General features: G+C 69.6%; 25 protein-coding genes (1 of these 25 running past the window's edge). 14 read left to right on the forward strand and 11 right to left on the reverse strand.

Going from position 1 to position 42978, the window contains the following annotated elements; genetic code table 11:
* On the forward strand, positions 1–1039 hold the 3' portion of the coding sequence (locus DLJ58_RS12320; RefSeq protein WP_124855920.1) for a RyR domain-containing protein. 761 nt of this gene lie to the left of the window's left edge; the window shows 1039 of its 1800 coding nt (coding positions 762–1800); the start codon falls outside the window, past its left edge; it ends in the stop codon at positions 1037–1039.
* Positions 1029–1541, forward strand: coding sequence for a hypothetical protein (locus DLJ58_RS12325; RefSeq protein ID WP_124855922.1), 513 nt, complete (start codon positions 1029–1031; stop codon positions 1539–1541). Before DLJ58_RS12320 ends, DLJ58_RS12325 begins: the two co-directional genes overlap by 11 nt.
* Before the next feature lie 74 nt (positions 1542–1615).
* Here DLJ58_RS12325 and DLJ58_RS12330 read toward each other — a convergent pair whose 3' ends face one another.
* Complete coding sequence (locus DLJ58_RS12330) at positions 1616–2335, reverse strand: VOC family protein (RefSeq protein ID WP_124855924.1); 720 nt, start codon at positions 2333–2335, stop codon at positions 1616–1618.
* A 503-nt stretch (positions 2336–2838) separates the two neighbouring features.
* On the opposite strand from DLJ58_RS12330, the gene DLJ58_RS12335 reads away from it, so the two are divergent.
* Positions 2839–3903 (forward strand): trypsin-like serine peptidase, encoded by a 1065-nt coding sequence (locus tag DLJ58_RS12335; RefSeq protein WP_244218906.1) that lies wholly within the window; start codon positions 2839–2841, stop codon positions 3901–3903.
* A 206-nt stretch (positions 3904–4109) separates the two neighbouring features.
* Here DLJ58_RS12335 and DLJ58_RS12340 read toward each other — a convergent pair whose 3' ends face one another.
* Positions 4110–5153: an NAD(P)-dependent alcohol dehydrogenase gene (locus DLJ58_RS12340; RefSeq protein ID WP_124855927.1), complete on the reverse strand. Its 1044-nt coding sequence runs from the start codon at positions 5151–5153 to the stop codon at positions 4110–4112.
* 509 nt (positions 5154–5662) lie between these two features.
* On the opposite strand from DLJ58_RS12340, the gene DLJ58_RS12345 reads away from it, so the two are divergent.
* Both DLJ58_RS12345 and DLJ58_RS12350 read left to right on the forward strand, forming a co-directional pair.
* A complete protein-coding gene (locus tag DLJ58_RS12345; protein ID WP_124855929.1) occupies positions 5663–6139 on the forward strand; it encodes a hypothetical protein in 477 nt (158 codons plus the stop codon).
* 34 nt (positions 6140–6173) lie between these two features.
* Positions 6174–7988, forward strand: coding sequence for a glycoside hydrolase family 15 protein (locus DLJ58_RS12350; RefSeq protein WP_124855931.1), 1815 nt, complete (start codon positions 6174–6176; stop codon positions 7986–7988).
* Between the two features lie 58 nt (positions 7989–8046).
* Here DLJ58_RS12350 and DLJ58_RS12355 read toward each other — a convergent pair whose 3' ends face one another.
* Positions 8047–9534: a serine/threonine-protein kinase gene (locus tag DLJ58_RS12355; protein ID WP_244218910.1), complete on the reverse strand. Its 1488-nt coding sequence runs from the start codon at positions 9532–9534 to the stop codon at positions 8047–8049.
* Between the two features lie 187 nt (positions 9535–9721).
* Between DLJ58_RS12355 and DLJ58_RS12360 the strand changes: the two genes are divergently transcribed.
* Positions 9722–10219 (forward strand): LURP-one-related/scramblase family protein, encoded by a 498-nt coding sequence (locus DLJ58_RS12360; protein WP_124855935.1) that lies wholly within the window; start codon positions 9722–9724, stop codon positions 10217–10219.
* A 108-nt stretch (positions 10220–10327) separates the two neighbouring features.
* Here DLJ58_RS12360 and DLJ58_RS12365 read toward each other — a convergent pair whose 3' ends face one another.
* Complete coding sequence (locus tag DLJ58_RS12365; protein ID WP_124855937.1) at positions 10328–11677, reverse strand: FAD-binding oxidoreductase; 1350 nt, start codon at positions 11675–11677, stop codon at positions 10328–10330.
* Positions 11678–11724: 47 nt separating this feature from the next.
* Between DLJ58_RS12365 and pdxR the strand changes: the two genes are divergently transcribed.
* Positions 11725–13149 (forward strand): MocR-like pyridoxine biosynthesis transcription factor PdxR, encoded by a 1425-nt coding sequence (gene pdxR, locus DLJ58_RS12370; protein WP_124855939.1) that lies wholly within the window; start codon positions 11725–11727, stop codon positions 13147–13149.
* Positions 13150–13272: 123 nt separating this feature from the next.
* Here the strand turns inward: pdxR and DLJ58_RS12375 are convergent, their stop codons facing one another.
* Positions 13273–15543 (reverse strand): glycoside hydrolase family 44 protein, encoded by a 2271-nt coding sequence (locus DLJ58_RS12375; protein WP_124855941.1) that lies wholly within the window; start codon positions 15541–15543, stop codon positions 13273–13275.
* 398 nt (positions 15544–15941) lie between these two features.
* Here DLJ58_RS12375 and DLJ58_RS12380 point away from each other — a divergent pair, with 398 nt between their 5' ends.
* From DLJ58_RS12380 to DLJ58_RS12390, 3 genes are all read left to right on the forward strand, one after another.
* Positions 15942–16715, forward strand: coding sequence for a hypothetical protein (locus DLJ58_RS12380; protein WP_208741051.1), 774 nt, complete (start codon positions 15942–15944; stop codon positions 16713–16715).
* A 427-nt stretch (positions 16716–17142) separates the two neighbouring features.
* Entirely contained in the window at positions 17143–18372 is a 1230-nt protein-coding gene (locus tag DLJ58_RS12385) for a cytochrome P450 (RefSeq protein ID WP_124855945.1), read from the forward strand.
* The gene (locus DLJ58_RS12390) at positions 18369–18596 is read left to right on the forward strand and encodes a ferredoxin (RefSeq protein ID WP_124855947.1); all 228 of its coding nucleotides are present in this window, start codon (positions 18369–18371) and stop codon (positions 18594–18596) included. Before DLJ58_RS12385 ends, DLJ58_RS12390 begins: the two co-directional genes overlap by 4 nt.
* Before the next feature lie 127 nt (positions 18597–18723).
* Here the strand turns inward: DLJ58_RS12390 and DLJ58_RS12395 are convergent, their stop codons facing one another.
* From DLJ58_RS12395 to DLJ58_RS12410, 4 genes are read right to left on the reverse strand one after another with little or no spacing between them, the layout of a single operon-like run.
* Positions 18724–19572 (reverse strand): ABC transporter permease, encoded by an 849-nt coding sequence (locus tag DLJ58_RS12395; RefSeq protein ID WP_124855949.1) that lies wholly within the window; start codon positions 19570–19572, stop codon positions 18724–18726.
* The gene (locus DLJ58_RS12400) at positions 19569–20474 is read right to left on the reverse strand and encodes an ABC transporter ATP-binding protein (RefSeq protein ID WP_124855973.1); all 906 of its coding nucleotides are present in this window, start codon (positions 20472–20474) and stop codon (positions 19569–19571) included. The genes DLJ58_RS12395 and DLJ58_RS12400 overlap by 4 nt, the downstream gene beginning before the upstream one ends.
* Entirely contained in the window at positions 20464–20937 is a 474-nt protein-coding gene (locus DLJ58_RS12405) for a Clp protease N-terminal domain-containing protein (RefSeq protein WP_124855951.1), read from the reverse strand. The genes DLJ58_RS12400 and DLJ58_RS12405 overlap by 11 nt, the downstream gene beginning before the upstream one ends.
* The gene (locus DLJ58_RS12410) at positions 20934–21167 is read right to left on the reverse strand and encodes a hypothetical protein (RefSeq protein WP_124855953.1); all 234 of its coding nucleotides are present in this window, start codon (positions 21165–21167) and stop codon (positions 20934–20936) included. Before DLJ58_RS12410 ends, DLJ58_RS12405 begins: the two co-directional genes overlap by 4 nt.
* Positions 21168–22133: 966 nt before the next feature.
* Here DLJ58_RS12410 and DLJ58_RS33820 point away from each other — a divergent pair.
* Positions 22134–22565 carry an effector-associated constant component EACC1 gene (locus DLJ58_RS33820; RefSeq protein ID WP_158629576.1) on the forward strand — a complete coding sequence of 144 codons (432 nt, stop codon included), beginning with the start codon at positions 22134–22136 and terminating at the stop codon, positions 22563–22565.
* Positions 22566–22567: 2 nt separating this feature from the next.
* Positions 22568–23602, forward strand: coding sequence for a caspase family protein (locus DLJ58_RS12415; protein ID WP_158629577.1), 1035 nt, complete (start codon positions 22568–22570; stop codon positions 23600–23602).
* On the opposite strand, the gene DLJ58_RS12420 is transcribed toward DLJ58_RS12415, so the two are convergent.
* Together DLJ58_RS12420 and DLJ58_RS12425 are read right to left on the reverse strand one after the other, a co-directional pair.
* Positions 23603–25456: a vWA domain-containing protein gene (locus DLJ58_RS12420; protein WP_124855957.1), complete on the reverse strand. Its 1854-nt coding sequence runs from the start codon at positions 25454–25456 to the stop codon at positions 23603–23605. It lies immediately after the preceding gene.
* Between the two features lie 423 nt (positions 25457–25879).
* Complete coding sequence (locus DLJ58_RS12425) at positions 25880–26470, reverse strand: GNAT family N-acetyltransferase (RefSeq protein WP_124855959.1); 591 nt, start codon at positions 26468–26470, stop codon at positions 25880–25882.
* Between the two features lie 396 nt (positions 26471–26866).
* Between DLJ58_RS12425 and DLJ58_RS12430 the strand changes: the two genes are divergently transcribed.
* Both DLJ58_RS12430 and DLJ58_RS12435 read left to right on the forward strand, forming a co-directional pair.
* Complete coding sequence (locus DLJ58_RS12430; protein WP_158629578.1) at positions 26867–36265, forward strand: Tc toxin subunit A-related protein; 9399 nt, start codon at positions 26867–26869, stop codon at positions 36263–36265.
* A gap of 9 nt (positions 36266–36274) precedes the next feature.
* Positions 36275–42978: SpvB/TcaC N-terminal domain-containing protein (locus DLJ58_RS12435; protein ID WP_124855963.1), on the forward strand; the 6704-nt coding region annotated here is incomplete at its 3' end.

The raw sequence follows: 42978 nt of genomic DNA on the forward strand, positions 1-42978 counted from the left end.
GCACCACCCGCTGCCCAGCGGGGGAGACCAACCAACCAGGATCCTCATCGCGGGCACCGGCACTTTCCGCCGGGCTCTTTTGGTGGAGACCGCCCGGCACTGGCGCGCATCGCGAGCCGACACCCCGGGGGGTCACGCCGTGCCACCCCTGCGGGTGGACGTCGTGGCACCGGATGCCGGCACCGAGATCGCTCTGGCGTCGTCGCGTTACCCGTTCCTGGCCACCGTCTGCCAGTTGACCGCGTACGACCTGGATCTCGAGGGTGTCGTCGGTCTCGGCCGTGACCGCTACGACCGCATCTACGTCTGCGCACCGGACGAGACCAGCGGCCTGCAGTTCGTGCTGGACACGCCCGCCCTGTGGCAGGGCGCCGAGAGTGCCGTGTTCGTGCCGGTCTACCGGCAGGCGGCGCTCGCCGCGGCCTTCCACGGCGACTCCCGTCACGACCTGCTCGACGAGGTGCACGGCAAGCTCCGCCTCTATCCGGTGCTCACCCACGCCTGCGACGCCCGGCTGATCGCCGAGGACCTCACCGAGCGGCTGGCCCGGCTGATCCACGAGCGGTACGTCCAGGCCCAGCAGCGCGCCGGGGTACGGCTCGGCGATGCCCCGGCAATGGTGGACTGGTCACGACTACCCGAGTCGCTGCGGCGGGCCAACCGGGCCCACGTGCAGGACATCGCCGCCAAGCTGTTGGATCTCGGTTGCGTCGTGGCGCCCCGGCACGGTGGCACGGGTGACGCCTCGGCCGCCGGGCAGGCCATCGACGACCGGATCGAGGAACTCGCCCGCCTGGAGCACGACCGGTGGTGCCGGGAACGGCGCGGGGACGGCTGGACGTACGGCGACCCGCGTGATGACGTCCAGCGGCGGCATCCCGCCCTGCGGCCGTGGGAGGAGCTGCCGTCCGACGTGCAGGAGCAGAATCGCGAGGGGATCCGGGCACTGCCCGACGTGCTGTCCGACAGCGGGTTCGAGCTGATCCGGCTGGCACCCCCGGTGCCCGCGCAGCGGAGAGGCCCGAGGGATGCCGCCTGACCTGGGCCCGGTCCGCGTCGGCGTGACCGGGCACATCAACCTGACCCGCGAGACCGAGCTGCTCGTCGCCGACGCACTCCGCGTCGAGTTGGGCCGGATCAGCGACCGGCCCGTGCACGGCGTGACCTGCCTGGCGGCCGGCGCGGACCAGGTCTTCGCGCGCACGATCCTCGATCTGGGCGGCACCTACGAGGTGATCCTGCCGGCCCGCGACTACCGGGTCGCGGTGATCAGGCCGGAGAATCGGCCGGCCTTCGACGAGCTGCTCGACCGGGCGGCAGCGGTCGTCCACACCGGCTACGATCGCTCGGACACCACCGCCTACGTGTTTGCCAACCGGGAGCTGGTCCGACGGGTGCAGCGACTCGTGGCGGTGTGGGACGGCAAACCTGGCCGTCACCCCGCGTCGACGGACCGGACCATCGACTGGGCGCGGCACCACGGCGTTCCGACCACGATCCTCTGGCCTGTCGGTGCCCTCCGGACACCCATCGAGGGCTGACGGGCCGGTCCTGCTGTCCGTGGCGAAGCACCGGCCAGGGCGTCTGACCCCGACACATACGTTCGTACGGTGAGTCACCGTAGTGCTGCTGCGAGTTCGGCGGCGTTGTCGAACGCGGGTGCCGCCCTTTCGGATTCGTCTTCCGTGAGCGTGACGGACTGGGCGCGGGCCAGCATCTCGGCCGCAGTGTTTGGATCGTGCAACACCATCGCGAGTTCGGCGCGGTAGACCAGTACCTCTACCTGCTCGACCGGGTCGTCGTCGGCTTGCGGGCGGGCCAACGCGCTGTCGAGGATCCGAACCGCCTGTCCGACGCTTCCCCTGGAATCGGCCTGCACGACAGCATTCGCCAGGGCTTTGGCCAGCCGCCCGACAGGCGTGGCGGCCGGCATGGGCGCGGTGGCGGCGTCCCGAAAGACGCGGATCCAGTTGCCGCCCGGGTCGATGACGGTGAATCCGCCCAACCTGTCGGCGTTCTTTCGCGCCCTGGGCCGGGTCATCCGCGGCGTTCCGGACACCAGCACCTTGCCGTACGCGGCGCGCATGCCGGTCGCGAATGCCCGATGTAGTCCCTCGATGTCCGCGGTGAGTACGAGACAGGAGCCATAGGACTGCTCGGGGTCAAATCCGGCGATTTCGAAGAACTGCAGGTGCAGGTCTTCGCGCTGCACCCCCACACACGCGTTGGGCTTGCGTTGCTTGTAGGTGGTGCGGAAACCGAGAACTCCGTAGAAGGTTTCGATGTCGTCGATGGATGCGCACGGCAGCAGGGGAACGGTCCGCTCGTTGGTCATGCCTCCTTCCTAGGCATCACAGGGTGCCTGTCGCACATGGAAATAGCCGATCATCGCCTTCGGCCGGCCGATCGGCTGATGACCCAGAGGCCTGACGCTACCCAGCCGAGCCGTCGGCGGTGCCTTCCTGCCTGCCAGATGTCTCGCCAAGATCAGGCGCCCGGATCTGCCGCTGACACGGCGCGGCGATCGTGGGCGTGCTCCCCGGTCGACCGATGCGGCTGCGGGCGTCGACGTTGTCGGCAGCTATGACATAGATGGGATTACATGTCTTGCGTGATCTCAGGTATGAAGACCGAAGGCACGTCTCGGTGCTGATTCCTGAGAAGGAGCGACAGATGAAACATGCCCTGCGCCGCCTACGAACGGGGGCGGTTGCGCTCGCTGCCTGCACACTCGGGCTGAGCCTACTGTCGGTACCCGCCGCCGAGGCGTACTCGGTTGCCCCTCTCGCGCCACAGTCCGAACGGGCACCGGAAGCGAACCAGTTCTCGGCAGAGGGTGTGACCACGATCGGTGAACTCCGCACCCTCGACAGCTCCCTGTCCTACGCCCCCAACGGCGGAACACAGATCATTCAGCATCCCGGCGCCACCTACGTCAAGGTGCACTTCAGCTCACTGCGACTGGCCGAAGGCGACTACGTCACCGTGTCGAGCCGCGACGGCAAGGAGAGCTACCGGTACGACCGCCACCTGAACCGGGCGACCGGTTCGGACTACACCACCGACGGACAGCCGGGTTTCTGGGCGATGTCGGTGGAGGGCGACACCGCCGTGGTGACACTGCACAGCAGCCGCCCCGCACGTGGTAGCGCCGCCACCATCGACCGGTTCTGGCGCGGATACGACCGCACGGAAATCGCCGCGCACAACTTCTCCACCCAGTCCGTGTGCAGCACCGACGCCCGCCGGGACGTGGTCTGCTACCAGAACAGCCACCCCACCGAGTACGCCCGCGGCAGGGCGGTGGCGCGGCTGCTGATCAGCGGCGGTGGACTGTGCACCACCTGGCGGGTCGGCAACACCAACCGGATGCTGACGAACAAGCACTGCTTCTCGACGCAGTCCGCCGTGAGCGGCAGCGAGATGCAGTTCAACTACCAGTGCGCCACGTGCGGCGGCGCGAATCCCGGCGCCGGCACCAAGGTCAGCGGTGCCACCCTCTACCGGGTGAGCAGCGGCGGCTCCAGCCAGCTGGACTACGCCCTGTTCTCGGTCAACAACTTCGCCGCCATCCAGGGTTTCGGCACGCTGTACCTGGCAACTACCGCCACCAGCAACGGCACCCGGATCTATGTCCCCGGCCACGGCGACGGCACTGCGAAGCGGCTGTCGATCTTCGAGGACACCCAGAACGGCGCGACCTGCGCCGTCCGGAACGCGAACTACAACACCTGGAACATCAGTTACAGCTGTGACACCTCCGGCGGCAACTCGGGTTCACCCGTGCTGAACGCCAGTCACCGTGTGATCGCCCTGCACCACCTCGGCGGTTGTCCGTCGAACCAGGGCGCGAAGGCGCACCTGATCTACAACGAGATCGCCAGCCTGATCGACAACGGCTGATAGCCCGCATCGCCCGCACCGGCCACGTCCACGACACTCGCGATGACCGTCGCCGACCTGCTGTGAACTCTGGGTCGTAGTCGAGGAGTGGGATGAACCCGGTTCAGGCGTTGTTCTGCAGGTGAATCACCGCCGGTCACCGGTCGCCCCGGCCCGACTGGTTGCCAGGGCCCGCCGTTCGGCGGGCCCTGGCAACCGGGAGAAGATCAGCGCAGGGTGTCGATGTCGATGACGAACCGGTACCGCACGTCCGAGGCGAGCACCCGCTCGTACGCGTCGTTGACTGCCTCGGCGCCGATGACCTCGACTTCGGGAGCGATGCCGCGCTCGGCGCAGAAGTCCAGCATCTCCTGCGTCTCGGCGATGCTGCCGATGCTGGAGCCGGCGAACGAGCGTCGATTGCCGAACAACGCGAAGACGGGCACCGGTAGCGGCTCCGCCGGGGCACCCACGCTGACAAGCGTGCCGTCCAGACGCAGTAGACCGAGGTAGCTGGCCATGTCGATGGGCGCGCTGACCGTGTTGATGATCAGGTCGAAGCTGTTCTTGAGCGACTCGAACGTCGCCGGGTCCTTGGTGGCGTAGTAGTGCTCGGCTCCGAAGCGCAGGCCGTCGTCCTTCTTGCCCAGCGTCTGTGACAGCACGGTCACCTCGGCGCCCATCGCTGCGGCGATCTTGACGGCCATGTGGCCCAGACCACCCAGGCCCACCACGGCGACCTTCTTGCCGGGACCGGCGTTCCAGTGCGCCAACGGAGAGTACGTGGTGATGCCCGCGCACAGCATCGGCGCAGCCGCCTCGTACGGGATGCTTTCCGGCACCCGCAGCACGAAGTCCTCGTTCACGACGACATGGGTTGAGTACCCGCCCTGGGTCACGGTGCCGTCCCGGTCGACGCTCGCGTACGTCTGGGTGTTGCCCTTGAGGCAATACTGCTCGTTTCCGGTGCGGCAGTTCTCGCACTCGCGACACGAGTTGACCATGCAGCCCACACCAGCACGGTCGCCGACCGCGTGCCGGGTGACGTCGGCGCCGACCTCGGTGATGCGGCCGACGATTTCGTGGCCGACGGTGAGCGGGTAGGGAACGCTGCCCCAGTCGCCGCGCACGGTGTGGATGTCGGAGTGGCAGATGCCGGCGTAGCGGATTTCGATGAGAACATCGTGCGGGCCCAGGTCCCGCCGTTCGATCGTGGTACGCACGAGCGGTTCGGTGGCAGAAGGCGCGGCGATGGCGTTGACGGTGAAGATGATGTCCTCCGGTGACGTGATGCTGACCTACCCGCAGCTCACCACAGCCGTGGCGGCGCTGCGAGTCTCTGTCGGGCGCGTACTGCTGGTACCCCTCAGGCGCGCCGGGTGGTCGCTCCGGCTGACCAGGCTACTTCTTTTGCTGCGCCCACTTCCCTGGCAGCACCAGCTGGCAGGCAGTGAGCGGTGATGCCGGCTACAGCGCCGCCATCGCCGACAACGATGTGAGTGTTCGTGCGGCTGGCGATCTCGACGTCCCTTGCTGGCCGGCGACGAGGCGCAGGCGACCTCACCGACGACCCGGTGAGGTGTCATCCGGGCATTCCCCCCGACCGGACAGTTCGGTGGCTTATGGTGAAAAGCTGGCGCGTCCAGGGCCGTGCGACGTCCGGATCCGGACCACAGACCTTCACGTTGTCCACCGAAGGGCGGACCGATGACCGAGAAAACGTCGCGGTGCCGCGTGCCGACCGGCACCGCCGCCGCGCGCGACGTCCAGCACGGCTGAGATGGACTGGGCCGGATGGGCGTTGTTCGGGTTGGTCGCCACCGCGGTGCTGACCGCAGCGCTGATCACCGCTCAACTGGCCGGCCTCACCCGCCTCGACTTTCCCCTGGTACTCGGGACATTCGTCACCGAGGACCCCGACCGGGCCCGAGTCGTCGGGTTTTTCATCCACCTCTGCGCCGGTCAGGGCTTCGCTCTCGGCTACGCGGCCACGTTCGCCCTGCTGCACCGCGCCACCTGGTGGATCGGTGCCCTGCTCGGGACCGTCCACGTCGGAATCGCGCTGACGGTCCTCCTGCCGCTGCTTCCGGGGGTCCACCCGCGCATGGCCTCCCAACGGGCAGGTCCGGCCAGCACGGCCGTGCTGGAGCCGCCCGGCCTGTTCGGCGTCAACTACGGCATCCAGACTCCAGCGGTCGTGGCTGTCGTGCACGTCTTCTACGGGGTGGTCCTCGGGCTGCTCCTTCGGGCCCACTGACCCGCGTCCCGCCACTCGTCAGGAAGCGATCACCATGACCGGTGGATACGACAGGACGCGTCCCCGGCCCCCGGCGCCGATCAGCGACTACGGGCTGCTGAGTGACACCCGCACCGCGGCTCTCGTCGACGGTGACGGCGGGATCGACTGGCTCTGCGTACCCCGCTTCGACGGCGAGCCCCTGTTCGGCCGGCTGGTCGGTGGCCCCGATGCGGGGACGTTCCGGCTCGGCCCGGCCCGACCGGCCACGGTCGTCGAACGGCGCTACCGGCGGCACACCGCCACCCTGGAGACGACGTGGGAGGTACGCGGCGGACGGCTCACCCTCACCGAGGGGATGGTGGCCGAGGTCAGCGGTCGCCTGCTGCCCACGACACTGATCGTGCGGCGCCTGTCGACCGATGATTCGGCGGTCGACGCCGTCGTCGAGTTCGACCCCCGCTTCGGTGTGCGGCACCGCCGGCCACGGGTCCAGCACCGCCGCCAGGCGCTGGTGTGTCAGTGGGGGTCGCTGGCGGTCTCCCTGGGCAGCGCGCCGCGGCTCTCCATCGAGCCAGGCCGCCCCACCTCGATCACGGTCAGCCCGGGCCGTCCGGTCACCCTCGTGCTTGCCGTGGCGCACCGGGAACCGCTGATCCACGTCGACCCGGCAGCGGCCTGGGACCTCCTGACCGAGGACGAGGACCGCTGGCGGGACTGGACTGCGGAGATCGACCTGTCACTGCCTTTCCGGGAACACGTCGTTCGAAGCCTGCTGACCCTGCGGCTACTGACCTACTCGCCCTCACGAGCCCCGGTGGCCGCACCCACCACGTCTCTGCCGGAGGATCCCGGTGGGGTACGGAACTGGGACTACCGCTATGTCTGGCCCCGCGACGCCAGCATCGGCGTCAGCGCCTTCCTCAGCGTCGGCAAGCCCGAGGAGGCACAGGGTTTCCTCGCCTGGCTGCTGCACGCCAGCCGGCTACAGCGGCCACGCCTACCGGCGCTGCTCACCCTTCACGGCCGCCGGGTGCCCGCCGAACGTGACCTGCCCGGCTGGCCGGGCTATCTCGGCAGCGTCCCGGTACGGGTCGGCAACGGCGCCGCCGGGCAACACCAACTCGACGGCTACGGCTGGGTGATCGACGCCGCCTGGGCGTTCGTGCGGGCCGGGCACCGTCTCTACACCGAGACATGGCGGGCGATGCGCGGCTTCGCCGACATCGTCGCCCGTTACTGGCAGGAGCCCGACGCCGGCATCTGGGAGGTACGCGAACCCGCCCAACACGTGCATTCCAAGCTCATGGGGTGGCTCGCCCTGGATCGAGCCCTGCGCATCGCCGACACCCACCCCCTGTCCGGCCGCCGACGTCGACGTTGGCAGGAAGCACGAGATGCCATCGCCGACGAGGTACGGACATCCGGCTTCAACCCGACGGCGGGCAGTTACGTCCGCAGCTACGGCTCCGATGCCTTCGACGCGGCTCTGCTCGTCCTGCCGCTGCTGGACATGGACAGCGTCGAGTCGCCCCGGGTACAGGGCACCATCAACGCCATTCGGGACCGGCTCTCCGCCGGCGGTCCGCTGCTCTACCGCTATCCGCCGGGAAGTGACGGCTTCCACGGCACTGAGGGCGCATTCCTGCCGTGCTCGTTCTGGCTGGTGCAGGCCCTCGCCCGCACCGGGCGCCGCACCGAGGCGGTCGAACTGTTCCAGTCCATGCTCGACCACGCCAGCCCACTCGGGCTCTACGCCGAAGAGTTGGACCCGGCGACCGGCGCTCACCTCGGCAACTACCCCCAGACACTGACCCACGCGGCACTCGTTCAGGCCGCGCTCGCCATTCGCGACGCCTCCGCTGGCTAGGTTGGCAGACCCCGCCACCGCTGGACCTTTGTGACCACTCAGGGCGCGCGTCATCCGCTCACTGACGGCTCTCCCTTATCTTCGGCAACAGCGTGCCGTCGTCACACCGCGCCTTGATCTCGCTCTTGTTGTCTGCGGACAGCAGCACCACCTGGATCTCCTTGATGGGCCCGGCGTTGTAATCCTTGAGGCGGTAGCCGGGGGCAGGAGCGACGTCTACGACGCGAGCCTGATCGCCGGTGCAGAGCACAGTCACCACGCCACCGAGTGCCCGAAGGGGTGTACCTGGCTTCGAGGAGGTCGGCGCCGACGCGGCACTGGACGGCCGCGTCGGCTGTTCGGCACTGGGTGGGGTTGCAGGGCCAGGGCCGGCCGTCGGACCGGCTCTGGCGGTCGGTTCAGCCGGCCCAACCGGAACGGTCACCGTGCGGCTTGGTCGCGAGACTGGTGCGGGCTCCGCGGACGTCTGCCAGGGAGCGGGTGCCTCAGTGGCAGACACATCGAAGGCGGCGCCGGGCGGGGTGGCACCGTCACGTGTGGCGACCCCGCCCGATCTGCCATCGACAGGTACGAACTGGGGGAGCAAGAGCGAAATGGTCCCTGCCGTCACCACGAGAACGGGTATCAACACGGCGTTTGGGATGCGGCGACGCCGACCGGCGGCGGTCGGGGCCGACACGGGCGAGACGGGTGGTCGCTGCGTCGCCTGTTTCACCCGCCGTTCGGCGTCATCGGTCAGACCGTGCAGGGCCGTGGCCACCTCCGCGGCGTCCGGCCGATCCGCGGGATCCCTGGCGAGGCAACGGTCGAGGAGGCGATGAACCTCGGGTGACACTCCCTCGATGTCAGGCAGCGGTGCCGGATCGACGTACACGTGAGCGGTCAACATCTGCGTGGGGGTCTCCGCCGACCAAGGCAGCTCATTGGTCAGCGTTCGGTACAGCAACAGTCCGAGCGCGTAGACGTCGGAGGCAGGCAGGACATTGCCACCGGCGAGCCGTTCGGGCGCGAGGTATGCCGCGGTGCCCAACAGCTGTCCGTCCGCCTCCAGCTCCGGCCGACCGACAGTGGTGGCGATACCGAAATCGACCACCTTCACCCCGGCCGGTGTCAGCATCACGTTGGACGGCTTGATGTCCCGGTGCACCAGCTGACGTTCGTGCGCGGCGGCGAGCGCCTCGGCGACCTGCGCGCACGTCCGCATCGCGGCGGCCGGCGGCAGTGGACCGGCGGCAAGTCGCTGGGACAGGGTCTGGCCGGGCAGCAGTTCCATCACCACATACGAGACCTGGCGGCCTGCGGCATCGGTGTGCTCGCCATAGTCGTACACACTCGTCACGTGCGGGTGCCAGAGGCCGGCTGCGGCCCGGGCCTCTGCATGGATGCGTTGTTGTGCGCCCCGGGCGGTAGCTTGCGCGCCGGCCAGGACCTTGACGGCCACCGCGCGTTCGAGGACCCGGTCCCACGCCCGCCAAACGGCCGACATGCCACCAGTTCCGAGAGGGCTCTCGACCTGATACCTGTCGTCCAATAGATCACCGACCATCACTGGGACAGCTTGCCAGATTGGACCCGCAGCGGCATGGCGGTCTAATCCGATGCTGGTCACCGGCCCATCCCCTCGGCTCTACCCGCCTCATCGCCCGGCGCACCTGACCGGACCGATGAGAGCGGCGGTAAGGGCCGGCCGTGCTCGGCCGGCACTTCGGTGTGCGGTGGGGGAGAATCGGTTCATGTTTGTCATCAAGGAGCGGTTCTTCTCGATCGGCGACGACTTCGACGTGCTCGACGAGCACGGGGCCAAGGTCTTCCATGTCGACGGCAAGGTGTTCAGCGTCCGCAACAAGGTCGTCATCGAGGACGCGTCCGGCCACGAGGTCGCCACGCTGCACCGGCACCTGGTGGCGCTGCGTCCCACGTACGAGATCCGGATCGGCGGCGAGAAGGCCGCAGAGGTCCGCAAGAAGATGCTCACGCCGTTCCGCGACAAGTTCACCATCGACGTGCCAGGGCCCGACGACCTGGAGATGAAGGGTGACCTGCTCGACCACGAGTACGTGATCGAACGCGGCGGCACCGAGGTGGCCTCGGTCTCCAAGCGGTGGCTGACGATCCGGGACACCTACGCCGTGCAGGTCACCGCCGGCGTCGACCCGCTGCTCATCATCGGCAGCGTCCTCGCCCTCGACCTGGCCATGAACCGCGACAAGAAGAAGGGCGACGACAACTGATCCCCTGAGCGGCAGCCGCATTGCTCGGGCTCGTGGCCAGGATGGTCTGACCCGTTCCTACGCCGCGAACAGTCCGTAACCAGGCTGGGGCAGGAGTAGCCGGCTGCGTTACTGGCTGTGGGGCCGGATGTTGTGGTTGAGGTGGAACACGTTGCGTGGGTCCCAGATCGTCTTGAGCGCGGTGAGCCTGGCGAGCTTGGCGGTCGGGTATGCGCGGCGTACCCCGCGTTGCCCCTCGTCGGCGGCGAGCGAGTTGACGTAGACGCCGTCGGCGTACGGGTCGAGCGCGGCTGCGGCACTGCGAGCCGCCGCCATCCGGATGTCGTCTTCGGATGGCGCGGTCCAGCGAGAGCCGGCGCCGAACTCGAACATGGTGCCGCGGTGGCTGAACGCGGCGTCGGCGTCCGCGACGTCGGCGATGGCGCCGCCGTGCGCCTGTAGGCCGACGTTGGCCAGGTGGGCGCCGGTGTGCAGGTCCGACGCGCCGCGCAGCAGGAACGCCTCGATCGCGGCGGTGGGGAACTGCCGCAGGTAGTGCGCACTGGAGTACCGGCGGTAGGCGTGGCCGCCGACGGTGTCGTCGCGTTGCTGCAGTTCCAGGTACGACGGCGTGCTGACCCGTTCGGCGACCGGGCGGCCGAGCGCGCGCAGTGCCGGTAGCAACCGGTGACCCTGTGCCGGGTCGCCGACCCATACGAAGCCGACGGTGGCGAGAGGGCCCCTGGCCGTGCTGTGGACGTCGGCGGTGAAGGTCGCCTGCCGGGGTGCGACGGCGTTGAGGTCCCGCCAGCCTTCGAGCACCGGTACGGCGTCCTCGGCGCGGAAGTCGAACTCGGCGACCAGGGTCCGCGTTCCGGTGTGGTGCAGTCGAAAATCGAAGTCGGTGACGATGCCGAAGTTGCCGCCCCCACCGCGCAGGCCCCAGTAGAGGTCGGGGTTCTCGGTTCGGCTCGCGGTCACCACCTCCCCGTCCGCGGTGACCATCGTGTAGGAGATGACGTTGTCACAGGCCAACCCGTGTTGGCGGGCGAGCCAGCCCATACCGCCGCCGAGGGTCAGGCCGCCGACCCCGGTGTGCGAGACGTTGCCGGCGGTCGTGGCGAGGCCGTACGGCTGCGACGCCCGGTCGAGTGCGCCGAGCAGCGCGCCGCCCTGGACCCGGGCCCGTCGCCGGATCGGGTCGACCCGAACGCCGTTCAACGGGGTCAGGTCGATCATCAGGCCGTTCGCGGGGACGGCGAGGCCGGCCACGTTGTGCCCGCCGCAGCGTACCCCGATCTCCAGGTCGAGTTCGCGGGCCAGGCGCACCGCGGCCACCACGTCGGCGACGCTCGCGACCTGCACGATCATCCGCGGGCGCCGGTCGATCATGGCGTTCCAGACGGTGCGGGCCGCGTCGTAACCCGGATCACCCGGGGTGAGGAGGCGGCCGTCGAAGCGGGGACTGGTCGTCGTCATACGTCTGAGCCTGACGGAAATCGGTACACCCGGTAAGGTCCGATTTCATGGGCCGTACCAGGACCAATTCGAGTACGGCGGAGGACCTGCTCATCCATGTCGACCGGTCCGCGGCCGAACCGCTGCACCGGCAGATTGCCGCCTCGATCCGGGACATCATCCGGGCCGGCCGGTTGCGTCTCGGGACGTCCCTGCCGCCCACCCGCACCATCGCAGCCGATCTGGGAGTCTCACGCGGCGTCGTGGTCGAGGCCTACCAGCAACTCGTCGCCGAGGGCTACCTCACCAGTCGGGCGGGCGGCTACACCCAGGTCGCGGTCGAGTCGGCTCCTCCGTCGGCGGGTCGGCGCGGCGGGGATCGGCCGGCGGCCCGGATCGACTTCGGGTACGGCCGCACCGACGTGTCGTCATTCCCCCGGGCCGCCTGGCTGCGTTCGGTGCGAACGGTCCTCACGACCACGCCGAACGAACGCTTCGCCTACCTCGACGGCCGTGGCGTACCCGAACTGCACGCAGCCCTGATCGACTACCTCAGCCGGGTCCGCGGCACATCGGCCCGCCCGGAGAACGTCGTGATCTGCAGTGGCTACGGTCAAGGCGTCGCGCTGATACTCCAGGTGCTCGCGGCGCGCGGCGCCCGCAGGGTGGCCGTCGAGGACCCATCCGCGGACGACGACGCCCGCCTCGTCGCGGCCGCCCTCGGCCTTGACGTGATCGGCGTCCCGGTCGGGCCGGACGGCATCCTCGTCGAGAAGCTCGAGCGGGCCGACGCGGACGCCGTCGTGCTGACGCCCTCGCACCAGTGGCCCACCGGCGGCGTCCTGTCGGCCACGGCGCGGGCCCGGATCATCGGCTGGGCGCAGCATCGCGGCGCCGTGGTGATCGAGGACGACTACGACGCGGAGTACCGTTACGACCGCTCGCCGGTCGGCGCCATGCAGGGGCTGGCACCCGACTCCGTCGTCTACTGCGGCACAGCCAGCAAGACCCTGGCGCCAGGGCTGCGTCTCGGGTGGCTGCTTGCGCCGTCACACCTGGTCGACGACATCACGGCCGCCAAGGTACGGGCCGACCGCGGGTCTGCCGTCATCGACCAGCTGACCTTCGCCGACTTCCTCACCCGCGGCGAATTCGACCGACACCTACGGCGCATGCGCCCGGTCTACCGCCGCCGCCGCGACGCACTCCTGGCCGCGCTGCGTGCACGCCTGCCCGACCTGGAACCGGTCGGTGTCGCGGCGGGCCAACACGTCGTCACCTGGCTCCCGCACGACCTCGACGAGGCCCTGGTCGTGGCTGCCGCCGCCCGGCGCGGACTGGGCGTGCAAGGCGTCTCCCGGTACCGACTCAGCCCCGCCGGACCCGGCGGGCTGATCTTCGGCTACGCGACCCTCACCGAACGCTTGATCACCGAGGGAGTGGAAGCCCTTGCCGACGCGGTCGCAGAGGTCCGAGCGCAGATCTGCCGCTGATGGCACCCGAGCACGCCACGGGTCTGGCCCGGAGGGCTGCTCGAGGCCGGAGGGGGCCGGGGTGCCGCTGCGCCCCGGCCCCCTCCGGCCTACTCCGTCGGTACGGAGTAGGGATCTCTCAGGTCACCCGCAGCGTTGACCGTTGAGGTTGAAGGCGGTTGGCGCCGGATTGGTGCCGCTCCACGTGCCGTTGAAGCCGGTGCTGGTCGACGCGCCGGGGGCGAGTTTGCCGTTCCAACTCATGTTGTCTGCGGTGACGCTCGTTCCGTTCTGTTTCCAGGTGGCCGACCAGCCCTGACCGACCTTCTGGCCGGTGGTGGGGAAGTCGAAGGCGAGTTTCCAGCCGTCGATCGCGGTGGTGCCGGTGTTCTTGACCGTCACGGTCGCGGTGAAGCCGCCCGGCCAACTGTTCGCCGTGTAGCCGACCGTGCAGCCGACGGTCGGGGCGGTGGGCGCGGTCCGTACGGTCAGGCCGGGGGAGGCCGCCGAGACGTTGCCCGCCGCGTCGCGGGCGGTGACCACGAAGGTGTACGGGGTGTCCGGCGTCAACCCGTTCACGGTGTACGTGGTGACGGTGGCGCTGCCCACTTTCACGGTGCCGGTGGTGTCGACCCGGTGCACGTCGTAGCCGGTGACGGCGGTGTCGTCGGTGGACGGCGTCCAGGCCAGCGCGACGCTGTCGCCGGTGATCGTGCTGGCGGTCGGCTTGCCCGGGGCGGTCGGGGCCTGGGTGTCGCCGGGCGTGGTGTCGCGCGGCAGCACCAGGTGGGTGATCGAGTTGGCCGGGAAGGTGGCCGTGAGGCCGCTGGCGGTCACCGGCTGGTCGGCCTCCCGGACGACGCCGGCGAGGTCTGCCCCGCTGTAACGGTAGACCTGAGCGGTGCTGGCGGAGGCTCCGGTGAGGGCGATCGGGCTGGTCAGGTCGTCGCCGGTCTTGTTGACGACGACCAGGGTGAGTGCCTTGTCGGCGCTCCGCTCGGCGGCGTACACGGCCAGCTTGCCCTGGTCGGCGCTTGTCGCCTGGACGGAGGTCTCGCCGAACGCGCCGCCCTTGCCGTCGTAGTTGCGGTAGACGCGGAAGGCGTTGGCCACCGGTTGGTCGGCCGTGGGTGCGGTCCAGAGGGTGGCCAGGTCGAGCCCTTCGCGGCCGAAGATGCCGAGTACGTCAGCCTGGGCGAGCGCGCCGTTGAGCGACCCGAAGCCGCCCCAGTTGTACTCGGTCATCGCGACCTTCGTGCCCGGGTAGTGCTGGTCGACCAGCTCGCGCAGGCGCGGGATGAAGCGGACCGGACTGTTGATCCAGCTCTCGTCCACGTAGGTCGGGTCCCAGAGCTGGCGGGTCGAGCGCAGCCGCAGCGCCTGGGTGTCGGCGTCGCCGGCCGCGTCGCCGAGCACGCCGGACTGCTGCGGGTAGAGGTGGACGTCGAAGTAGTCGAGGATGCGGGTGCCGTGCTGCTGCTCGTACTCGCGCATCCGGTCCAGGTACCACGGGCCGAGGTCCTGGCCGCCGTGCGCGGCCTTGTCCGGTGGGTTCGACCAGCAGCCGGTGCGCGAGCAGGTGTCCTGGTCGAGGCCCGAATAGAGGATCGAGTTCAGGCCCCAGCCGACGGGACCGAGCGTCTTCGCGCCGGGGTCGGCAGCCTTGATCGCGGCGGCGTACCCGTAGGTGCGGTCGCGTAGCTCGTCGTAGCCCATCCCGGTGGGGCGGACGTCGCGGTGGGTGGATTGCCAGAGGTCCGGCTCGTTGTCCAGGTTGTAGAACTGGACCCCGCCGTTGGCGGCGGCGCCGAACTGCCCCTTGAGGTGGTTGACGAAATCGGTGACGTACTCCGGACCGACGGCGACGCTGGTGTCCTTCGGATCGTTGCCGGTGACCAGTGAACCGTCCGGCTTCTTACCGTTGCCGCAGTCCGGTGCCCAGGTGTCGGTGGACTCCTGCGGGCCGTACTTGGCGACGCTGAAGCCACACGCCCGCGACCGGTCCCTGGCGATCCAGCCGAGCATCGGCACGGTCATGACCGTGGCGGCGCCGGTGGCCTTGTTCTGCTGCACGAACCGGTCGGTCTCCGAACCGCTGGGAAGGTCGCCCGGACTCGGGTTGTCGTTGGGGATGTTCTCGAAGTACCAGTCCGACGCACGGTTGGTGGTGTCGGCACGGAAGTTGTAGCGGGTGGTGGCGTTGCCGCCGTAGCGGTGCACCGGCAGCCGCAGGTCGCGGGCGAGGGCCTGGTCGGCGAAGTTCATGCCGTAGACGTACGGGCTGATCTGGTGCCGGGCGGCAGTGGTGTCCACGGCCAGCGCCGGGCCGGTCGCGGCCAGGGCGGGCTCCGGCAGGGCCAGACCGCCGAGGGCCGTGGCGAGCACGACGGGGAGTAGAGCTGTGGTGGGTCGCACGAGCATTCCTTTCGCATAGGAGCTCGACGATGGGAGCGCTTCCACAGCGTTGCGCTTTCCTGGCTCCGAGTCAACGCCGGAAGGCCCATTGTTGATCATGTAGATCCACTCGGCCTGTGCAGGGAGTTGGCACGTCGGGCCGTACCGATGCTCGTGGTTGCACCCGCCCGGCTTCAGGCCCGACCTCCTCTGGCCCGCCGAAGTCAACCTCTTCACATATGATGACGTTCATCGATGTGGTCGTAGCTGAAGCGGCATGCCGGAATAGCTCGGATCGCCGCAGCGCGGAGGCAACCGCGCCGCAACGGTGCAGGCGGGAGCACCTCAGCGTCGCACGGCCGGAAGTTCCTGCTGGCCCAGCCCTGGTGGCTGGCGACCAGCCGTCTTGGAGGATGACAATGCGCAGATTTCTCGCGGTGTTCAGCGCCGCCCTGATCCTCGGCGCCGCAGTCGGGAGCGTTCCGGCCGGCGCGTCGGGGGCCTCCCCGCCCTCGTGCCCCCGCGGCCTGCTCTTCTGTGAGGACTTCGAGCGACTGCCTCCCGGGGGGCCCAGCACGTTGAACTGGGGCGTCGACACCCGCCACGGCACGCTCACCGTCGAACGTGCCCGCCGTGGCAACCAGGTGCTGCACATCCACACGGTTGACAACGGACGCGCCTTCCTGCGCGTCGACGACTTCGCCGCGCCGGGCAACCGCTTCTACGGCCGGATGCGTCTGCGCGTCGACGCCTTCCCCACGGCCCCGGACTGGGCGCATTTCACGCTGGTGGAAGCGACCGGCACCGGCAGTGCGGAGGTCGTCCGTCCGGTTGGTGGGCAGTACGCGCCCACGGTCCCCGGAACCTTCTGGGGGGTCGGCGCCGACGGCGGTCCGACCGGCGACTGGACCAACTGGCGGGAGTCCGCCCCGGTCACTGAGGACACCTGGCAGTGCTTCGAGTGGAAGATGGACGCGGCGGACAACCGCGTCGCGGTGTGGATCGATGGCGTGGCGAACCCGGAGCTGACAGCCTCCACCAGCGACCACGGTGGCAACGACGTTCCCTTCGTCCTGCCGACGGTCGACACGGTGAAGATCGGCTGGCAGCTTTACCAGGGCGGCACGACACCGGGCGAGTTCGACCTCTGGATTGACGACATCGCCCTCTCGAGCAAGCGGCTCGGCTGCTGACCTGGAGCCCGGGTGGCTCGGCGGCTCTCGACACATGTGGTCGTGATGTCAGTCCCGATTGGTGTCCCTGCCGGGGTGCGGCCTTGCTGCCGCACCCCGGCGGCGGCGTGCGACCTGCGCCAGGTCTCTGCAACCGAGGCGCGTTGCCGAAGATTTCCGACTGGTCGAAGTCGCGACGACCGACACGGGGGAATGGCTGGTCGTCGAGGACGAGACCTCGCGAGCGGTTCGCCACGAGAACGCTTTCGCGTACGGATGCGGAACCAACCTCCATGGCGATCATCGACATCTCTCGCTACGATCCGACATCGACGGATTACTGAGCGTTGATGTGTGCTGTCCGCAAGCCCTGGACGCTGGCAATCCGGCGCCGCCACGAACGTGGTGCCGGCCTGAGGATCACGCCGTCTCGACGAAGGGAATCCGGATGACGGAGAGCGCGCAGACCACCGAGAGCCGAAGCGTTCCGCCCGCGCGGCCGTACCCGTTCAGTGTGCCCGACCGCCTCGTCGTCGACCCGACCTATGGCGAGCTGCGCGAGAACGAGCCGATGACCCGGGTGAAGCTCCCCTACGGCGAGGAGGCGTGGCTCGCCACCCGTTACGAGGACGTCCGTACGGTCCTCGGCGACGTGCGGTTCGGCCGCGCCCCGGCCGTCCAGCGCGACGAGCCCCGGCTCACCCCGCGCCAGCAGTACAGCGGTATGCTGACCATGGACCCGCCCGATCACACCCGGCTGCGCCGGCTGGTGGCGAAGGCGTTCACGGCACGTCGGGTAGAGGCGCTGCGACCCCGCACCCAGGAGATCGCCGACGGGTTGGTCGACAACATGGTCCGGCTCGGTCCTCCGGCCGACCTGGTGGAGCACGTCGCCACGCCGCTGCCGATCCAGGTGATCTGCGAGCTGCTCGGGGTCCCGTACGCCGACCGCGACCGCTTCCACATCTGGTCCGAGGCGATCGTCTCGACCACATCCCTGCCCATGGAAACGATCCAGGAGTACCTGAACAATCTCTGGGGCTACATCGGTGCTCTGGTCGCCGAGCGCCGCCGCGAGCCGGGAATCGACGACCTGCTCGGCGCGTTGGTGCGGGCCCGCGACGAGAATCAGGATCGGCTCAGCGAGACCGAGCTGGTGGAGCTGGCCGGAGGGCTGCTCGCGGCCGGCCACGAGACCACGGTGACCCAGATCCCCAACTTCGTCTACGTCCTGCTGCACAATCCGGACCAGCTCGCTCGGCTACGGACCGACCCGTCGCTGGTGCCGGCCGCGGTCGAGGAACTGCTGCGGTACGTGCCGCTCGGCGTCGGCTCCTCCTTCGCCCGGTACGCCAAGGAGGACGTCGAGGTCGGCGGGGTGCTGGTCCGGGCAGGTGAGCCGGTCCTCGGCTCCCTGTCGTCGGCGAATCGGGACGGTACCGTCTTCGCCGACCCGGACCGGCTGGATCTCGAGCGCGAGCAGAACCCGCACATGGGCTTCGGGCACGGCGTACACCACTGCGTCGGCGCGCAGCTGGCCCGCATGGAGTTGCAGGTCGCCGTCGCCACCCTCGTGACTCGCCTGCCCGGATTGCGGCTCGCCGTACCGGAAGCCGAACTGCAGTGGAAGCGGGGCATGTTGGTGCGGGGCCTGCTCGGGATGCCGGTGGCCTGGTGAGTACCGCCTGGCGGATCGGGGTGGACACGAGCCGCTGCATCGGCACGAGCATCTGCGCTGGTACCGCGCCCGAGCACTTCCGCCTGGTCGGCGGCCTGTCCGCGCCGCTGGCGGACGTGGTCGCCCCGGCCGATGTCATCCTCGACGCCGCCGACTCGTGCCCGGTGGAGGCGATCACGGTCCACGACGCCAGCGACGACCGGCTGATCGCGCCGCAGGAGTGACCTTAAATTCGGCAGGGCAACACGGGCGTCGGCACCACGCGCTCGTGGTGGAACGCGGTAGACACACACGGCTCAGGCCCGTGTGCCGAGAGGCGTGGGGGTTCGACACTTGCGGGGTAGAGGCGTGTCAGCGGGCCCGCTGAAGTTCCCGATCGCGTCGGTCGGCGACGCTGGAACCGGACTCGCGGCGGGCCATCTGGCGCAGCACCACCGGGGCGATCAGCAGCCCCGCTACTGCCCAGGCGCCCAGCACGGCGACCGTCTCCAGGTGCCGCCAGGAGTGACCGATTTCGACGACGACCGCCGAGGGTGGGAGCAGCGCTGAACGCATGCCCAGGCCCAGCCAGTAGATCGGGAACACCTGTGCCGCGGTCTGGAGCCACTGCGGCAGCACGGTGATCGGGTAGAAGATGCCGGAGATGGCGATCACCGCGAGAATCGGTAGGGTCAATATGCCCTGGCTGCGTGCGCTGGTGAAGATGGAGCCGAGCGCGGCACCGGCCGGCAAGGTGGCGATCAGGCCCAGCATGAGCACTGCGACCAGGGTCATCCAGGCGGTGGGCCGGGCCGTGCTCAGCCCATCCACCAGCAGCAGTGCGGGTAGCAGGAAAATTGCGAGTTCGATGAGCAGGCCACCGGAGACCGATATCAGTTTGCCGGTCAGGTAGCCGAGCATGCCGTTCGGTATGGCCTTCGCGCGAAGCAGCGTGCCGTCTTCGCGGTCGGCGGTCAGCTGCTGACTCATGCTCACCATGGCCATGGCCGTGTTCATGCCGAGGATGCTCGGCAGGGCCAGGGCGCCGAGCGGGAACCCGCTCGGCCCGAACTGTCGGTCCCGCAGGAACCACAGCGTGATCAGCATGAGTACCGGCCAGAAGACGTGGTTGAACAGGTCGCCGCCGTTGGTGACCGACTGCCGTAACTCGACCAGGCCGCGGGAGCGGCCGGCTCGCAGGGCGATCCGTACCGGGTTCATCGCAGTTCTCTGTCCGCCGGCGCGCCCTGGTGTGCCTGTTCCGCCCGGCGCATGAGGGTCAGGTACGTGTTCTCGAGCGACGCCCGGCGCACGTCGAGGTCGTGCAGGTCGTCGCCGTGCTCGCGGTACAGCTCGTAGACCAGCCGCGCCGGGTGGTCGGTGGGTTGGCTAAATCGTTCGCCGTCAAGGGACCAGTGCACTTCGTCCCGGCCTGCGATCCGGCGGGACAGTTGCTTGGCGGTGCCGTCGCCGATGATCCGGCCGTTGTCGAGCACCAGGATGCGTGCGGCGAGCCGCTCGGCCTCGTCCAGGTCGTGCGTGGTGAGCAGGATGGTGGTGCGGTGCTCGGTGGCGAGAGCGCGAATGAGGTCGTGAAAATCGTGGCGGGCCGCCGGGTCAAAGCCCACGGTCGGCTCGTCGAGGAAGAGCACCTCCGGGCGGCCCACGATGCCGATGGCCACGTCGAGGCGGCGGCGCTGGCCACCGGAGAGCGTGCGGATCTTTTGGTCAGCCTGCCTATCGAGACCGACCGCGGCGACCAGGTCGGCGGGATCCCAGGGCGTCGTGTAGCCGGTGTAGTAGGCGGCGATCTGCGTCAGCAGTTCGCGGACCCGCCACTTGCCATGGTCGCGCCAGGACTGCAGGACGACGCCTACCCGGGCGCGCCAGTCCTCGCCCGCCCGCGCCGGGTCGGTGCCCAGCACGTGGACGTGTCCGGCCGACCGGGTGCGGAAGCCCTCCAGGATCTCGATCGTGGAGGTCTTGCCGGCCCCGTTCGGCCCGAGCAGCGCCAGCACCTCGCCGCGGCGGGCCTGGAAGGTGACGTCGTGCAGTACCTCGGTCGTCCCGTACCGCATCCGGAGGGCGGCCACGTCGACCACGAGGGTGTCGTCAGCGGTCATCGCCGCCGCCGGCGATCTCACGGCGTACGTCCTCGGCAAGTCCGTCCCGGTCGGCCGCCGCCAGCTCGAGCGCCCGGGGCACCGTGCCGACCGGGGTGAGCAGGACTCCGAGCAGTACGTGCCCGGGTCGGCAGTCGCGCTTGCGGCGGGCCGCCGCGAAGCCCCGCTCCAGCACGGCCTTGGCCGTGGCACCCAACTGCGGCGAGCCCTCTGCCAACGGGGTCGCCAGCGGGAGCCCGCCGTCGACGCGCACGCCGGCGGCGGCCAGGCTCCGCTCGAACTCGCGGTCCAGCGCTCCGCGAACTGCCGCGTGATCGAGGCCAGCCGAGGCCAGCACGGGCGAGCCGTCCCGGGCGATCGCGAGCAGCAGATGGTGGGCCTCGATCACGGTAGAGCCCTCGGCGCGAGCCTCGGACCCGGCCGCGACGAGGATCCTGTTGAGGTAGTGGTCGAAACTGCTCATCCCGCACGCCTCCTCAGCGCGACGCCGGCGGCGATGAGCCGCTTGGCATGCTTCTTGTAAACCGCCTGGCGGGTCACGCCCAGCGCCTCGGCCACCTGCGGCCAGCCCCAGCCGGACCGCATCGCTTCCTCGACGGCGGCATCCTCGACCCGGTCAGCCAACCGCCGAAGCGCGCCGACTGACGCGAGGCGGTCGGCGACTTCTCCAGAGGCGGAAATCTCCACGGGCATATAAGCAACCGTAGTTGCTTATATGTGGATAGTCAACCTGGGTTGCTTCAGGCTTGTGGGGTCTCACAGACTCAGGCCCCGCGAGCGTCCATGCTGGTGATCCCGCATCCGCGGATGTGCAACGCCGGACAGCCGTTGAGCTCGACATGCCCGTCCGTCCGTCCGGGCAGGCGAGCCGCAGCGTCCAATTCCGCGTCGAAGTCGTCCAGCGTCCGCCAGGTGTCGCGTAGCCAGGTGTGCTCCTCGACGTTCCGCTCGGGGCTCCTGCGGACCAGGCTGGCTCCGTACGCGTGATGGTCGACATCCAGCGAGAGGTCTCAGCTGTCACGGTCGCTCGCGACTGACGCAGCCAACTCGGCCCCAGGGGTTCGCCAATGTGCTCTTCGAGGCGTACGCCGCCGCGGTGCAGGCCGCCCTCGAATTGGCGGCGCTCCTCCGTCTGAAGACGGAGGAGAAAGGTCCTGAAGCGCCGGCTCAGGAACCGCTGGAAGCCGGAGCGCTCCTCGGGTCGCAGTTCACGTCCCGTCTCGCGCAACGCAGGATTGGCCTGCTCGCGCACGGCGGAGTCGCCGCCTCAGGAAGTCCAGACTCAGCAGCTTGAGGCGTTCATGCCTGCTGCCCTGCTGCATTCGCCCGCGGCGTTCAACGGTCAATACTGTCCGTAGTGCACCCGCCACGGCAAGATGGAAACACGGTACGTGAATGACCAAGATCCGTGGGACCCCGGGCGTTTGCCTGAACCCTCTCGGTTGGCTTGAGTCGGGTATTCGACTGTCCGTCCAAATGTCATCTCGGGCCACCGCGCCTGGCTCTGCGTCGGGAGTTGCGTCTCTCGGGCTTGGACAGTACTGGCGTAGCCGAGGCCCCTCCGCGGCACCGCCAGCTGGGAATTCTTTTGTACGCTTGGAGGGCATACGCTTTCGTGAATAGACGGTGCGGTGCTACGCACGTCGGGAAGGGAAGACCGTGGCAGACCTGACATCCCCTGCGGAGTCCGACAGCACCTCCGGCGCCCTGGTGGTCTCCTTCCGACTGGAGTTGGCCGGCACGGATCAGCCCGGCATACCCGCTCGTGATCCAGAACCCGACGACCTGCGATCGTTGCGGTCATGGCTGCGCGACGACTCGCACGTCGGCCGGCACGCGATCGCACAGCCGGTAGACGAGGTGCCAGACCCTGGCCAGATGGGGATCGTCGGTGATGTCGTGCAGTTTGTCGCCGACACGGGCTTGGACGCGGCGGCACTCGTGATCGCGATTCTCGCCTGGCGGGACAGCCGTCCTGCCAACCTGCAGCAGAAGGTCACGATCATCCGAAACGGAAAGAGGTTGGAGATCACCGGCGACCCCGCAACGATCGACCGGATCGTGCGGCTATTCGAGGACGAGGAAGAGTAGACGTGCCGGTTCCTGACCCTGCCGAATCTCGAGTGCTACTCGTCGGGACAGCCTCCTATCAGGACGAAAGCTACAGGGCTTTGCCTGCGGTCGAGAACAATCTGATCGACCTGAAGGTGGCCATCATCGACCCCAGCATCTGGGGGCTCCCTCCCGATAATGTGAAGGCCGTGCTCGACCCGTGGGACCCCAAGAGGATCATCGCTCCGCTTCAGAAGGCAGCCCGAGAGGCAACCGACACGCTGCTCTTTTACTACGCGGGACATGGTTATCTGAGCCCAAAAGACTCGGCTCTCTACCTGACGTGCAACGACTCCTCCGGGGACAATCACTCGAGCGCCCTGGAGTACAAGCACATAAGGGAGGTGGTGCTGGACAGCCGCGCGAGACGAAAGGTTGTCATCCTCGACTGTTGTTTCTCGGGGAATGTGCACGCGCAGATGGGCGTCGAGAGCAACCTGCAGAGTATTGAGGGTGCCTACGTGTTGACCTCCACGGGACGGAACCAGGCCAGCACCGCGCCTCCGGGACTACGAAACACTGCATTCACCGATGCTCTGCTGATTTTGCTGAAGGGCGGGATCAGTAGTCTGTCCAACCAGGGTTTCTTGACTCTCGACAACATCTACCGCGAGCTGCACGCCGGGTTGCCCAGAAAGTCGTACCCGAGACCGGATCGCCGTGACCACGGCAACCTCAGTGACCTGCCCCTGGTCCGCAATCGCGCCTATCAGCCATCGGATCGGCACGCCGCCGAAGGTCCCTCGCACCCGCTGGCGCCTGAGGTATCGGCGGCAACGGCCGAGACGGTGCCTGCGCCTCAACTAGTCGTCACCAGAGACAAGACGCGTCGCCTCCGATTTTGGCGGTCCGGACCGGCGGTGGTGTCCGGTCTGCTCGGCACCCTCGGTGGGGGTGTTGTGACGGCAGTGGCCGGCGGAGTGGCCGGTGTGATCGCTGGTACAACCGCGGCCCTGCTCTGCTACGTGACCACCGTGATCGCTGAGGGTCAGGACGACGGCTTCCGTTCCCGCTGATTAGAAGTTGCTGATCACCTCAAGCAGGACCTCCCGAATTGTCGAACGGTCCACTGCGGGGTAGCTCCCCCCGCCACTGACCGAAGCGATGGTACCTAGTTGTTCCAACATTTCCCCCTTCGCGTCGACACCGTAGGCGATCGGGAAGACCCGCACCGGGTCCCTGGCGGCGCCCGAGGCGCTGATCGCCTGCGTGAGCTGGCTCTGCTTGTAGGCACCGCCCTTATAGGCGTCAGCGCCATCGGTTAGTACGATGACGGCCTTGATGTACGACCCGGTGGTGGACTTCTCCAGCCAGTCGTGGGCGGCTGCGATCGTGACGTACAGCGCGGTCGCACCGCTGGGTTGCATCCGGTTGATTCCGCTGGCAAGTTCCTCTCCTTTTGTGTCGATCAACCCTGGTGCCACCACCTCCCGATACGGCTTGTCGGAACTGGAACTGTCGCCGGAGAACGTCCACAGCCCCACCTCATCACGCCGGCTGAAGTCCGCTAGGGAACTGGTCAACGCGTCCTTGGCGCGATCGAGCCGGCTCTCCTCACCCGTCTCGGCTGGGACGTTGTCGATCATGCTGTACTTCATCGACAGCGACGTGTCGACGACCAGCAGAACCCGGGCGGGCTTTCGGATGTTCTCCCAGGAGTTCAGCACTGCGTCGATGACCAGGCCGTCCGGCAGCTGCGTGAACTTGGTGAGAGGCGTCTTCGTCACTCCGAGTTCCTTGGCCACAGCCTCGTCCAGGGTGCCGTCGAGATGGCGGAAACCAGCCTCCGTGAATGTCTTTTGCTGATCTTGCTCGCCAAGCCAGGCGTGGAACTGGTGAGCCAGGGCGACCTGGTCGGGTGTCGCACCGGCTAGCACTGCGAACGGCGAGTCGGACATGATCGTCCCGTCAGCCAGAGCCACCGGCACAAGCGGAACCTTCGGCTCAAGTTTGTGTTCGCACCAGTCCCGGTTGCCACTGTTGTAGTCGTAGACCGACTTCTCCTCGACCGGGACGGCACTCACATACCTGAGCGCGTTTGCGGCACTGTCCTTGTCCGCGGCCGCCAACTTGCACAGATAGTCCAGGGTGGTCTTGCCGTAGTGGATGGTGGCGAGCTCCAGCGTCTTGAGCTTCTCCTGCAGGACGCCGTCGCGGGTGTCGGGCTCGCTAATGGCACCCGGGTTGGCGGTGGAAAGTGCCGCGTACTCGGTCAGGAGCGAAGTCAACCCGGCCGTGGAGAAATTGGGGTTGGTCTTGCCTAGGGTGAAAGGCCCCCATTGGTCCTTGCTCAGCTCCTTCCATGCGGCGGGGTCGTTCGCCAGCCCCAAAATCCGGTCCCAGGTGAGTGGCTCCGTCTTTGTCAACTCCTCGGCGATTGGCTTAGGGAGGGCGATGACCAGCGGAGTCTGGGTGATCGGAGCGAGGACCTCGTCGAACAGCGCCTTCCCGCTCTTGTCCGTGCGTCTCTCAAGCAGCCGGTACCAGACGCTCGATGCGGGGCTCCACACCTCTGGAAGGTCCGCCGCGGAGCCAGTGCCCGCCCGCAGCCCTCCTGCCAGAGCAGTCAGCGCGGCACCGGAACCTGTCGCTGTGATCTCCACCTGGTAACAGCCGGCAGGCGTCTGTACAAATTCTTGGGCCAGAGCCTTCAGCAGCACGGCCTTCTCGGTCGACGACATCACGGTGATCTTCGTGCCGCATGCGGCCTCCTTCGGCGGAGGCGGTGGCTCCGGTGAACCGTCGGGCCACAGAAGAAGGCACGCGATGATGATCGGCGCCAGACCGGCTCCGATGCCGATCGCGTAGGCACGCTGCCTTCGGCGGACGTGCGGCAATGGGACCGCGCCGGCCTTTTTTGAGCGGAACACGCGTCACCACACTTCCACGCGGGAGCAGACGATTAGCTCGGGTGAATGCGATCGTCACGGCAACTACCGAAGCGGTAATCGTGCCACGCTCGCCGCGACTCCAACAGCAGCAGCGTTGTCAGCATCACGTCCAGCCAGGGCTCCACCCCGTTCGGATCGCGCTGACTCGGGTCTACCGGGTCGGCTGACACCTCGATACCCGGATCGGTCCGCGAATCCGGCACCGGCCGTGCTCGTCGGCCGGGCGCAGCTACCAGGCGCCGGGCGGTACGCACTTGACGTACCAGCAGTTGTGGGACCTGACCGCCAAGTGCGCTTCCTGCCGGCGCTGGTGTGGCTGGTAGCCGGGCTGGTGGCAGCCGCTGGTTGCGGCAGTGTTGAGGGCGAGTGCAGGAGCGGGTGGATTTCTGCCGGGTGGCGCGTCTATCTCGGCGTCGTGAGGCGACGGTTGAGTTCCGCCCGGACGGCGGGCCACTCGCTTGCGATGATCGAGTAGACGACGGTGTCGCGCACCGTTCCATCGGACATGATCGTGTGGCTGCGCAGGATTCCGTCTTGTTTGGCTCCGAGACGTTCGATCGCCTTCCGCGAGCGGTGGTTGAGCCAGTGTGTGCGGAATTCGACCGCAATACAGCCCATGTCGTCGAAGGCGCGTGGCAGCAACAGGAGCTTGCAGGCTGCGTTGATGCCGGTTCCTTGCTGGGAGGCTGCGTACCAGGTGTAGCCGATCTCGGCGCGGCGGTTGGCCGCGTCGATGTGGCACAAGCTGGTCACCCCTACCGCTTGGCCGGTGCCGGAGAGGCACACGGCGAAGGGCTGCATCGTGCCCGCGGACCGCTCGACGATGAATCGCCCAACGGTCTCGCCCATGGTGTCGGGGGTGGGAACGCTCGTGAAGAACAATTCCCAGAGGTTTCCGTCGCTGGCCGCGTCGACCAGGCTGTGCACGTGAGACTCATCCAGTGGCTGTAGCTCCACCCCGTGGCCGCGCAGTCCTGCCTCAGCAAGCGCCACGACACGCCTCCCACATCGCGCGCGTCATTTCGTACTCGACCTCCACTCCCGACAGCGGATCATCTCAGAGTGGCGGTAGGTGCGCACGTACCGCATGCCGGTCGCTTCCATCACGGACACCGACCGGCCGACTCCTGTCGGGAGTCAGCACGGAGTTCGATCGAGATCAGTCACCTATCGGGCTTGTTCCGGGGACGGCTGGTCTCGTTCGGGAGAGACCCGGCTCCACCACCGGCCGTAGCGGCAGTGCCCGCTGCCGATCAGCCAGACGGGAAGGCGGATCTTGGACAGTGCGATGCTGGCCGGCTCCTCTGATCCGCAGGATGCCAGGTAGCTCCCGGTCGCACCGGCGTCAGACAGCCGCCGTCGCCGGCTGTCGGACGATCGGAGATGCTCATGACCACCCCGATGGGCTCGCGCCGGCACCGCCCCAGCGATGACGTCCGGCGGCTGCACACCGCGCTGCTGCGGATGCCCGCCGACATTGCCACCGACGAACTGGTCGACGCCCGGTACGGGCCGACCACCCGTCGTGGGGTGGCTGAGTTCCAACGGGCGCACAAGCTCCCGGTGACCGGCACGGTGGACGGGGCGACCCGGGACGCGGTGCAGATGGTGCTGGCCGAGCCGCCGTCCCGGTTCGTTGTGGTGGGTCGGGTGCGTTGGGTCGACGGGCAGCCGGCGAACGCTCTGACGGTCGGCGCGTTCGACCGGGACCTGCGCGACGCCGAGCAGCTCGGCGAGGCGACCACCGGGGACGACGGGCTGTATCGCGTCGACTATTCGCGGGACCGGTTCACCCGCTCCGAGAAGCAGTCCGCTGACCTGTTCGTCCGGGTGTCCGCTGGTGATCGCCTCCTGTCCGACCCGCCGCTGAGCGCGGTGCTGTTCAACGCCCCCGAGCTGGCCGTGCTCACCGTGGATCTGTCCGGTGGCGGGGACCGGGAACGCAGTGAGTACGAGCGGATCCTCGCCACGATTGTCCCGCTGCTCGGCCAGGTCCCGCTGTACGAGCTGCGGCAGGACGACGAGGCCGAGGACGTGACGTTCCTGGCCGCCGAGACCGGACTGCCCGCGACGGCGTTGGCGCACTTCGGTGTGGCGCAGAAACTGGCCGCGTCCTACAAGTTGCCAGCGGTGTTCGGTTACGCGCTGTTCGCCGAGCGGACGCTGTTGACCACGAGCCGCACCGGCGCCGCGCTCGCCCGGTTCGACGTCGATCTGAACACCGAGCTGCGGCCGCTGTACTACGACATCGCCCTGCTCGACGAGCAGACCGTCCGGAACGCCGTCGCCGACGCAGTGCGCCACCGGTACGTTCCCGAGGACCTGCTCGGCGAGCTGGACCGGATCCTCGACATGCTGGCCCGGGTACGGCCGGAGGCCAAGGAGTACGTCGCGCAGGAACGGCCGAAGGTGTTGTACGCGCGGGTGGAGCGGTTCCTCGCCGACGGCGCGCACGAGCGGGTCCAGAATCTCCTCGCCGTCGACGCTGCCGGTGACCTGCCCGGGCTGATCGCCCGGCTGGCCGACGCGGCGGCGTTTCCCGACCGGTCGGCCGCCGAGGCGGCCGGTGCGGCGAGCGTGCTGGCCGACGTGCTGGGCTACGACGAGACGATTGTCGACCGGGTCCGCGACCGCGAGGGGATCGAGGGGGCCGCCGACGTACGCCGGCTGGCCCGGCTGGCCCCGGCGGACTGGCGGCGCGTGTTGCGGGACAGCACCACGGATGTCCGGGTCGCCGGTCAGCCGGTCCGGCCGGAGCTGATCGACCTGCACGCCGGCGCTCTGGCCCGCAAGCTGGAGAGGCGCTATCCCACCACGGCCTTCACCGCGCAGCTCGAACGAGACGCGAACGCCGCAGCGAACGCCGCAGCGAACGCCGCAGCCGACGCCGACACCGCAGGCGAACGATCCGACGGCAGCGGCGATCGGCCCGGCCACGGTCGACGGGCTGATCCCGACGAACAGCCCGGCAACGACGAGCGGGCCAGCGCCGCCGAGCGCGCCTTCGGTGGGCACCGGGACGCGGTGCTCGAACTGCTCACCGTGAATCCGGACTTCGACCTCGCGACCGGCAACGTGGAGCGGCTGCTGCGGGACCACCCGGAGCGGCTGCGGACCGGGCGGCCGGCGCTCAAGGCCGCGCAGCGGATCTTCAAGCTGGCGCCGACCTATCGGCAGACGACTGCGTTGCTGGCGGCCGAAGTGCCGTCGGCGGCACGGATCCACGCCCTCGGCGAGACGAGGTTCGTGGCCACCGCCGTGAACACCGGCCGGTTCACCGACGAGCAGGCCCGGTCGGTGTATCGCCGGGCCGTGGACGTGCACGTCGCGAGCGGACTGCTGGCCGGCGAACTCCAGAGCGCGGCGCGGGCGTTGCCGGTCCGGGCCCTGGGCGGCTCGGCGGCCCCGGACCTCACCCCCGTCAGCGCCGACTTTCCCAACCTGAGCAGCCTGTTCCAGCTCGCCGACTCCAGCTACTGCGAGCCGTGCCGCAGCGTGCACAGCGCCGCCGCGTACCTGGTGGACGTCCTTCAGTTCCTCGGCAACCGGCTGGTCACCGACGCCGACACGCCGGGTCCGGCCACAAAGGTCGCCCGGGACGTCCTGTACGGGCGCCGGCCGGACCTCGGTGACCTGGATCTGAGCTGCGAGAACACCGACCTTCCGTTGCCCTACCTGGACCTGGTGTGCGAGCTGCTGGAGGAGGCGGTGGCGCCGGACGTGGGCCTCGCGTTCGGTGGCCCGCTGAGCGGCGGCGTCGATCCGGTGGAGGCGCCGTCGGCCGGGCTGTTGGGCCTGTTGCAGGGCCAGGGATGGCCGTTCACCGACCGTTCCCTCGTGTATGAACCGGACCTGGCTGGGGCCCGGGTGGTCCGGGACATCGGCGTGGTGGCCAAGGCGACCCCGGACGGGGCCGGCGGGTGGTTCGTACGCCGACTGCGCCAGACCACCGGCACCGCGCTGGAGTTGGCGGCCGCGCCGCAGTACGTGAATGCCGCCGCCTACACCCTGCTGGCGGGCAGCCGGTACGCGTTCGCCCTGCCGTTCGACCTGGCGCACGAGGAGACCCGCAGCTACTTCGCCCAGTTCGGCATCGCCCGGGCCGACGTGATGCGGGCGCTGCGCCGGTCGGCGGGCCCGAGCGGCGAGGCCATCGCGGCCGAGGAACTGGGGATCAGCGACGCGCAGCGGCAGTTGGTGGTCACAGCCGACCCGGCCGCTCAGGACGACATCTGGAACACCGCGCCGCTCGGTGCTCTGGGCGGCATCGCCCGGGTGGACAACTTCCTCGCTCGGGCGCGCCTGGACTATCGGGAGTTGACCGAACTGCTGGCGCTGGCCTGGGTCAATCCCGGGAACGCCATGTTCGTCAAGCACCTGGACACCGGGTCCGACCTCAGCGCAAAGCGGATCCAGCAGCTCACCGACGCTCGCCTGGACCGGATCCACCGGTTCCTGCGCCTGCTACGCGCGCCGGCCTGCACCGGTTGGACGCCGCCGTTGCTGGACCGGGCGATCCGGGCCGACGCGCTGGGCGGCGGCGCCCTGGACGACGACCTCCTGGTCACGGTGGCGGCGCTGCACCGGCTGGCCGCGCGGCTCGGGCTGCCGTTGCCGGAGGTGGTCGACCTGTTCGCCCCGCTGGACGTGTCGCGGTACGCCGAGGTGTTCCGCAACTCGGCGAACGGCCCGGTCCTCGAAGCGTTCGAGCCGGCCAACGTGCTCGCCAACGAGCAGGCGGAGCTGACCACACCCGGCTCGGGTGCTCCGCTGTCGGCGCACGAGGCGTACCTGGCGACCTGCCTGGGGGCCACGACGGCGGACACCGCCCTGCTGGTGGCCGACCTCCCGGCCCCGGCGATCGTCAGCAACGTCGGCCTGCACGCGGTGTACGCCGGGACGCTGCTGGCCCGGGCGCTCGGGCTCACCGCCACCGAGTACCTGATCATGAAGGGTCTGATCGGGTCGGATCCGCTCACGGCACCGGCCACCGCGCTGGCCTTCGTCGAGCGGTTCGACGCCGCCCGGTCCGGCACCGGCATCCGCCCGGCCGACCTGCGCTACCTGCTCCGACACGAAGCCGACGACCTGGCCGCGCGGGACCTGCCGGACGAGACGCTGACCGCGGTGCTCACCGGGTTGCAGGCCGGCTACCAGAGCGGGTACGCGGCGACCCGACCCGCTGTCGATCCGGCGGCACCCCCCGAGGAGAACCTGCCGGGCATGCGTGCCCTGCTGGCCACCGTGCCCGGGATGACCGAGGCGGACCTGGCCGGCTTCGCCTCGATCGTGGACGGTGGTTGGACCGACGCGGTGACCACCCCGGCGCAGTTCGTCGACGCGAAGCTCGCCGCCCTGGTGGACACCACACCGATAACGGCCGCGATCGTGGCCAGCCCCACCGAGGCCCAGCAGACCACGCTGCTGCTGGCCATCACCACGGCCCTGTCCAGCTACGCGTACACCCGTACCAAGCAGGAGCTGGCGGTGGCGGCGGTGGCCGACACCTTCGGGTTCTCGGCGGACGCCGCCGCCACCGTGCTGGCCGGCGCGGAGCTGACCCGGCCGCTGCTCGCGGTGCTCACCGACGACGCGCTGGTGGACCTGGTGAACGAGCCACCGGCGCCGCCGGCGGTCACCCCGGCCGGGTTCGACGAGCAGTACCGGGCGCTGCGCCTGCTGCACGTGCTGAGCCGGCTCGTCGAGCACCTGACGGTGCCCGACGCGGACCTCGGCTGGCTGCTGGCGAACGCCGGGTCACTCGGCTGGCTGGCCCCGGACCGGGTGCCCTACCAGACCGGCCGCCCTCCGGCCCCGTTGGCCGACTGGATCCGGTTGGCCGCCGGGGTCGAGCTGGCCCGCACCTACCCGCCGGTGGCGAACCCGCTGGACGCGGCCGCGCCGTGGACGGTGTACGGACTGTTCGACCTGGTCCTGGCAGCCGGCACGACCGCCACGCAGGTCCACACCCATCTGGCGCAGCTCGGTGGCTGGGACGCCACAGTGCTGGCCGACCTGGACACCCACCTCGAACTGTCGGCGGTGGACCTCACCGCGTACCGGTCGCCGGTCACGATCCAGCGGCTGGTCGATGCGCTCACCCTGCTGCGCCGGCTGGGCCTACCGGTGGCGGCGGCGGTGCCGCTGGGCCAGCCGGTCACCACGGCGGCGGGGGCGGCCACCATGCGGCAGGCCCTGAAGGCGCGCTACGCCGAGGCCGAGTGGTTCGGGGTGCTCCAAGGGGTGCAGGACCGGCTGCGGGTGGCCAAGCGGGACGCGCTGGTCGCGTACCTGTTGGCCGAGAACCCGGGGCTGCGCGACACCAACGACCTGTACGACCACTTCCTCATCGATGTCGAGATGGGCGCCTGCATGGCGACGTCGCGCATCGTGCAGGCACACGCCACCGTCCAGTTGTTCGTGCAGCGCTGCCTGCTGGGCCTGGAGCCGGACAGCGTCGCGGCGGTCACCGAGGATCCGGGTTGGGACCAGTGGAACTGGATGGCCAACTACCGGGTGTGGGAGGCCAACCGGAAGATCTTCCTGTATCCGGAGAACTGGATCCTGCCGGAGTTGCGGGACGACAAGTCGGAGCTGTTCACCGAGCTGGACGACCAGTTGCAGCAGGACGAACTGACCGACCTGGCGGTGGAGAACGCCACCATCACGTACCTGGAGAAGCTGGACGACCTGGCGCACCTGGACGTGATGGCCTGCTACTACCAGCACGACCGGCATCTCATGCACGTGTTCGCCCGCACCCGGGGCGGCGACCCGACGGTGTACTACCACCGGCAGTTCGAGCGGGAGCGGTACTGGACGCCGTGGCGGCGGGTGCCGCTGGACATCGCGGGCGACCACCTGCTCGCCTTCGACCGCAACAGCCGGCTCACGCTGGCCTGGCCGGTCTTCACGCAGGAGACCGACACGGCGCAGACCTCCCAGATTCCGGACCCGGACGGCATCCCGCCGGGCGGCACGGAGACGGAGCGGCCGCGCCGACGGTGGCGGATCCAACTGGCCATCGGCGAGCGGACGCAGGACCGCTGGCAGCCAAAGAAGATCTCCAAGGACGCGCTGTACTACCCGGCCAGCGGCTACCGGGAGGACCTCCCCGCGGCGGACGAGTTCACCTGCTTCGCGTACGCGGCCGGAGCGGCCGGCCAGGCGATCAGCGTGCTCACCGGCACCGAGTTCGTCGGCTCGTTCGCGTTGACCGGCTGCCGGGGCTATCCGGAGCCGGTGCCGGGCGGCGGTTCCGGCAGCCTGCTGCTGTCGCCGGTATTCAAGGACACCGAGCTGCTGGCCGAACGGTTCACCGAACTGGTCTCCCGGACGCAGAACGACCTGGCGATCAGCACCCCGCTGATGGGCGCGTTCCAGACGCTGGTGGCGCAGACGCCCGGCCGGTTCCGGGTGACGTACCCCATGCAGATGTCGTTGCTCGACTGGATCATCATGCTGCTGGGGCTGGCGCAGAGCGTCCGAGGCACCCACGACCGCCGGCCGGTGCTGCCACTGGGCACCCTGATGCCGTACTTCTACGGCGACTACGACCGTGGTTACGTGATCATCCCGGGCTTCTACGACCGGCGTGCCGAGGACCCGGCGGACCGGATCGAGAAGACGTACAGCGACGTGGACGAGTTCGCCCACGACGTGCTGGCGCTGTTCACCGAGTACCTACGTCGATACGCCGAGGATCCGGCGCACGACCTCGCGGCCGCCGTGCAGGCGATGACCGAGGACGCGGAGTACCACCGGCTGGTCGCCGAGTTCGAGGTCTACGGCACCCTGTCGTACGGGGTGAGGTTCGCGAACTTCTACCACCCGCTGCTGTGTTTCCTACGGGCCACTGTCTACCGGTCTGGCGTGCCGGCGTTGCTGAGTCGGACCACCCAGCTCACCAACACGGGGTTCGACTTCGCCGCCACCTACCAGCCGGCGCCGGTGGTCGTGTCGCCGTACCCGGTGGAGGACCTGGACTTCGCCGCGGACGGCGCGTACGCGGGCTACAACTGGGAGCTGTTCTACCACCTTCCGTTCGACATCGCGCTGCGACTCAACCGGGACCAGCGGTTCGCCGAGGCGCGGACCTGGTTCCACCACATCTTCAACCCGGTCGGCACCGCCGACGGTGCTGCCGCCCCGCAGAAGTACTGGGTCACCAAGCCGTTTTTCCAGACCGGAGTGCCCGAGCTGCTCAACCAGCGGATCGGCGACATTCTCACGGCGATCGCGGCCGACCCGTCCGGGGCCAGTATCACCGACCTGAAGTTCGCTGTGGAGCAGTGGCGGGCGAAGCCGTTCAACCCGCACGTGGTGGCCCGCAGCCGGCCGGTCGCCTACCAGCTCGCCGTGGTGGTCAGCTACATCAAGAACCTGGTCGACTGGGGTGACCAGTTGTTCCGGCAGTTCACCCGGGAGTCCGTGACCCAGGCCACCCAGCTCTACATCCTGGCCGACAAACTCCTCGGGCCGAAGCCGAGCGTGGTGCCGCCGCTGGTCAGCCCGGCTCCGGCCACCGTCAACCAACTCCAGGCCAAGGTGGACCTGTTCGGCAACGCGCTGCTGGACCTGGAGAACCTGATCCCCGACCTGGACCTGCTGCCGCACGGCGGGGCGGAACTGCCCAGCCCGCTGAGCTACTCGGCGCTGTACTTCTGCGTCCCGCCCAACGAGGAGATGCTCCGGCTGTGGGACCTGATCGCCGATCGGCTGTTCAAGATCCGCAACTGCCAGAACATCGACGGGGTGGAGAGCATGCTCGCCCTGTTCTCACCGCCGATCGACCCGGGGGCACTGGTCCGGGCCGCCGCCGCCGGCATGTCCGTCTCGTCGTTCCTGGCCGGGCTCGGCGCACCGCTGCCGAACTACCGGTTCCGGGTGCTGGCCCAGAAGGCCACCGAACTCGTCGGGTACGTCGGTGAGCTGGGCGGCGGGCTGCTCGCGGCCATGGAGAAGCGGGACGCCGAGCAACTCACCCGGCTGCGCGCCGGCCAGGAGATCGCCCTGCTCGACGCGGTACGGGCGGTGAAGGTCGCCACCATCGCGGAGGCCGAGGGCAACGTCGCGGCGCTGGAACTGAGCCGCAAGGTGGTGGAGGAGCGGCAACGCTACTACGCCGGCCGGCCGTACATGAACGCCTGGGAGATCACCGCCACCGCGTTGTCCGGGGTGTCGCTGCTCGGCGAGACCGCGATCGCGGTGGGCTACATCCTGTCCGGCGGGCTGAAGCTGATTCCCAACTTCACCGCCGGCGGCGCCGGCTTCGGTGGCTCACCCACGGTGACCCTCACCCTCGGCGGGGACAAGGCCGGTGCCGCCGCCGACTCGGCGGTGATGACCCTGGAGGCGATCGCCCGGGCCCTCGACAAGGCCGCCGGGATGGCCGCCAACCAGGGCGGCTACCGCCGCCGGATGGACGACTGGGAACACCAGGCGGCGCTGGCCGGTCTCGAACTGACCCAGCTCGACCAGCAGCTCCTCACCGGGCGGCTGCACGTGGCCATGCTCACCGACGAGTTGGCGGCGCACGACCGGGAAGCCGACAACGCCCGGGCCACCGAGGAGTACCTGCGCGGCAAGTACACCAACACCGAGCTGTACCAGTGGATGGTGAGCCGGGCCAGCTCCGTCTACTTCGGGGCCTACCAGCTCGCCTTCGACGTGGCGAAGAAGGCCGAGCGGTGCTTCGCCCACGAGCTGGGCAGCGAGGCCACGTTCCTGCAACCCGGCTACTGGGACAGCCTGCGCAAGGGGCTGACCGTGGCGGACGCGCTGCGCCACGACCTGAAGCGGATGGAGGTGGCCTACCTCGATCAGCACAGCCGCGAGCGCGAGCTGACCCGGCACGTCTCGCTGGCACAGCTCGACCCGGCGGCGTTGATCGAGCTGCGGGCCACCGGCAGTTGCGTGGTCAACGTGCCGGAGGCGCTGTTCGACCTGGACCACCCCGGGCACTACTTCCGCCGGCTCCGCACGGTCAGCCTGTCCATCCCGTGCGTGGCTGGCCCGTACACCCCGGTCACGGCGAAGCTGTCCCTGATCGGCAACCGGTACCGGACCGCCACCGCGGCCCGGCAGGGCGCCACCAGCGCCAAGGACAAGTACGCCGAGGTGCCCGGCGACGAGCGGTTCGCGTACAACGTGGGCGGGATCGAGTCGATCTCGACCAGCAGCGGCCTCAGCGACAGCGGCATGTTCGAGTTGAACTTCGCCGACGACCGCTACCTGCCGTTCGAGGGCAAGGGCGCGATCGGCACCTGGCGGCTGGAACTGCCGACGGCAGTCCGCCAATTCGACTACGACAGCATCAGCGACGTCATCCTGCACCTGCGGTACACGGCCCGCGACGGCGGCTCGACGCTGCGCGGCCTGGTCGAGGACTCCCTGCGGGAGGTGCTCAACGAGATGCTGGTCGACGCCGGCCGGACGGGGCTGTACCAGGCATACAGCCTGCGCCATCACTTCCCGGACGAGTGGTGGCAGCTCACCCAGCAGCAGAGCACCGAGCTGGCCATCGGGCCGGAGCACCTGCCGTACCTCGCCCGCGACCACCAGCCGGTGGTGGACCAGGTGACCTGGTACGCCCGGGTGGACGGTGATCCCGGGACGTACGACCTCACGGTGGCCGGTGACCCCGTGATGTTGAACCGGGACGCCGACCTGCGCCAGTGCGTGGGTCAGTCCGATCCGCTGGTTCTCGGCACCTCGGTCACGCTGGCGGCCGACCCGGACGGCCTGACCGACCTGGTCGTCCTGCTGCACTACCGGCTCGACGGCTGAGGGGGCGCGGTGACGACCAGCTACCCGGTCGGCGGCGGATCGTGGGGGCCGGGGCCTGGCTCCCGGTGGCGCGGCTCCGCCGACCCGACCGGCGCCGGCGCTCCCGGCGGAGCGGGTGGGGCATTCGGACCGGGCGGGCCGCCGACCGACGCGACCGCCGCCGCGCCGCCGTCGGCGGGTCGGGGCACGACCGGGCCGGGACTCGGCGGACCGGCAATCAGCCTGCCCACCGGCGGCGGCGCGATCCGGGCCATCGGCGAGACCTTCGCCGCCCACCCGGTCACCGGGACCGGCGGCATGTCCGTTCCCATCCCGGTCAGCGGCGGCCGGTCCGGGTTCCAACCCGACCTGACGCTCGGCTACGACTCGGGAGCCGGGAACGGCCCGTTCGGCCTCGGCTGGCAGCTGCCCGTGCCGGCCATCAGCCGGCGCACCGACCGTGGCCTGCCCCGCTACGACAACACCGACACCTTCCTGCTGTCCGGGGAGGACGACCTGATCCCGGTGCCCGGCGGCGTTCCGGTCGCCGGGCACACGGTGCAGCGGTTCCGGCCACGGATCGAGGGGGCGTTCGCCCGCATCGAGCGGTGGACCCGGGACTCCGACGGTGACGTGCACTGGCGCACCCTGTCCGGGTCGAACCTGCTGGCCGTGTACGGCCGCGACGGCAGCTCCCGCATCGGCCTGGGCGGGCGGGTGCACACCTGGCTGCTCTGCGAGACCCGCGACGATCGGGGCAACGCGGTCACCTACACCTACAAGGCCGAGGACGCCACCGGCCTGGACCTGGACCGGCCACACGAACGACACCGCACCGACCGGAACGCCAACCGCTACCTCAAGTCGGTGCGTTACGGGAACACGGTGCCGTTGCTCGACTCCGACGGCCGACGCCCGGTGGACCTGACGCCGGCCCAGCTCGCCGACGCCGGTTGGCTGTTCGAGGTGGTGCTCGACTACGGCGAGCACCACCCGGACAACCCGTTACCTGCTGACACCGGAAACTGGGCCTGCCGGCCGGACCCGTTCTCCACCTACCGCGCGGGATTCGAGGTCCGCACCTACCGGCTGTGCCGCCGGATCCTGATGTTCCACCACTTCCCGGACGAGCCAGAGGTGGGCGCGGACTGCCTGGTCCGCGCGGTGGAGCTGGAATACGCCGCCGGGCCGGTGCTGTCCACCCTGGTCGAGGTGACCCAGCGCGGCTACGCCCCGGCCGCCGGTGGCGGGCACACCAGCGCCGCGCTGCCCCCGGTGACCTTCGAATACACACCGGCCACCATCGCGGCGACCACCCGGGAACTGGAGCGGGGCAGCCTGGAGAACCTGCCGGCCGGCGTGGACGGGCGGACCGAGCTGTGGGTGGACCTGGACGGGGAAGGGCTCGCCGGGGTGCTGACCGGGCACGAGGGCGCCCTCTACTACCGGCCGAACCTCGGCGCCGGCCGGATCGGCCCGGTCGCCGCGCTGCCCACCGTGCCGTCGCTGACCGACCTGGCCGGCGGACGCCAGCAACTGGTCGACGTGAACGGTGACGGGCGGATCGAGCTGGTCCAGCTCGGCACCGTACCGGCGGGTTTCGTCCGCCGCACCGACGACGCCGGCTGGTCCGGCTTCCAGCCGTTCCGCGAGCTGCCCGCCGTCGACTGGGCCAGCCCCGACCTGCTGCTGCTGGATCTCACCGGGGACGGCCGGGCCGACCTGCTGATCACTGGTGACACCGTGCTGGCCTGGCACGAGTCGCTGGCCGAGGCGGGGTACGGCCCGGCGCGACCCGCGCTCTGGCCCGCGGACGAGGACCGTGGGCCGCGGCTGCTGCGCTCCGATGACCGGCAGAGCATCTTCCTCGCCGACATGTCCGGCGACGGGCTCACCGACCTGGTTCGGGTCCGCGACGGTTCCGTCTGCTACTGGCCCAACGTCGGTTACGGACGATTCGGCGCCAAGGTCGAGATGGACGACGCGCCGTGGTTCACCGGGCTGGACGAGTTCGACCCGGCCCGGGTGCTCCTCACCGACGTGGACGGCACCGGCGTGATGGACCTGTGCTACCTGGGCCGGCGGGAGATCCGGCTCTGGTACAACCAGTCCGGCAACGGCTGGTCGGCCCCCGTCGAGCTGCCCGACCTGCCGCATGTCACGCCCGATTCGACGGTGACAGTGACCGACCTGCTGGGTGCCGGCACCGGCTGCCTGGTGTGGTCGTCACCGCTGCCCGGCGACGCCGCCGGCCCGGTGCGCTACCTGAATCTGGCCGCCGACGGCAAGCCGCACCTGCTCACCCGGGTGGTGAACAACCTGGGCGGCGAGACCATCATCCGGTACGCCGCGTCCACCGCCTTCCAGTTGGCCGACCGGCGAGCCGGCCAGCCGTGGGTGACCAGGCTGCCGTTCCCGGTGCAGGTCGTCGAGCGGGTGGAACAGGTGGACCGGATCACCGGGACCCGGCTGGTCACCGCCTACCGCTACCACCACGGGCACTATGACGGCGTCGAGCGGGAGTTCGCCGGCTTCGGCATGGTCGAGCAGATCGACGGCGAGTCGTTCGTGGACCACGTGTTGGGTGTCGAGGCGGTCGACGGAAACCAGGACACCTCGCCTGAGCTGTTCCAGCCACCGGTCACCACGAAGACCTGGTACCACACCGGCGCCCCGGTCGACCTGTCCGCCGAGTGGTACGCCGGCCGGCACCTGCCCACCCCGGAGCTGCCGGCCGGAATCTCCGCCACGGAGCTGCGGGAGAGCCGGCGGGCGTTGCGCGGCCTGCCGTTGCGGCAGGAGGTGTACTCGTACGACGGCAGCGCCGCGCAGGAGCACCCGTACGGGGTGGTCGAGCAGGCGTACCAGGTGCAGCGGCTGGACACGCGGGTGTTCGTCGCCGTCGAGCGGGAGGCGGTCAGCCTCTCCTACGACCGGGAGCCGGACGAGCCCCGGATCAGCCACCGGCTCAACCTGGTCCTCGGCCCGTACGGCACCGTCGTCCAGGCCGCCGCGGTGGTCTACGGCCGCACCACGCCCGACCCGGAGCTTCCCGCCGAGGTGACCGCCGAACAGCGGCGCCGTCACGTCACGTACGGCGAGCAGCGGTACACCCCGGACATCGACGAGACGCTCCCGGTGCCGGCGTACCGGATCCGCGCCGCGTACGAGGCGGTCGGGCACGAACTGACCGGGCTGGCCCCGGCCGGCCCGCTGTTCACCCGCGCCGAACTGCTCGCCGGGTTCACCGCGGCCACCCCGATCGGGTACGAGGTGGTGGCCGACGAGGTCGGCGCGCAGCGGCGGTTGCTGTCCCGGTCACAGGTGCGGTTCCGGGACAACGCGCTGACGCCGCTGCCGGCCGGTCAGTGGGACAGCCTGGGGCTGGGGTACCAGACGTACCAGCTTGCCTTCACCCCGGCCGCGCTGGCCGCCGGCTACGGCACGGCGGTGACCGACGCGGACCTGGCCGACGCCGGCTACGTGCACCTCGACGGCGGCCCGGCCTGGTGGATACCGTCGGGCGAACTGCGCTATCCCGCCGGTCCGGCCGCGCACTTCTACCTGTCCAACGGGGCACGGGACGCGCTGGGCATGGCGACGGCGGTCACCTTCGACGGCTACCACCTGCTCACCGAACGGGTGACCATCGACCAGGCGGCCTGGTCGGTCACCACCGCGGTCAACGACTACCGGGTGCTCGGCCCGAGCCTCGTCACCGACCCGAACGGGCAGCGCCGCGCGGTGCGCTACGACGAGTTGGGCCGGGTGGTGGCCTCGGCGCTGCTCGGCCGGCCCGGCGCCGGGGACGGCGACACGCTCGACGATCCGACGTTGACGTTCACCTACGACCCGTTCAACTGGCTGGTCAACGGCCAGCCCGCGTACAGCCGGGGCCGGCACCGGGAACGACACGGCCCGGCCAACCCGCGCTGGCTGGAGAGCTACGAGTACAGCACCGGCACCGGTGGTGTGGCGATCACCAAGTCGCGGGTGCATCCGGGCCGGGCCCTGGAGGTGGGTGAGGACGGGGTGGCCGTCGAGGTGGACGCCGACCCGCGCTGGGTCGGCACCGGCCGCACGGTGGTCAACAACAAGGGCAACCCGGTGAAGCGGTACCAGCCCTACTTCAGCACCACCCACGAGTACGAGGACGCGGCGGCGCTGCGCGAGATCGGCTCCACCGCGATCCGCTACTACGACCCGCTGGGCCGGGCCGTGCTGACCCGGTATCCGGACGGCACCCTCAGCCGGGTCGAGTCCACGGCCTGGTCGCACCGGTTGTTCGACGCCAACGACACGGTGCTCGACAGCCAGTGGTACGCCGAGCGGGGCAGCCCCGCGGTGTCCGATCCGGAACCGGCCGACCCGGCCACCCGCGCCGCGTGGCTCGCCGCCGGGCACGCCGACACGCCCTCCGTGATCCACTTCGACAGCCTGGGCCGGGCCGTCTACACGGTGGCCGACCGGGGCGCCGGCCAGCGGTTCGGCGTACGCACCAGGGGAGACCTCACCGGCCGGTCCTCGGACGGGTACGACGCGCTGGGCCGGCACATCGCCAACGCGGTTACCGCCATGCACGGCGCGGGAGTGCGGTCGTGGAGCGCGGAGAAGGGCGAGCGGTGGGTGTTCCAGGACGTTCTCGGCGGGGTGCGCCGGATCTGGGACGAACACGGCCGGACCTTCCGCACCACGTACGACGCCCTGCACCGGCCCGTCGGCCTGTACGTCAGCGAGTCCGCCGGCGCGGAGCGCTGCGTGCAGTACGTGGTCTTCGGCGACCGCCATCCGGATGCGGCGACGCTGGGCCTGCACGGCGTGCCGTACCTGGTGTTCGACCCGGCGGGCCAGGTGCGGGTGCCCGAGGTGGACTTCAAGGGCAACCCGCGCCGCGCCGAACGGAGACTCGCCACCGATCACGTCGACGGCCCGGACTGGTCGCCGGTGGCCGCCGCGCCCGACCACGCCGCGCTGCTGGACGCCGCGGCGCCACTGCTGGAGAGCGAGGTCTTCGGCACCGCCGCCGAGTACGACGCGGTGAACCGCCCGACAGTGGTCACCCTGCCCGACGCCACCGAGCTACGACCGACCTACCTCGAGGGCGGCATGCTGGGCCGGCTCACCGCGCGGCTACGCGGCCAGGGCGCGGAGGTGGAGTTCCTGTCCGAGCAGGACTACGACGCGCTGGGTCGGCGGCGGTTCGCCCGGCACGGCAACGGGCTGGTCACCGAGTACTTCTACGACCCGATGACGTTCCGGTTGGAACGTCTGCTCACCGCCGGCGTGCGCGACCTGCGCTACACGTACGACCCGGTGGGCAACCTCACCCGGGTGGCCGAGCCGGGGGCGCCCACCTTCTTCGGCAATGCGGCGGTGCCGGCCGCCAGCGACTATGCGTACGACCCGCTCTACCAGTTGATCCGGGCGAGTGGGCGGGAGTTGGCCGGGGCGCCGAACGACGCGATCCGCGACCAGACCGACGTGCCGCCGGCCGGAAGCCTCACCGATGCCGGCGCGGTCCGTGCCTACACCGAGGAGTACGAGTACGACCCGCTGGGCAACCTGACCGTGCTCCGGCACCGGTTCCGGACGCAGGCCGGGGTGGGTGCCGGCTGGACCCGGCACCACCGGTACGCGTACCAGGACGACCCGGCCGACGCCACGAACCGGCTGGCCGCCACCAGCCTGCCCGGCGACGCCGACGGCGGCCCCTACTCGGCCCTGTACGCGCACGACGTCGTCGGCAACCTGACCGTCATGCCGCACCTGCCGGCCCTGGAATGGAACGTCCACGACCAACTCCGCCGGGTCGACCTCGGCGGCGGTGGCGAAGCCCGGTTCGTCTACGCCGCGAGCGGGCAGCGGCTGCGCAAGGTCGTGGACCGGCCGGGCAGCGTCCAACTGGAATGGATCTTCCTGGGTGCGGTCACCGTGTTCCGCCGTCGCAACCGGGTCACCGGCACCCTCCAGCACGAACGGTGGACCACCACGATCGCCGACGACACCGGCCCGGTCGCCCAGGTGGACGTCAAGACCGTCGACGTCGGCGGCTTCGACCCGGCCAACCCGCTCGGCGTTCCGCTGATCCGTTACCAGCTCACCAACCACCTCGGCTCGGCCACGCTGGAGACCGACGCGGCCGGGCTCCTCATCTCCTACGAGGAGTACCACCCGTACGGCACGACCGCGTACCGGTACGGCCGGCCGGGCGCCGACCTCAGCCTGAAGCGGTACCGCTTCGGCGGACACGAGGTGGACGACGAAACCGGCTTCCGCTACGCCGGGGCCCGGTACTACGTGCCGTGGCTGGGCAGGTGGGCGAGCAGCGATCCGGGCGGCTTCGCCGACGGGGGCAACCTGTTCCGGTACTGCCGCAACAATCCGGTGGGAATGGTCGATCCGGCCGGGTTCAAGCCCACCACGGTCAAGGGGCCGGAGACCCACAACATCTCCATCACGGAGTCCCACTTCACCGGGTCCGAAAACCCCACAGTGGAGGACTTCCGCCGCTATCTCAGCAGCCACGGCGCGACCCTCGATCCACGGATCAACAACAAGAACTCGGTCATCTACTACCAGGCCAACGTCACCCTCAACCTGGAGGGAGGCAACTGGTCCGAGCATCCGGGTGCCGCCCGGATGCTCGGACCAGTTGCCTCCCTCCAGGTTGAGGGTGACGTTGGCCTGGTAGTAGATGACCGAGTTCTTGTTGTTGATCCGTGGATCGAGGGTCG

It is taken from the genome of Micromonospora arida (assembly GCF_003857035.1).
GTDB classification, from domain to species: Bacteria; Actinomycetota; Actinomycetes; order Mycobacteriales; family Micromonosporaceae; genus Micromonospora; species Micromonospora arida.

Coding starts and splice junctions, on each gene's coding strand:
- DLJ58_RS12325 (WP_124855922.1), top strand. CDS start 1,029: ATGCCGCCTGACCTGGGCCCGGTCCGCGTCGGCGTGACCGGGCACATC.
- DLJ58_RS12330 (WP_124855924.1), bottom strand. CDS start 2,335: ATGACCAACGAGCGGACCGTTCCCCTGCTGCCGTGCGCATCCATCGAC.
- DLJ58_RS12345 (WP_124855929.1), top strand. CDS start 5,663: ATGGACTGGGCCGGATGGGCGTTGTTCGGGTTGGTCGCCACCGCGGTG.
- DLJ58_RS12350 (WP_124855931.1), top strand. CDS start 6,174: ATGACCGGTGGATACGACAGGACGCGTCCCCGGCCCCCGGCGCCGATC.
- DLJ58_RS12355 (WP_244218910.1), bottom strand. CDS start 9,534: ATGGTCGGTGATCTATTGGACGACAGGTATCAGGTCGAGAGCCCTCTC.
- DLJ58_RS12360 (WP_124855935.1), top strand. CDS start 9,722: ATGTTTGTCATCAAGGAGCGGTTCTTCTCGATCGGCGACGACTTCGAC.
- DLJ58_RS12365 (WP_124855937.1), bottom strand. CDS start 11,677: ATGACGACGACCAGTCCCCGCTTCGACGGCCGCCTCCTCACCCCGGGT.
- pdxR (WP_124855939.1), top strand. CDS start 11,725: ATGGGCCGTACCAGGACCAATTCGAGTACGGCGGAGGACCTGCTCATC.
- DLJ58_RS12380 (WP_208741051.1), top strand. CDS start 15,942: ATGCGCAGATTTCTCGCGGTGTTCAGCGCCGCCCTGATCCTCGGCGCC.
- DLJ58_RS12385 (WP_124855945.1), top strand. CDS start 17,143: ATGACGGAGAGCGCGCAGACCACCGAGAGCCGAAGCGTTCCGCCCGCG.
- DLJ58_RS12395 (WP_124855949.1), bottom strand. CDS start 19,572: ATGAACCCGGTACGGATCGCCCTGCGAGCCGGCCGCTCCCGCGGCCTG.
- DLJ58_RS12400 (WP_124855973.1), bottom strand. CDS start 20,474: ATGACCGCTGACGACACCCTCGTGGTCGACGTGGCCGCCCTCCGGATG.
- DLJ58_RS12405 (WP_124855951.1), bottom strand. CDS start 20,937: ATGAGCAGTTTCGACCACTACCTCAACAGGATCCTCGTCGCGGCCGGG.
- DLJ58_RS12410 (WP_124855953.1), bottom strand. CDS start 21,167: ATGCCCGTGGAGATTTCCGCCTCTGGAGAAGTCGCCGACCGCCTCGCG.
- DLJ58_RS12430 (WP_158629578.1), top strand. CDS start 26,867: ATGACCACCCCGATGGGCTCGCGCCGGCACCGCCCCAGCGATGACGTC.